This window comes from Streptosporangium fragile (assembly GCF_039534445.1).
Lineage (GTDB): Bacteria > Actinomycetota > Actinomycetes > Streptosporangiales > Streptosporangiaceae > Streptosporangium > Streptosporangium fragile.
The window spans coordinates 1-51,668 of the sequence record NZ_BAAAVI010000063.1 but is presented as its reverse complement, the minus strand read 5'-3'; the positions used below and the strand labels follow the sequence as shown (position 1 = coordinate 51,668).

The following is a 51,668-nucleotide window of genomic DNA, read 5'->3' as shown; positions in this document are numbered from 1 at the left end:
GCCCCCGCCGCGGCCTCGGCCGCCCCGGCGTCGCCGACGGCCGGGGGCTCCACGGCGTCGGGGACCAAGGTCTTCTCCTTCCGCGGGATGAACCTGAAGATCCCCACCGGCTGGAAGGTGCACTACGAGGGAGATGTGTACCGCGGCAGGGACTGGATCCTGGTGGCGACCGGCGCGTGCGCCAAGCCCGAGTTCCTCGCGCCGAACTGCAAGGGATTCTGGGTGCTCGGCCCGAAGGCGATCGCCGGGGATCCGCAGACCGGCACGCCCTACACCGGCAAGTATTCCTTCTCCCCCACCCTCGATCAGCCGTACTGCCCCTTCGACAAGAGAGACCTCTGGTTGTCCGAGGGCAAGCCCACCAAGGGCCTGCGCCAGGTCGGGCCCGGCCACACGGCGAAGTACGCCTCTTGGCCCGCCTCCTGCGTGTCGCAGGACGGCAGCGAACGACGGACCGCCAAATTCGCCCAGCGGGAGTGGTTCCTGCCCACGTCGAAGATCCTGGTGGTGGACTACTGGAACACCCCGAGCCTGCCGAACATACTGAAGAACGCCACCTGGAGCTGATCGCGGATCGCGCGCCGGGCGGGGGCGCCAGGCACACCGGGCCGGAACGGCGGGCGAAACGGCTCTGGCGCCGCGTCGTTCTCCGGCACGGCGACGTCGCCTCGTCCGGGCGGGTCGCGATCCTGCCCGACCCGCCCACGGGAAGCGTGCCAGACCGAAGGAGATCCCCGGCCGGGAAGCCGCCCGCGTCCGGGAGGGTGGCGAGCGCAGGCGGGACGACCGGCGCCAAGAGCGACTCACCAGTGTCTTCCAGTGATCGACAAGTAGGGGCCCGTACCTTACCCGGCGTGATGAAACGATCTTCTTTCCTCGCCGCCCTCACCGCCGCCGCCGTGCTCGCCGCCCCCGCCGCGGCCTCGGCCGCCCCGGCGTCGCCGACGGCCGGGGGCTCCACGGGCTCGACGGCGTCGGGGGCCAAGGTCTTCTCCTTCCGCGGGATGAACCTGAAACTCCCCACCAGCTGGCGGGTGTACCGCAGCGGAGACTGGAACCTCGTGACGACCCGCTCGTGCCCCGAGCCCTACTACCCCGCACAGAGATGCGAGGGATTCTGGGTGCTCGGCCCGGAGGCGATCGCCGACGGCTTGCCCAGCGGCAAGAATCCGTTCCTTCCCGGTTTCGCACAGCCGAACTGCCCCTACAACTACGTCAAGGACTTCTGGTTCTTCGAGGGCAAGCCCAAGAGGGGCCTGCGCCAGATCGGGCCCGGCCACAAGGCGAAGTACGCCGCCTGGCCCGCCTACTGCGCTCCGTCACACGAAAAGTGGCGGAGCATCGAATTCACCCAGCGGGAGTGGTTCCTGCCCACGTCGAAGATCCTGGTGGTGGACTACTGGGACATCCCGGGCCTGGCGACCGTGCTCAAGAACGCCACCTGGAGCTGACCACGAACCGCGCGCCGGGCGGGGACGACTTCTCTCAGCCTTCGCTTGGCGTCTTCGGCCGACTGGAACGGCCTCGCGCAGTCGACATGGTGAAGGATCAGCCGGAACTCGAAGCACGGCGTGGACAGGCCGAGTCCGACCGAGCCACGCCGCGCTTCACGCAGCAGCGAAAAGCCCGTCGTTGACGATCGGAACGGCGCCGTAACGGCCGGCCAGGTATCTCCGCTCCCGGTTCTCGTCCCGACACGGTTTGAAGCCGGACAGCGAGAACAGTTCCGTCAGTCGCCAACGCCGGGAGAGGCGGACAGCGGACGACCGATCGCGGCCTCATCCGTCTTGACCGTTGAGCGCGGCGTTTTCGCAGGTCGATCCCGCCCCGGCCACCATGCCCGCGGGACGACCGGGCGTAGGGTCGTCGTATGGCCCCACCGCTGCCGGGCCCGCTGGCCCACCTGGCACCGCTGCTGGACCAGTACGGCTACCTGACCGTCGGCGCACTGATCTTCGTGGAGGACTTCGGCGTCCCCGCTCCGGGGGAGGCGATCCTCATCGCCGCCTCGGTCTACGCGGGGGCCGGGCAGCTGAACGTCGCCGCCGTCATGGTGACCGCGGTGCTGGCCGCCGTCGCCGGGGACAACGTCGGCTACCTGATCGGCCGCACCGGCGGCCGGGCCTTCGTCCACCGGTGGGGCCGCTATGTCCTGCTGACCCCGGAGCGCTTCCACACGGCCGAGAGGTTCTTCGCCCGGCACGGCGGCAAGGTCGTCGTCGTCGCCCGCTTCGTCGAAGGGCTGCGCCAGGCCAACGGCATCATCGCGGGCACCGGCGGCATGCCCTGGCGTCGCTTCCTGATGTTCAACAGCCTCGGCGCCGTCCTGTGGGCGGGCGTGTGGACGATCCTGGGATACACGGCGGGCGCCCACATCGGCGCGGTCTACGACGAGATCGCCCGCTACCACGTCTACGTGCTCATCGCTCTGGGCGCTCTGGCCGTCGCGTTCCTCGTCCGGAGCCTGCTGCGGCACCGTCGCGGCGGCCGGCCGAGCCACCCGGCACCGGAACCGGAACCGGCGTCGAACCGCCCCACGTCGGAACCGAGCCGCCCGGCACCCGAGCAGGGCCGTCTCACGCCCGAGCCGAGCCGTCCGATGCCGGAGCAGGGCCGTCCGACGCCGGATGTGGAGCCGTGACCTCGACCGGGACCGTTCCATACCACAGATTGCGGGCTTAGTTCACTTTTCCGCCTCCCAAAGTTGATCGTTTTTTGATTGGATGCATGTACAGTCAATGCCTGTCGCCGATGACTGCCTGATTTCGTGCACCATGTCAGGAAAGAAGATTCATGATCGGACCCCCCGCTACCAGGCACCCCGCCGGGCGCCGCACGCGAGAATGGACGCAGGGCGGCCACCGCCTCGTACGAGCCATGACGCGAGCCAGTGAGGTGGGGAAGGGTGTCGCCACGATCAGCGCGGGCCAACGAAGCGATGCGCGAGCAGTCGATGGAGAGGATCCTCGCCGCCGCTCTGGAGGTCTTCAGCGAGAAGGGCTACCACAACGCCACGATCTCCGACATCACCAGCAGAGCCGGGGTCTCCCGGGGCCTGATCACCTACTACTTCCCGGGCAAGCAGAATCTCGTGGACAAGCTTCTGGACCGTTATATCAGCAGCGTGACCAGCATCCTCGACGTGACGGGCACGCCGGACGAGCGGCTGGCGGCCGCCATCGACGGCGTTCTGCACACCGTCGCCCAGTCCCTGCCCGTGCAGCAGATGACGCTCAGCCTGGTGATCAACCCCTCCACGCACGGCCTCTTCGCGGAGGCGGAGGCCAGGCAGGAGGCCGGGGTGCGCCGCCTGGAGGACGGGCTGCGCGAGCTGTTCGCGGCCCGCGGCGCGGCCGACCCGGCCCTGGAAGAGGTGATGCTCCGCAGCGTCATGGAGGGCGTCATCTTCAAAGCCGCCGTCTACCGCGACCAGTACCCCCTGGAGCGCGTCCGCCGCCGCCTGTACGAGATGTACGAGCTGCCCGCCCCGAAGACGGCACTGATCCAGGACGACCCGCCGCCGGTCGGCCGCATGCGCGCCGCCCGGCCCGACGAGTAACCCGCCTCCGCTCTCCGCGTGGCGGGACGTCACCCCCTCTTCCCTCACGCATGGAGAACCGAGCGATGGACGTGCGCGTATTCACGGCCCGGCCGGACCGACCACGCGAACCCGCCACGGATCGGACGGGCGGGGCACCCGACGTCCCGCCGGACCGGCCACGCCAACCCGCCACGGGCCGGACGTCCGACGTCCCGCCTGGCCGCGCACACGGACCGGCCGCGGATGGGGTGCCCGACGTCCCGCCGGACCGGCCACGCGAACCGGTCACGGGCCGGACGGGCACGACACCCGACGTCCTGCCTGGCCGCGGCGCCGAACTGGCTGACCTGGCCGAGCTGTTGAGGCCGGCGACCGGAACGGGCGAGCCGGCCTGCGTGGTGGTGAGCGGGGAACCCGGCATCGGCAAGTCCCGGCTGCTCTCCGCGTTCGCGGCCGTCGCGGCGTCCGGCGGCGTCCCGGTGCTCTCGGGCCGGGCCACGGAGATCGGGAACGGCACACCCTGGGCACTGGTCCTGGACGCCCTGGACCACGCCGGGGACCGGCCGGAGCTGGCCGCGTGCGCCGACCGGTTGCGCGCCGGGCTCGTCGCGAGCACTCCACCGGCCCGGGACGGCGGGCCGACCACCGGCGTGGAGCGGCACAGGGTCCACCGGCGGGCCCGCGCCCTGCTGGAGGCGCGGGCGCTGCCGTCCGGTCTGGTGCTCCTGCTCGACGACGTGCACCGGGCCGACGCGGCCTCCGCGGAACTGGTCGCCCATCTGGTGCGCCGCCCGCCCCGGGCGACCGTCACCGTCCTCACCACCCGCACCGGCCGCCTGCCGTCGCTGCTGGAACGATCGCTGGCGAGCTCTCCCGCCTCCGTGACGCGCATGTCCCTGGGGCCGCTGTCACAGCGGGACGCCGAATCGCTGGTGCCCGGGAAGCCGCCGGCCTACCGGCGCCGCCTGTACGAGCTCAGCGGGGGCAACCCCCTCTACCTGGAGATCCTGGGCCGGTTGCCCGAGCGCGCGGTCGACGAACTGCGCGACGGGCCCTGGTCCGGAGACGGCGGGCGGACGGGGCTCGACGTCCTGATCGCCCGCGAACTGGAGACGCTCGGCGCTCCGCTGACCGTGGTTCTCCAGGCCGCCTCCGTCACCGCCGACGCGCTCGATCCCACCCTGGTCGCGTCCGTCGCCGAGATGCCGGAGGACGACGTGCGGGCGGCGCTGGACGGGCTCGTGGCCCGGGACGTGCTGCGCGTCACCGACGGACGGTTCCGGTTCCGCCATCCCCTGGTCCGGGCCGCCGCGTACCAGATGGCCGGGCCGTCCTGGCGCGCCGCCGCCCACCGCCGCGCGGCCGACCACCTGGCCGGGCGGAACGCGCCGCTGTCGCTGCGCGCCCGGCACCTCGAACACGCGGTGCAGCCGGGCGACGTAACCGGGGCCGACCTGCTCGCCGCGGCCGCGCTGAACTCCGCGGACATCGCCCCGGCGACCGTCGCCCGCTGGCTGCGCGCCGCCCTGCGCGCGCTGCCCCACGACACCGGGACGGCCGAACGGCGGGCCGGGCTCCGGCTGGAGCTGGCCAGGGCGCTCGGGCTGTCGGGCCGGTTCAACGAGGCGCGGACGATCCTGCACGAGCTGGCCACCGGTGACGGCCCGCACCGGTACACCGCCCTGAAACGGCTGGGCGCCACCGAACGGGCACTGGGCCGGCTGCCCGAGGCCCGCGCCCTGCTCGGCTCCGAGCTGAGCAGGGCGACCGGCCCCGGCCCCGACGTGCGGAGCGCGCTGCTGGTGGAACTCGCCGCCGTCGACATGCTGCGGGGAGACTGGCACGGCGGGGCGGAACTGGCCGCCGAGGCGCTCCGGCTGGCCGGCCCCGGCGACCGGAGCGGGCGCGCGGTCGTCGCGATCACACTGCTGGCGTTGGCCGAGCTGTACCGGTGCCGGTTCGGCGAGGGCCGCGTCCTGCTGGCCGAGGCCCGCCGGCGCGCCGACGCGCTCACCGACCCGGAGCTCCGCGCCGACCTGGGGTTGATGCCGCCGCTGGCCTGGGCCGAGTTCCTGGTGGACGAGCACGGCGACGCGCTCCGCCACGTGGAGCGCGGGCTGCGGATCGCGCGCCGGTACGGGCACGACGACGTGGTGCCGCAGCTCTACGCGGTCCGGTCCGTCGTGCACGCCCGGCTCGGCCTGACGCTCCAGGCGCTGACCGACGCCGAGGACGGGGAGGAGGCCGCCCGGCGCCTCGACAGCGCGGAGACGCGTGCCTTCGTCCGGGCGGTCAAGTCCCGGCCGCTGCTGTGGCGGGAGGGCCCCGCCGTGGCCCTCGCACCGGCGACGGCCCCGCGTGATCGGCACGGCCTGCGCTCGGTGTGGTGGCGGAACATCGCCGACCACACTGTGGCGGAGGTGCGCCTCCTCGCCGGTGACCCGGCCGGGTGCCGGGAGCTGCTGGCGGCGCGGCTCGGCTCCGGCCCGGAAGGGCTGGGCCCCTACGCCCCCTCGGTGTACGCGCTGCGCTCGCAGGCCGAGGTCGCCTGCGGTGACCTGGACGGCGGCTGGGAGTGGTACGTGCGGGCGGCGGCGGTCGCGGAGCGGGGAGCGCCCCGGGCCCAGCTGGGCTCCGTGGCCATGGCCAGGGCGGTCATCGCGCGGGCTCGCGGTGATCACTCGGTCGCGGCGGCCGCGGCACGGTACGCGGTGGACTGCTTCGCCGCGGAGACGCTCCCGATCGGCGAGGGCCTGGCGCGGATGATCCTCGCCGACCTCACCGCGAGACTCGGCGACACCCACGCCGCGCAACGCCAGCTCGGCGGTGCCAGGGAGCTGTTCTCCCGGTGCGGCGCCCCCTGGCTGGCGCACCAGGCCGGACGCGAACAGCGCCGGGCCGGTGCCCGGAGGACCCGCGGTCCCGGGCGGGCGGCGGAGCTGTCCGGCCGGGAACAGGAGATCGCCGGGCTCGCCGCGGAGGGGCTGACGAACCGGCAGATCGCGGAGCGGCTCTTCCTCAGCCCCCGGACGGTGGAGACCCACCTCGCCCGGGTGTTCCGGAAACTCGGCGTGAACACGAGGACCGCGCTGGCGTACCGGATGTCCGAGGCCCTGGCGTGAACGTGCCCCGGCCGGACCGTGTGGCGACACCCGGCCGCCGCCACACGGTCCACCCGCAAGCCGCCATCGGAGCGATCATCAGCCGGGGCCGGGCGGGCACCGCGCCACCGGGCAGGCGGACCGGGCCGGTCCGGGCCCTGTCACCCGGCTGATCCGGCCCTGTCACCCGGCCGGACCGGCCCTGTCACCGGGCGGGACCGGCCCGCACCGCCGCCTTCCGGCGGACGGTCTCCGCGTGCGGCCCGGAAAGCGATCGCCGGATCCCGCCGGGCGAGATCCGGCGCGTCACGCGCAGCCGAGTGTGATGGCCCAGCAGGTGGTGTGACCCGTCCACTCCCAGCACCCCACGTAGCTGGTGAGGCCGTTGCAGCAGCCGAGGCTCGCCAGCTTCTCGGTGCTCAGCACGAGGTCGCCACCCGCGACCTTCTCCAGCCCCAGGTCGATGGAGCCGGCGGGGTGGGCCACGTCGTCGGCGGAGGCGGCCCGGCCGGCCGGATCCTTCCAGAGACGGACGATCTCATCGTTGGACATGACTGTTCCCTTCCATGGTCGTTGAAGCCGCCGCGCTCTCCCACCGGTCCCGGTGGGAGGCCGGCCGGGACCGGAGACGGTCAGGGGTTGACGGGGTGGAAAATGGTGTCGGGGACCTGGGTGGGCGGCTTGCAGCAGCCGATGGTCCCCGGGGCCATGCAGGTGCCCGCCCAGGCCGAGCTCTGGCAGGCCGGCCAGCAACTGATCGCCTCGGTGACGATGGGGATGGCGCACGGCACGGAGGTGAAGTCGGCTCCTCCGGCCAGGGTCGCCAGGTCGAAGCTCATCTCGCCGGAGGGGTGGGACACGCCGTCCCGGCGGAAGTCGGGGTCCTTCCAGGCCCTGGCCAGTTCGTGGTTGTTCTCGATCGACATGACGGATTTCCTCCTGGGGGGTGTTTCCACTGCGCGCGGCGGGGACGCCGCGCCGTCAAGGGAGAGCCGGGCCGACGGGCAGCGCCGGGGCGACGGGCAGCGCCGGTTCGGGCGCCATCGCCTGGCCGAACAGCTCTCGGTAGGGGCCGGGCCGGTTGACCAGCTCGTTGTGGTCACCGCGCGCCACGATCCGGCCCTGCTCCATGACCACGATCTCGTGGGCGTTCAGCACGGCGCTGAGCCGGTGCGAGATGACGATCCTGGTCACCCGCAGCGCCGACAGCGCCGCGTCGACGCGCCGCTCGGTCTCGGGGTCGAGATGGCTCGTCGCCTCGTCCAGGATGAGCAGCCGGGGCCGGTGGACCAGCGCGCGGGCCAGTGCCACCCGCTGGCGTTGCCCGGCCGAGAGGGAGGCCCCGCCTTCCCCGACCCTGGTCCGGTAGCCCATGGGCAGCCTGAGCACGTCCTGGTGCAGCCCGGCCATGGTGGCGGCCTCGACGACGTCGTCCTCCGTGGCGTCCGGGCTGCCGAGCGTGATGTTGTCGCGGATCGTGCCGTTGAACAGGGACAGCTCCTGGAGCACGGCACCGCATCCCTGGCGCAGTTCGGCGAGGTCGAGCTCCTCGATGGCCACACCGTCGTGCATGACCGTTCCCGTCTCGGCCCGCAGCAGGCCGAGCACCAGCAGCGCCAGCGTGCTCTTGCCCGAGCCCGTGCGCCCGACGATGCCGAGCTTGGCCCCGGCGGGCACGTCGAGGGAGACGTCGCGCAGCACCGGCGGCGTCTCCGGCGCGTACCGGAAGGTGATGTCGCGGGCCCGCACGGAGACGGGCAGCCGGCCGTCGAGCACCCGGTCGCCGCTGGGTTCGGGGGCCGAGTCGAGCACGTCGTAGATGCGCTCGATCTGGCCGCGCAGCATGGAGAGCAGCTGGACGATGCCCACGAAGCCCATCAGAGGCGAGAGCACGGACATGGCCAGCGTGTTCGCCGCGAGCATGGAGCCCAGCGACATCTGGCCGCCGAGCACCAGCCACACCCCGCACCACAGCAGCGCGAGCGGCGCGAGCAAGGAGAGGGCCGCCTGGCCGCCCTCGAACCAGGAGACGGCCCGGCCGCGGCGCAGCATGGCCGCCTGGTAGGCGTCGAACAGGTCGCGCCAGCGGCGCCGCGCCTGTCCCTCCACGCCGTTGGCCTTGACCGGGAGCACCGCCTGGAGCGCCTCGACCAGGTAGTTCTGCTCCTCGGCGCGGGCGGTCAGCTCCCGCTGGGAGAGTACGTTGACCCGGCGGTAGGAGCTGAGCATCAGGCCGACCTGCATGGCCGCGAGCACGGCGACGATCAGCATGTACCACGGGCTGAGGAAGGCCAGGGCCGTGACGTACCCGGACAGCATGATCGTGTCCAGGCACAGGGTCAGCGCGTGCTGGGTGACCGTCTCGCGGCCGGCCGACACGCTGCCGAGCCGCATCAGCAGGTCCCCCCTGCTGCGCTGGAGGAAGAAGTCGAGCGGCAACCGGAGCAGGTGGGTGACGAACCGCCCGACCAGCTGCTCGTCCGCCAGCGCCCGGAGCCTGAGCAGCATCCGGGACCGGAGCAACGTCAGCGCTCCCTGCATGACGGTGAGCCCGATGACCGCGGCGCCGAGCACCCCGAGCAGGTCGTGGCGTCCGTCGGGGATCAGGTGGTCGACGACCGTCTGGGTCGCCAGGGGCAGCGCCAGCCCGAGCGCCTGCAGGGCGCCGGCCAGGAGCAGGATGCCGAGGAGGATGCGGCGCCCGCCCGCCACGCCGACGAACTCGCGCAGGTACCGCAGGAGCACGTTCTGCCGCAGCGGGGTGCGGCGCCGGACGAACCCCTCATCGGGCGAGAGGTCGATCAGCACTCCGCTGTACTCCCCCGCGAACTCCTCGCGGGACAGGACGCGCCTGCCCCTGGCGGGGTCGACGACGTGCACCCGGTCCCGTCCGGCCCGTTCCAGCACGACGTAGTGGTTCTTGCCCCAGTGGACGATGACGGGGTGCGTGAGCGGCGCCGCCAGCGGGTCCCCGACACGCTCCGCGATGGCCCGCATCCCGTTCCGCCGGGCCGCGGCGACGATACCGACCGGTGAGACGCCGTCGCGTCCCGGCCCGAGCAACTCCCGGCATTCGGAGACGGACGTGTCCCGGCCGTGGTGGCTGAGCACCATGGCGAGGCACGCCGCCCCGCACTCGGTACCGGTCATCTGGAGGCGGACGGGAACACGGCGGCGCACGGCTTCTCCTCGCGGCGGGAAGGCGGGAAGGCGGGATGCGGAAACGGCGGGCGGGGTGGGCGAATCACCTGAGGGACCGGGCGGCCGCGGGCTGGGCGGGCGACCGGATCGACCGGTGGGCTGCGCGCTCCGGCGGGCCACGCCGCGTCCGGTACGGGTCGTCTGCGGGCGGATCAGCCGCGGGGCGGTTCGAGGAGCAGCACCGACGGCACCCGCTCCGGGAAGGCGTGGCGCAGCAGGCCGTACCCGATGCCGGCCAGCCCGCTCATCAGCCCGGGAGTGGGGACACCGGCCGGGGTGCCGCAGCGTGGACCGGCGACGAGCTGGTCCAGCACCAGGCCCAGGCGAAGGTCACGCTCCCGGGTCAGGTCCGTACGGCCCGCGGCGATCGCGGTGGTGAGCAGTTCGAGGTTGCCGAGCTCGCCGTGGCAGAGGCTGTGCCCGAGCTGGGTGGGCCGGGTGGCCGTGAACGATCCCAGCGCGAGGTCGAGGTCGGCCGCCAGTTCCCCGGCCCAGGAGGCGTGATCGTCGGCGGTGCCCCGGCGCAGCAGGTCGGCGCGGGCCAGCCCGATTCCGGGCGAGCCGTGGCACCACGCCTGCATGTGGGCGGGTGCCTCGTCGTCACCGGAGGGCGCTCCCGGCAGGTCCCGGTAGTCGGGCCAGTTGCCGATGCGCGCGTCGAACAGGCCGCGTTCGTAGGCGAAGGCGGCGCGGGCGGTCTCGGCGTACCGCGCCCGTGCCCCGGCGTCCCCGGACACCGCCGCCGCGCGCGCCAGCGCCCAGCCGATGCCGGCGGCGCCGTGGGAGAAACCCGTCAGGGGACGGAGGGCCGGTATCCCCACCTTCCAGGCGACGCCCTGCGGCTGCGGCCGGGCGGTCTCGACCAGGCGGTCCGCGCACGCGTCGACCGCCTGCCGGGCGAGGGGCAGCCCCGTCGCCTCGTGGACGGCCAGCAGCACGCCGACGGCGCCCGCGGCACCGCCGACGACGTCGAGCGTCTCGTCCTGCGGGATCGACGCGGTCGCCGAGGCGAGGAGCGGTTCGATCATGTCGAGCAGGCCGGGATCGTCCAGGTCACGCGCCAGATACGTCAGCGCGTACGCCAGGCCGCCGTACCCGTGGAAGGGCCCGCACGCGGTGGGGCCGCCGGGCGGCGCCGTCTCCAGGGCGTCGAGGATCCGTGGCAACGGCGCCAGGGAACGGCGGGCCGTGTCGGCGTAACGCTCCTCACCGGTGATGGACGCGGCTCGGGCGAGGAAGAGAGCGACCCCGGGTATGCCGTTGTAAAGGTCCATCCGCAGCGGGTTGACCACCCACTTCGTCTCCTGCAGCAGTTCCATGCCCAGCCAGTTCACCCGCGAGCCGCCGGTCAGCGCGGTGTCGACCAGCCGGTCGGCGATCTTCCGCACCGCGGCGACCACCCGCTCCGGGTCGGGCGCCGAGGCGGACACCGGCGCCCCGGCGGACGCCGGAGGAGCGGGAGTCGCCTGCGACCCGTCGTGACCGGCGACGACCGCCGCCTGGTCCGGGCGGGTCGCCATCGACGCCTTGATGATCCATTCCTGCCGGGCCAGGTCACGCTCCCCCATCGCGCCGATCTTCCCGATCACGTGGGTCAGGCTCTCGCGGTCCAGCACACCGGGTATCCGGACCCCACGCCCGTTCCACACGTCCCGGGTCGCCGGCCGGGTGGTGAACATGGGGATGTCCCCGCCCCACATCTCCTCCTGCTCCAGGCCCACCAGCCGACGGCGGACCGGGTCGTTCTCGGCGAGCACCCAGAGCAGGTCGAAGACCTGGTCGCGGTCGAGGGCGTCGCGCAACACGTCCGGATGGGTGGACTCCACCAGCAGCGTCCCGTAGATCCGGGTGGCCCTCATCACCACGCGGATCTCGTCGTCGGCGAAGCGCTCCAGCAGGCCGCCGGGCTCCACCAGTCCGGCGCGGTCGGCGGCGATGGCCTCGTACGCGGCCCGGAAACCGGTGATCAGCTCATCGGCGAAGTGGGCGGGGTTCACCATCCGGCCGTCGACGCTGAGGCGGTTCTGGCTGCCGGGGAAGGCGGCCTGCCGACGGACCAGGCGCATCTCGTCGGTCCCGGCGCGGGCCCAGTCGACGACCTTGAACGGCATCGTCTGCCCGGCGTCCGCTCCGACCCCGCCCATGTCGAGGGCCTCGCCGTCGTCGCTCCAGACCACGACGGGCAGCAGCCCGATGCGGGAGACGGATCCCGCCAGCGCGACGCCGGCCGGGTCCTCGTCCACCCAGTCCACGCCGGACGGACGCGGGACCTCCGGGTGGAAGATCGCCTCAAGGTCGATCAGAATCGGCTGGTCGCCGCCGGCGATGAGGTTCTCGTAGTGGAAGTCGACCCCGTCGAGCGCGTACAGCAGCGCCATCAGGGCGCCCTGGCGGCGGTAGAAGCGGCGGATGCCGTGGATGTCGGCCTCCGGGTCGTAGGCGGCGAACTCCACCCAGCCGTACCGGTCGCGGTCGACGACCGCGAGGGTGCGCAGGTCGTAGCCGGGCAGGCGCTCGTCCAGCCAGCGGACCATGTCGTTGGCGTGCGTGTGGATCGACAGCGGCCGGGGCTTGTACACCAGGCGCCTGCCGTCGGCGAACCGCAGCAGCCCCACCGACCGGCCCCCCTGGTGGGCGTCGCCGACGTTGCCGCCCATGTTCACCTCCACCAGGCGACCGGGATCCTCGCCGCCGAAGACCGAGGCGACGAGCTCGGCACGGTCCTCGGCCAGCCGGGCCAGCAGTTCGCGGTGCGTCTCGGCCGCCCGGTCGCACACCTGGGCGATCAGCCGTGCCAGGACCACGTACTCGGCCATCAGCGCGGTCAGCCCGTCTCGGGTGGAGAAGTGCTCGACGAAGGACCGGAAGCGCTCCTGCGGCGTGTCACCGTGGAGCCGGCCGGTGACGCGCAGCACGTTCAGTTCCAGGACCAGCGTGCGGGAGACCAGCTCGGTCAGATGCCCACCCAGCTGGTTCGCCAGCCGGTGGCCGAGCGCGGGCAGGTCGATCAGGTCGTCCAGCCCGTCGGCGCGTACGGCGGCGGCGAACCTGTCCACGGTGAAGCGCACGAACGGCGCGACGACCGCCGCGAAACCGGCCTGCCAGGTCAGCTCCCCGTCCGGTGGCGGGACCTGCTCCGCGGCGGGCATCGTGCGCAGCACCGCCTCGACCGTCGCGGCCCAGTCCGGGCGGGTCACCGTCTCGGCCGCCCGGTCGGCGAGGTCCCTCGGATCCTCCGCGAGCAGCGCGCGCAACCCGTCGGCGTCCAGTCCGCGCTCCGCCAGGAGTGCGGCGAACCGGTCGTTCTCCGCCAACCCGTGGGAGTTCCTCCAGCGCTCCAGCCTGCGCTGCGCCCGCTCCAGGCGTTCGTCCTCCCGTGGGCGCGCGGGCTGTCCGGACAGGCGGAGCCGCTCGGCCAGCGTGAGGCCCGCCGCCCACCAGCCGGACGCCAGTGCCGCCGTCCCGTCATGGGAGAGAACCGCTGAAGCGGGTGACTGCGCGTCGACAGGACCGGCATGGAGCATGACGATTCCTCACTGAGTGATCAGGCAGCGTGGGGGCTCCCCGACCGCGGCACCGGCTCCGGCCCGGGAACGGCAACAGCATGGAACGGCCGACGACGGGCAACATCCGTTGAACTACGTAGTCCCCTGAACTACGTAGTCGTTGAACCGGGCAATCGCCACGGCCACGCCGGCGGTCAGGGGCCGCGGGGGCGCCGGACGGGCCGCGAGGCCACCGAACGGCCGCGAGGTCACCGGACGGCCGCGAGGTCACCGGACGGGCCGTGGCAGATGTTCAAGACGGGTACGCGAGGCCGGGACTAGGCTTGTCACCGTCCATTCCGCGGGGATCGGACGGTGCGCTCCCGCGGACCGGTCCGAGTCGGGATCAGGAGCACATCAGACGATGACGGACAAGACGATCGCGGACTTCTGGTTCGATCCCTCCTGCCCGTACACCTGGGTCACGTCCCGGTGGATGGTGGAGGTGACGAAGGTCCGGCCGGTCGAGGTGCGCTGGCGCGTGATGAGCCTGTCGGTGCTCAACGAGGGCCGGGACGACGATCCGGAGGGCGACCCCGAGGGCTATCTGTGGGTGCCCGCGCGCATCTGCGCCGCCGTCCAGCAGGAGTACGGCTCCGAGAGGCTCGGCAGGCTCTACACCGCGATGTGGACGCACGGGCGCGACCGCGGCGCCGACGAGTGGCTCGCCCCGTTGCACGACGCGCTGGCCGCCGCCGACCTGCCGCCGGAGCTGGCCGAGGCCGGGCAGACGACGGACCACGACGACGTGCTGCGCGCCTCGCACGACGAGGGCATGGCCGCGATCGGCGGGCAGGGCGGCACCCCGGTGGTGGCCGTCACCGGCGCCCACGGCGGGCGGGTGGCCTTCTTCGGCCCCGTCATCTCCCGCGTCCCCCGGGGCGAGCAGGCCGGCCGGTTGTGGGACGGCACGCTGCTGGTGGCCGGCACGCCCGGCTTCCACGCGCTCAAGGGCCGCCCGCACGAGGAGCCGCAGCTCGACGGCTGACCGCTCACCGCTGTCGCCGCCCGACGAAGAGGCCGCGCCGCGACTGACCGCTCACCGCTGTCGCCGCCCGACGAAGAGGCCGCGCCGCGACTGCACCCCCTCGATGTACTCGGCGGAGCAGCCCGCGTCCAGGAGCGCCCGGCCGTACTGTTCCCGGGGCCACAGCCCGAAGACCTGCGTCTCGGTGAAGTGCCTGATGCCCCGCCGGTCCGCGACCACGTAGTGGCTGTCGACCCGGACGGCCTCGCCGTGCCGCTCGGCCCGCGAGACCCGCGACACGGTGCGCCCGTTCCCGCGCAGGACGTCGCCGGCGATGTGCCCCTCCAGGTAGGTCTCGGGGAAGTACCACGGTTCGACGAGCAGGACGCCGCCCGGCGCGAGATGGGCCGCCATGCGCGCGACGGCGGCCCGCATGTCCCGCGCGGACGGGAGGTACGCGACGGCGGCCGACAGGGAGATCACCGCGTCGAAGGTCCGCCCGAGGTCGAAGTCGCACATGTCGCCGGTGTGGATGTCGACGCCGGGCAGTTTGGCCCGGGCGACCGCGATCATCGGCTCGGACCGGTCGAGCCCCTCGACGTGGGGGAACGACGCGCGCAACGCCCTGAGGTGTTCCCCCGTGCCGCAGCCCACGTCGAGCAGCGAACCGGCGCGCGGGCTGCGGTCCCGGACGAGCCGGGTCACCAGCTCCGCCTCGCCGTGGAAGTCCTGGCCCCGCTCCCGGTACACCAGGTCGTACACCTCGGCGAGGTCACGGTCGAACACGGCCCCGGCCCGTCACCGCGTCCCCCCGCCGCCGTTCGCGGCGGCGCGGCCGCTCCGGTTCTCGACGGCCTTGAGGAGTTCGCCGACCACCGTCTCGACGTCCTCGTCGGTGAGTCCCTGGTGGACGGGGAGCAGGAGGGTGGTCTCGGCGGCCTCGTCCGTGTGGGGCAGGTGGCGGTCGGCCCGGTAGAGCGGAGTCCTGTGCAGGGGCGGGTAGCGGAACGTGGTGTAGATGCCGCGTTCCAGCAGGTCCTCGGCCACCTGGTCGCGGATGGCCGCGTCGAGCTGCACCCAGTAGAAGTAGTGGGAGCCGACGTGCCCGGCGGGCAGGGGCGGCGGCAGCCGGATGCCCTCGACGCCGGCCAGCATCCGGTCGTAGGTCCCGGCGATCGCGCGCCGCCGCGCCACGAAGCCGTCGAGCCGGCGGAGCTGCACGCTGCCGATCGCGGCCGTGATGTCGTTGCCGATGGTGCGGCGGCCGATCTCCTGGACCGCCAGCTCCCACCAGCGCCGCCGCATGTCGGCCATCGCGGTGAAGGAGCTGCGGTCCACCATGCCGTGGTAGGCCAGCCGGTGGGCCCGGCGCGCCAGCTCGGGGTCCCGGACGCGGATCACGCCGCCGTCGCCGGTGGTGATGATCTTCCGGGCGTCGAGGCTCCACACCCCGATGTCGCCGAACGTCCCGCACATCGTGCCGTCCACGCTGGAGGCGATGGAGCAGGCGGCGTCCTCGACCAGTGCCACACCGCGGTCCCGGCACAGCGCCGCGATGCCCGCGATCTCGCCGGGATGGCCGCCGTAGTGCAGCACGACCACCGCCTTCGTGCGCGGGGTCAGCGCGCGTTCGACGTCGGCGACCGTCGGGTTGAGCGTGTGGGGGTCGACGTCGCAGAAGACCGGCTGGGCGCCGGTGACCGCGACGGCGTTGGCGTTGGCCACGAAGTTCACCGAGGGCAGCACCACGTCGTCCGCGGGCCCGAGCTCCAGCAGCTCCATCGCCATGAACAGGCCCGAGGTGCACGAGTTGATGAAGAGCACGCCTTCGCGATCCACCTTGAGATGCGCGGCGAACTCCGTCTCGAACGTCTGGGTGCGCGGGCCGTATCCCAACCAGTTGCGGGAGAACACCTCGCGTATCGCTTCGAGTTCCTCTTCGCCGAGGCTCGGCTGGAAAACATTGATCATCTCGCACTCCGGGAACGGCGCTGGATCATTTCGCTCAACGTACTCACGCCCGGCAGAGAACCGGTGGTGGCCGAGGCCTCCCCCGGCGGGGCGGCGGGACGGGCCGTCCAGCGATCGTTGAGCCGGTTACGAGACCCCCTCGGGCCGCGCGTCATCGCGCGGCGGCCGGGAACCGCAGCACCCCGCGCGTCACCGGGGAGCGCGGGCGGCGGATCACGGGGCCGGTCCGGCGGATCCGCGGCAGCTCGGCCGCGATCGTGCTCACCGCGGCGGCGGCCAGCCGCCGCGCCAGGGGACCGGCCGGCCCGGTCAGCGGCCCGTCGGGCAGCGCGGGCCCGTCCGCGCCGGCCCGTCTGTCCAGGCTGAAGCGGTCCGGGTCGTCGTACACGGCCGGGTCGCGGCCGGCCGCCTCGGCCGCGACGACCAGTTCGTCGCCGGTCCGCACCGTCTGCCCGCCCAGTTCGACGTCCTCGTGGGCGAAGAGCCGGTGCAGGCGCACGGGCGGCGCGTACCGCGTCGTCTCCTCGATCGCCGCGGGGGCCCGCGCGGGGTCGTCCCGCAGCAGCGCCCATTCCTCCGGGTGGTCGAGCAGGGCGGACATGGCGTCGCAGATCAGATTCGCCGTCGTCTCGACGCCGGCGACGGCGAGCGACGCACACGCGGCGGCCGCGTCGTCCTCCGTCGCCCCCACCCGGGCGGCCGCACCCGCCAGCTCGCCGGCCAGGCCACCGGCCGCGCCGCCGCGGCCCGAGCGGACCAGCCCGTCGAGCAGCTCCCGCATCCCGGTGATCGCCTCGGCGAGCCGGCGGGCCGTCGCGAGCCGGGGCGGGCACAGGGTGGCGTCGAGGGCGCCGGCCGTGCCCGAGCAGAGCTCGCCGAAACGTTCGCCGTGGGACGCGGGCAGGCCCAGCAGCTCGCGGATCGCGGCCGTGGCCACCGGGCGGGCGACGTCCTCCCGCAGGTCGAAGCCGCCGTCGAGCGCGCGGAGCCGGTCCGCGCAGAGGTCCGCCGTGCGCCCGTGGACCCGGTCGAGGGCCGCGTCGTCGAGTACGGACCCGGTCAGCCGGCGCAGCCGCTCGTATCCGGGCCGGTCCGGGGTGAGGGAGACCTGGCCGAGCGGGAGGAGCTGCTCCAGTCTCGGCAGCTCGTACGGGAGGATCCGCTCCTCCTCGGCCCGCAGGTCGTCCGGTTCGAGCGGAGCCGCGTACTCCGGGCTCATGCGCGGGTCCCGCAGCGCGGCGGCGGCGGGCTCGTGGTGCGCGGTGACCCACGTCGCTGCGTGGCTGCGGTACAGGGGGCCCCGGGAGCGCATCCGCCGCCCGAGGTCGTGCGGGTCGTCGCTCGCCGCGCGGAGCAGCAGCGCGTAGGGGTCGCCCTTCACCCCCATGATCCACTGCATCCCGTGCATCAGGAGCAGCAGGTAGCTCAGTTCGCTGTCCGACATCCCGGTCGCCAGTGCCTTGCCCATCGAGCCGTCCACCATGCGGCCCACGCTACGGGCGGCTCCTCTAGCCTCCCTCGATCAGGACTGAAGCGGGGCGGCGGGAACGTCCCCGCCGATCACGCCGTGCCGTACGCGCGGTGCTCGGCGGTCAGCTTCCGGAGCACCGGCACGACCTCGCTCGGGGACGGCATGTCCCGGATCTCGGCGCGCAACCGGTCCGCGCCCGCGGCGAACGAGGGCTCGTCGAGCACCCGGACCAGCATCTCCCTCAGCCCGGCCGCCGTGAGCCGGTCGGGCTCCGCGTACAGGCCCGCCCCGGCGTCCCGTACCAGGCGGGCCTTGAGCGTCGTGTCCCACAGCCCGCTGGGCAGGACGATCTGCGGCACGCCGTGGGCGAGCACGGTCTGCATCGTGCCGAAGCCGCCCTGGTGGATGCTCGCCGCGCAGGTGGGGAGGAGTTCGTGCAGCGGCGCGAAGTCCACGGTCCTGACGTTGTCCGGCACCTCGGACACGGCGGCGAGCTGGGCGGCGTTCAGGGTGGCCACCACCTCGACGTCGAGGTCGGCCACGGCCTCCAGCAGCTCGGAGACGACGGCCCGCTCGCGGCCGGCCAGCTCCCGGCGGGACAGCCCCAGGGTGAGGCACACGCGGCGCTTCCGCGGCCGCTCCCGCAGCCACGCGGGAATCGTCGTGCCCCCGCTGTACGGCACGTGGCGGATCGGCACGTGGTGCAGCCCGGTCGGCAGCCGCATCGACGGCGGGACGGGGTCGATCGTCCACTGGCCGACGACCACGTCCTCGGTGAACGCGCAGCCGAAACGCGCCAGCTCCGGCTCCAGCCACTCCCGCATGGGGTCCTCGCGCAGCTCCGCCGGCCTGCGCGCCATGACCTCCCGGTGTTTCTCCCGCATCCTCCCGATCAGGTCCAGCCCGAACACCATCCGGGCGTGGGCCGCGCCGCACGCCTTGGCCGCCACCGGGCCGGCGAACACGAGCATGTCCCAGATCACCAGGTCGGGACGCCAGACGCGGGCGAAGTCCACGAGGTCGTCCACCAGGCCGCCGTAGGAGACGGGCGGGAACCCCAGGGTCGTCATCACGAGGGACACGCCGTGCACGAAGTCGTCGTCGAGACCGTCGTGGGAGAACTCCTCCATCCGCATCAGATCCCACGGGTTCAGCCTCTTGTCCGACTCCATGGGCATGGTGTTGATGGCGTCCTCCAGGTTGAGCGCCTCGCCGACCGGCACCACGGCGAGACCGGTCTCGGCGATCTCGTCCACGAGGTCGGGCTGGCTCGCGACGCACACCTCATGACCCGCCGACCGCAGCGCCCACGCCAGCGGGACGTGCGGATAGACGTGGGCTTTGACGGGGAGGGCCATGATCAGGACTCGCACGTGCATCACCTCGGATCCCACCGGAACGCGGCGCCACGACGTGGCGGAAAGGCGAGGCTGCCAGACCCCGCTCGCGAGGCCCTCGACGGATGGCCGAGCGGCCGCAATCCCTGCGCGAGGGCCCCGGACGTCAGGCCGGGGTGTAGAGCGCGCGCTCGATCCGCAGGCACTCGGCGTAGTCGGGAAGCGTGCCCTCCACCTCCATCTTGGCCAGCGTGGGCGCGTCCCGGTCCCGTTCGGACATGATCGGCTCGATGTCCCGGGGGATGGGCAGTTCGAGGGCGGGGTCCAGCACGGAGACGGCGAGCTCGTTCTCCTTCACGTACTCGCCGGACAGCATGTAGGACATCACCGTGTCGTCCTCCAGGGCGACGAAGGCGTGCGCCACACCGACCGGGAAGTACATCGCGCGGAACTCCTCCGTGTCCAGCACGGCGGAGTCGGAGCGCCCGAAGGTCGGCGAGCCGGCCCTGATGTCGATGACGATGTCGAGCGCCCTGCCCCGCGCGCAGTACACGTACTTGGCGACGCCGGGCGGGGTGAGCGTGAAGTGGGCGCCGCGCACCACGCCGCGCCGGGATCTGCTGTGGTTGGTCTGCGCCACCGGGAAGAGCCCGTGCCCCAGCGCCTCGCGGAGCGCCGTCTCCTGGAACGGGGACACGAAGATCCCCCGGTCGTCGGTGAAGATCTGCGGCCGGAACTCGAATGCGCCTTCGACGGCGAGCTTCCGCAACTGCATATCGTGTCCTTCGGATCGTGAGACTGCCTGCGGGAATCCGGGTCGCCGCCTCAGACGACGTGAACCTCGGGCACATAGAGGATCCACCGGCCGCCCGCCTCGCGGAAGGCGCGTTCCTTCTCCATGATCTCTTCGGCGTGGTTCCAGGCGAACAGCACGGCGTAGTCGGGGTAGGGATCGGCCAGCGCCTCGGGCGACCGCACCGGTATGTGGGATCCGGGCATCAGCCTGCCGTTCTTGGCCGGGGTCGCGTCGCACACGAACGAGACCAGGTCGGGGCCGATCCCGCAGAAGTTCGTCACCGTCGCGCTCTTGGCCGTCGCGCCGTAGCCCACGACCCGCTTCCCCTCGGCCCGCAGGCCGCGCAGCAGGTTCATGAGGTCGTCGCGGATGCGGTTCACGCTCGCCGCGAAGTCGGCGAAGTCCGAGGGAGCGGCCAGGCCCCGGTTCCGTTCGTCGGCGACCATCTCCGCCACCACCGGGGTGGGCTCGCGCCGGCCGGCCCGCGCGATCGTGTAGCGCAGCTCACCGCCGTGGACCGGCAGCCGCTCGACGTCGACCAGCTCGAACCCGAACCGGGCCGCCGCGTTCTGCACGGAGCGGACGGTGAAGAAGAAGAAGTGCTCGTCGTAGATCTGGTCGAAGGTGTTGCGCTGGAGGATGTCGCCCAGGTACGGATCCTCGAACACGAGCACCCCGTCCGGCGCCAGCAGCGCGTCCACGCCACGGAAGATCGAGCCGATGTAGGGGATGTGGCACATCGTGTTGGCCGCGTAGATGACGTCGGCCGTGCCGTCCCGGGCGACGATGTCGGCGGCCACGGACTCCTCGAAGAAGTCGACGCGCACCCGGACCCCCTGTGCCCGGGCCAGCTCGGCCACCCCGCCGGAGGGTTCCACGCCCAGGTGCCGGACGCCCGCCTTGCTGACCGTCTTGAGCATGACGCCGTCGTTGCACCCCACCTCGACGATGAACGGGTCCGGGCCGGTCAGGTGGGTGTCCAGGAGCCGCTGGGCGGTGTCCTCGAAGTGCCTGCGCATCCGGACCGATCCGGACGAGTGGTACGGGTACGCCTCGTGGAACATGCGGTCCCGGGCCACCTCGTCGATGAGCTGCGTCATCGTGCAGGACTCGCAGATGCCCACGGCGAGCCGGAAGAAGAACTCGTGCTCGACGCCCTGCGGGTCGAGGAACGCATCAGAGAGGGGCTGACGCCCGAAGTCGAAGAATTCGTGGACGGTACCGCCGCAGACACGACACATGAAATCTTCCTCGGACTCGTGGGAACTCCGCACCGGTCGCCGGTACGGCTCCGCGGGGTTCTGACGTGGGCTGACCGATCCGATGGTGGGCGCCGGCTCTTGAGCCGCTTTGGACCCTCGCTGGAGACGGGGGCGAGGGCCGCCCTTCAGCGGTTCTCGAAGCAGCCGCGAAACCCCGCTGGAGCACGAGGGCTCCGGCGGGGTTTGACGGCTCGGCCGGAGCACGGGGGCTCCGGCAGGGCATGGCGGTCCGGCCGGCGCGCGGCCACCCCCGCGGGAATCTCAGCGGTTGAGGCGGCGGTAGCGGCGGACCGACAGCGGGAGGAAGATCACGATGATCAGCAGGGGCCAGGCGATCGCGAGCTCCAGCGCGTGCTGGGCCGGCCACGACTGGCCGGCCAGCCCCGGGTTGCCGAACAGTTCGCGGCACGCCAGCACGACCGCCGACAGCGGGTTCCACTCGGCGACGACCTGCAACCAGCCGGGCATCAGCTGGGGCGAAACGAAGGTGTTGGCCAGCAGCGTCAGCGGGAACAGCGGCATCCACGCCGCCCCCGCCCCCTCCGGCGTGAGCCTGAGCCCCATGCAGATCCCCACCCAGATCAGCGCGAACCGCAGGAGCAGCAGCAGCCCGACCGCCGCCAGGGCCGGGCCGATCCCGTTGCGCACGCGCCAGCCGACCAGGAAGCCGCACAGCACCAGGATCACCAGGTCGAGCGTGGAGGTGAGCATGTCGGCGACGGCGCGTCCCATCAGCACGCCGAAGGAGGACGTCGGCATCGACCTGAAGCGGTCGGTGACCCCGCGGGCGGCGTTGAGCGAGACGGCGTACACGGTCGAGATCACGCCGAACACCATCGTCTGCCCGAACATGCCGGGCATGAGGAACTCGCGGTAGTCGCCGCCGCCGGCCACCGTCATCGCGCTGCCGAAGACGTAGCCGAACAGCATCACCATGACCAGCGGGAACAGCAGGGTGTTGAGGATCACGACCGGGTTGCGCACCCAGTGGATCAGCTCGCGCCCGGCCACGATCCGGGCGTCGGAGAACGCCCAGCGCAGCCGCTCGACGGGGGTGCGGGGCATCACCGGGGCGATGGACGTGCTCACGGGCGCACCATCCTCTTCTCGGGCCTCTTCTCGGGGGACGGGTGACTGCGCGGGAACCCGGGGCACCGCCGCTCCGGGCCGGGGGCCGCTCATGCCGCTTCCCGGCCGTCGTCGCCGGTGGCGCGGCCGGTCAGGCTGAGGAACACCTCGTCGAGCGTGGGGCGGCGCAGCGCGAGGTCCTCCACGGCCAGTCCCGCCTCGCGCAGTTCGCGCGCCGTCGCGGTCAGGGCCTCCAGCGGGTCCTTGACGGGGGCGGTGACGCGGGCGGCGTCGGGGTCGATCTCGGGATGCACGCCGGAGACACGGGCGATGATCTCCGTGACCGCGGGCAGGTCGGCGGCCTCACGCACCACCACGTCGATCTGGTCGTTGCCGATCATGGACTTCAGCCGGCTGGGCGTGTCGTCGGCGATCACCGCCCCGGCGTCGAGCACCGCGATCTGGTGGGCGAGCCGGTCGGCCTCGTCGAGGTACTGCGTGGTCAGCAGCACCGTGGTGCCCTGCGCGACCAGGTCGCGCACCGCCTTCCAGACCTCGGTGCGGCTGCGCGGATCCAGGCCGGTCGTGGGCTCGTCGAGGAACAGCACCCGCGGCGCCAGGATGAAGCTCGCCGCGAGGTCCAGCCGGCGGCGCATGCCCCCGGAGTAGTGCTTGGCCCGCTTGTCGGCCGCGCCGGTGAGCCCGAACCGCTCCAGCAGCTCGTCGGCGCGCTGCCGGGCCTCGCGCGGCCCGAGGCGGTACAGCCGCGCCCACATCCGCAGATTCTCCCGGCCGGTGAGGATCTCGTCGACCGCGGGCTGCTGGCCGGCCAGCCCGATCCGGTAGCGGACCTGCGCGGACTCGCGCACCACGTCGAACCCGGCGACGCGGGCGGCGCCGCCGTCCGGCAGCAGCAGGGTGCTCAGGATGCGCACGGCCGTCGTCTTGCCCGCGCCGTTGGGGCCGAGCAGCCCGCACACCGTGCCCTCGGGCACGGCCAGGTTGAACCCGGCCAGCGCGTGTGTGTCGCCGTACCGCTTGCGCAGTCCCTCGGCCTCGATCGCGAAAGTCGTCACGGAGTCCCCTCTTTCCATCGCCTCAGGACTTGAGAATATCAATGTTGGACATCAGTGTGTCAATAATAGCGACGATGTCTCACTCTGGGGCCTGTATGTACACTTCACCCATGAGAAACGAGTCTGGGGTGCGTGGCCGCACCCGCCGCGCGATCCTGGCGGCGGCCGCCTTCGTGCTCGCCCGCAACCGCTCCGCCACCTTGGCCGACATCGCCGAGGCCGCCGGGGTCGGGCGCAGCACGCTGCACCGCTACTTCTCCGACCGGGAGGAGCTGATCAACGCGGTCGTGGAGGACTCTCTGACGGTGATCAGCCAGTCGATCGACGAGGCGGCCCTCGACCAGGGGCCGCCGGCGGAGGCGATGCGCCGCCTGGTCGCCGCCATGCTGGACGTCGCCGACCGGCTGATGTTCCTGTGGGGGGACCCACGCGTGCTGGAGGCGTTCGAGAAACCCGCGTCGGACGAGGAGGGCGCCAAGCCGACCGCGCCGGTGCCGGACCTCATCGAGCGCGGCCAGGCCGAGGGGGTGTTCGATCCGGAGGTCAGCGCCGACTGGATCCAGAACGTGCTGTGGGCGGTCGTCTACACGGGCGTCGAGCAGGTCGACAAGGGCCTGATCCCGCGCCACGGCGTCTACGCCACGGTCGTCCGCACCTTCGAGAACGGCATCCGCCTCCGCGACTCCTGATCGCGGCGTCCCCTCCCCCGCTCTCCGGCACCACCGTGCGCCGGAGAGCGGCCGTCCCGGTCCGGCCGCCGGGCTCGGCTCAGCCGGTCCGGCGGCGGTGTTCGGCGGTCAGCCTCTCCAACCGCGGCACCGTGTCACTGGGGGCGGGCGTGCCCATCAGCTCGGCCTGGAGCCGGGCCGCGTTCCGCGCGAACGACGGCTCCTCCAGCACGCGCAGCAGCATGCCGCGCAGCTCGGCGGCGGTCGCGTGCTCGACGTCCGGCACCGCCAGCCCGATCCCGGCGTCGTGCACCTGAGCCGCCCTCATCGGGATGTCCCACAGCTCCCCCGGGAGCACGAGCTGCGGGATCCCGTGCGCGAACGCCGTGTGCAGCGTCCACACGTCCGACTGGTGGATGATGGCCGAGCAGCTCGGCAGCAGCTCGTTCAGGGGCACGGAGTCGACCAGCCGCACGTTGCCCGGCAGCTCCCGGGTCGCGCTCCGCAGCAGGGGGGTCGACGGCGCCACCACCTCGACGTCGAGGCCGTCGAGCGCCTCCAGCAGGGCGTCGACCGGCACCCGGTCCCCGCCCGTCACCTCCGGGTGCGGAAGGCTCAGGCTGAGGCACACGCGCCGGCGCTCCGGCGGCTCGCGCAACCACTTCGGGACGACGGACGGCCCGTTGTACGGGACGTGCCGCATCGGGACGTAGCGGATGCCGGTCGGGAGCTGTTGCGACGGCGGGACCGGGTCGATGGTCCACTGCCCCGTGACCACGTCCTCGCCGAACGCGCAGCCGTACCGCTCCAGCGCCGGGGCCAGCCACTCCTCCAGCGGGTCCTCGCGCCACTCCGGGGGTCGCCGCCCCATCGCCTCCAGGTACCGCCCGCGCATCAGGGCGACCATGTCGAGACCGTACAGCAGACGGGCGTGGGCGGCGCCGCAGGCCCTGGCCGCCACCGCGCCGGCGAAGACCAGCGGGTCCCAGAGCACCAGGTCCGGCCGCCAGTCGCGGGCGAAGTCGACGAGCTCCGCGATGGTGCTCGGCGGGCTGAAGGTCCGGAAGACGGTCGTGGTCATCACGGTGAGCACGCCGTGCATGAAGTCGTAGGTGAGCTTCTCCGGGCGGGTCTCCTCGATCCGCATCAGGTCCTCGGGGTCGGGAACGTCGGCGGCGATCCCCGCCCCCTCCCGCAGGCGCTCGCTGGCCGCGATGTTCTCGTCGGCCTCCAGGACCTCCCCGATCGGGACGGCGGTGAGGCCGGTACGCGTGATGTCGTCCACGAGGTTGGGCCGGTCGGCGAGGCAGACCTCGTGCCCGGCGGCCCGGAGCGCCCACGCCAGCGGGACGCGGTGGTGCCCCGGTGCCTTGGTCGGGGTTGTCACGAACAGGACGCGCACGTTGCCCTCCTCGAAGGCTCCACGCTCAGGCCCGCGGAGTGCGGTGCTCGGCGGTCAGTTTCTCCAGCGACGGCACGATGGCCCCGGGTGCCGGGGTGCCCAGCATCCGCGTGCGCAACGTGGCCGCGGACCGGGCGAAGGAGGGGTCGTCGAGGACCCGCACCAGCATGTCGCGCAGTTCGTGGGCCTGGAACCGCTCGATGTCGGGGACGTACAGCCCGGCGCCGGACGCCTGCAGCCGCTCCGCCTTGAGCATCGTGTCCCAGAGGTCGCCGGGGAGGAGCACCTGGGGGATCCCGTGCGAGAGCGCGGTCTGCATCGTGCCCGTGCCCCCCTGGTGGACGATCGCCGAGCAGCTCGGCAGCAGCTCGTTCAGCGGCACGAAGTCCACCACGCGCACGTTGTCCGGCACCCGGGAGACCCCCGCGAGCTGGTCGGCGTTCAACGTGGCCACCACCTCGGCGTCCAGGTCCGCCACCGCCTCCAGCAGATCGCTCATCGAGACCCGGTTCCCGCCCAGGACCTCGCGGTGCGACAACCCCAGCGTCAGGCAGACGCGTCGGCGCCCGGGCGGCTCGCGCAGCCACTCCGGGACCGTGGCCCGGCCGTTGTACGACACGTGGCGCACCGGGAGATAGTGGTGGTCCACCGCCAGGCGCATCCACGACGGGCCCGGGTCGACGGTCCACTGCCCCATGACCACGTCCTCGCCGAACGCGCAGCCGTACCGCTCCAGCACCGGGGCCAGCCACTCCTCCAGCGGGTCCTCGCGCAGTTCCGCGGGCCGGCGCCGCACCGCGTCCAGGTAGCGCTCGCGCATCCACCCGACCACGTCCAGGCCGTACATCAGCCGGGCGTGGGCCGCCCCGCACGCGCGGGCCGCGATCGCGCCGGCGAAACCCAGCGGATCCCAGATCACCAGGTCCGGCCGCCAGGCGCGGGCGAAGTCGACCAGGTCGTCGGTCGTGCGGCGCGGGGAGTGGTTCTTGAAGACGACCGTGGTGAGCACGGTGAACATCCCGTGCATGAAGTCGTAGGTCAGCCGCTCGGGGCGGCGTTCGTCGATCCTCATCAGCGGTTCCGGGTTCGGGGCGTCGCCCGCCGCCTCCCGCTCCGCCTGGTGCTCCCGGATCTCGGCCATCAGCGCCTCGGCGTCGAAGGACTCGCCGACCGGCACCGCGGTGAGGCCGGCGTGGGTGATGTCGTCCACCACGTCGGGGCTGGCGGCCACGCGCACCTCGTGGCCCGCGGCCCGCAGCGCCCACGCCAGCGGGACCCGCGGGTAGGCATGGGCCTTGAACGGAAGCGTCGTGATCAGGACGCGCACCGCATCCCCCTTCGCCGTCGGTGGCCCCGGACGGTCGCGGCCGACCGCGTCGGGCCTGGTCACAGGCTGGCAGGGGCCGCTCGCAGCCCGCTCGACGCGGACGGGCGGGCGAACCACCGGGTCTCAACCTGATTGCGAGGACCCCGGTCCGGCAGGAGGATAGGGTCCGGCGGAGGTCCGGCGACTCCGCACGGCGACAACGGCCCGCGTGTCACCTCGACGACGCGGCCGCAGATCCACCGACGTCTTTCTTTTCGCGACCGGATGGGGACAGAAGACATGACAATTCTGGTGACAGGAGCCACGGGGACCGTGGGGCGGCACGTGGTCGGCGGTCTGCTGCGGGCGGGAGCGTCCGTGCGGGCGCTGACCCGGTCGCCCGAGACGGCCGGACTGCCCGACGAGGTCGAGGTGGTCCGCGGCGACCTCACCGCGCCCGAGTCGGTGGAGCCCGCGCTGGCGGGCGTGGACCGCGTGTACCTCTTCCCGGTGCCCGAGACCGCCGAGGCGGTCGTGCGACTGGCCGGCAAGGCGGGCGTGCGGCGCGTCGTCGTGCTGTCGTCCGTGTCCGCCGACTACGCCGAGGGCGACCTGAGCGGTGACCAGCACCGCGCCGTGGAGCAGGCGGTGGAGGCGTCCGGGCTCGAGTGGACGCACGTGCGGCCGGGCGAGTTCATGGCCAACCTGCTGTTCCTGTGGGCGCCGTCCATCCAGGCCGAAAGCGTGGTCCGCGCGCCCTACGGCGACGCCGAGAGCGCGATGGTCCACGAGGCCGACATCGCCGACGTGGCGGTGAAGGCGCTGCTCGAAGAGGGCCACGCGGGGGCGAAGTACGCCCTGACCGGTCCCGAGGCGCTCACGAAGGTCGAGCAGGTGCGCATCATCGGCGAGGTGCTCGGGCGGGAGGTCCGCTTCGAGGAGCTGACCCGGGAGCAGACCCGCGAGTTGTGGATCAGCCAGGGCATGCCGCCCGAGGCGGTCGACTGGCTGCTGATGCCGCCCCCGCCGAAGGCCGTGGTGGGCCCGACCGCCGAGCAGGTCACCGGCCGCCCCGCCCGCACGTTCGCCCAGTGGGTCGCCGACCACCGGGCCGACTTCACCTGATCCGGCCCGCCCCGGCCGCGAACCGCCGGGGCGGAACCCGGGACGCGGGCCGCCACCCGGAGGAGTCCGGCGTGGCGGCCCGCGGGGGACGCGCGGACGCCGCGGCGCGGAGAGGCGCGTCCCCCGCTCCGGCGGGTGGGATCACGGGACGGGCCGCGCGCTCCCCGAGCGCCACCGCGCGGGGGCGGCGCACCCGGGGGATCGAGGGGCGGGGTGGGCGGTGGACGCCGGGTCGACCGAACCTCGACCGCGGTGTCGGACAGTCGCTGCACGCCCGCGTCGGCGACGGGCTCGCCGACCCACCACGAGGAGATCCCATGCCAATCCCGTTCGATCTCCAGGGCAGGAAAGCCCTCGTCACCGGAGCGTCCCGGGGCATCGGCCGCGCGATCGCCCTCGGGCTCGCGCAGGCCGGCGCGGACCTCGTGCTGCTCGCGCGAGGCGCCGAGGCGCTGGAGAAGCTCGCCGCGGAGATCGCCGACCACGGCGGCCGTGCCCTCCCGCTCCCCACCGACGTCACCAACCCCGCGCAGGTGCAGCGTGCCGTGAGCGCCGCGCTCGCCGAGTTCGGCGGCCTGGACGTCGTCGTCAACAACGCCGGAGGAACCGGCCGTTTCGGGCCGTTCCTGGCGCTCCCGCACTCCGCCTGGGAGCAGGCCATGCGGTTGAACTTCGACTCCGCGCTCCACGTCTGCCGGGCGGTCGGCCCCCACCTCGTCGAGCGGCGGAGCGGCTCGGTCATCAACATCGCCTCCTTCGCCGGGCAGGGAGGCCTGCCGCTGCTGTCCCCGTACGCGGCGGCGAAGGCCGCGCTGATCTCCCTCACGCGCTCGCTGGCGGCGGAATGGGCCGCCCGCGACGTCCGCGTCAACGCGCTCGTGCCGGGATGGGTCGCGACCGACCTGACCGCGCCGCTCTCCGCCGACCCCCAGACGAGCGCGAGCCTGCTGGAGGCCGTGCCGGTCGGCCGCTGGGGTCAGCCGGAGGACCTGGTCGGCGCGGTCGTCTACCTGGCGAGCGACGCCTCCCGGCTGGTCACGGGGTCGTGCCTCACGCTGGACGGCGGGATGAGCGTCCTCTCCGGGGGCCCGGCCACGCTGCGGTTCTTCAACGCGACCGGCGGGTGACCGGCGGCTCCGCACCCGGGGCCGTACCGGACCGGCCCGGCACGCTCTCGGGCCGTGCCGGCCGGCGGATGACCGGCGACCGCCTCACGCCCTCAGGCTGTGCCGGGCCAGCGCCTCGCGCAGCGCCGTACGCCAGTCGCGGAGCGGGGCCGCGCCGATCTCACGCCACCGCCCGTGCGCGAGCACGGCGTAGGGGGGCCTGCGGGCGGGAGCCGCGAAGGCCTCGCTGGTCGTCGGGCGGACCCGGCCGGGATCCGCCCCGATCAGCCGGAAGATCTCCCTGGCCAGCTCGTACCGGGTGACCGCTCCGGAGTTGGTGGCGTGGAAGACGCCGGTCGCCTCGGGGCGCCGGCCGAGCAGGACGATCCGCTCGGCGACGTCCGCCGCCCAGGTGGGCTGGCCGAGCTGGTCGTCCACGACGTCGACCGTGTCGCGTCGCGCCTCCAGCTCGATCATGGTGCGGACGAAGCTGCGCCCCCGGGCGCCGTGGAGCCAGGCGGTCCGGACGACGGCGCTCGACCGGGGCAGGACGGCCAGCACGGCCCGTTCACCCGCGAGCTTCGTACGGCCGTAGGCCGTGCGGGGGGCGGGCGGGTGGTCCTCGGCGTAGGGGGTGCGGGCCTCGCCGGAGAAGACCTGGTCCGTGGAGACGTGGATGAGCCGTGCCCGCCGTTCGGCGCAGGCGGCGGCCAGGTGGCGCGGCCCGGCGCCGTTGACGCGGAGCGCCTCCGGCTCGTGCGCCTCGGCGGCGTCGACCGCCGTGTAGCCCGCGCAGTTGACCACCACGTCCGGGCGGTGTTCCGCGAGCGCGTCGCGCACCGACCGCGGCACGGTGATGTCGAGCCGGGCGCGGTCCAGCCCGACGACGGAGTCATCCGGACGGCCGGCGGCCAGGCGCTCCAGCACGTGGTGGCCGAGCAGCCCGCCCGCCCCCGTGATCAGCCACCTCATGCGCGCACCCGGCCGGTCCGGACCGGCGAGCCGCTCGCCGGCGCGCTCCTTCTCGGGCCGCTCCCCTCGGTCCCGGTTCTCCCGGTCGGGGCGGGCGGCGGGCAGGGCGGCATCCCGGACGTCGCCGTGGCCGAGCCGCGGCCGGCGATCCCGGACATGCCGGTGACGAGTGTGTTCAACGGATTCCTCCGCCGGTGGCGTCGCCCGCGAAACCTGCGGTCCCAGGAGAATGACGCGGCCGGTTAGCAGATCCTTCGAGCCCGGCTCGGCCCCGGCCGGGCCGCGTGCTCCACCGGCTCTCGATGGGCCGCTGACCGGCGGGCACCATGCTCAAGGGGCACCGCCCGACGTCCCACGGAGGAACACGATGGCACTGTTCGCCGTCCTCGCGACGCAGCACCCGGTCGGGATCAGCGCGGACGAGTTCCGCCGCCGGCTGCCCGAAGGGTTCGCCTACACCAGGGCGCTGGTGGACAAGGGCGTCATCAAGCACAGCTGGGTCCGGGTGGGCGCATCGGGAGGGCTCCTCATCTACGACGTCGACTCGCACGAGGAGCTGCTCTCGCTGCTGTACGCGAACCCGGTCAGCCCCCATCTGGAGTTCGAGGTCATCCCGCTCGCCCGGCCCGCGGACTTCGACCCGGTGGCCTTCGAGCGGCCCGGGGACGGCGCCTGACCGGTCCCGGGTGGCCGGGAGAGTGGTCCAGCCGTCGTTGAGCCGCCCGCGAGAGAACCTGCTCATCGTTGGCAACCGGGAAATCCCACATATTTTCCTATCGGGGCAAGAGAGGCACGATGCCGGAAGATGTCAGAGACGACACAGTCACTTTCGTGAACAGATTCACGGTGCACGCGTCGCCCGAGGAATTCGAGCGGGTCTTCGCGGAGACCTCGGAATTCATGGCGCAGCAGGACGGCTTTCTCCGGCATACGCTGCTCCGGCACACGGACGACGAGCGCAGCTACGTCAACATCGCGCAGTGGCGCGACGCCGGCGCCTTCCGCAGGGCGGTGGCGGCCCCGGATTTCCAGCCGCACGCCGCCGCTCTCCGCGCGCTGAGCACGAGCGAGCCCAACCTCTACACGCCCCGCCGCACCGTCTCGGCGAAGACCGGGGCCCGGTGAGCGGGAAGGCCGGTTCACCGGCCCCTGACCAGCGAGATCATTCATGAACCGTCGCGTCGTGATAACCGGAATCGGGGTCGTCGCCCCCGACGCCATCGGCACCAAGCGCTTCTGGGAGCTGCTGACGGCGGGCCGTACGGCCACCAGGCGCATCACCTTCTTCGACCCGTCCCCGTACCGGTCGCAGGTCGCCGCCGAATGCGACTTCGACCCGCTGCGCGAGGGCCTGTCCCCGCAGCAGGCCCGCCGCATGGACCGGGCCGCCCAGTTCGCCGTCGTCTCCGCGCGGGAGAGCCTGGCGAGCAGCGGGCTGAGCCCGGCGGACCTCGACCCGGCCCGTACCGGCGTGGTCGTCGGCAGCGCCGTGGGCTGCACGATGAGCCTGGAGCAGGAGTACGTCGTCGTCAGCGACGGCGGGCGGCGGCACCTCGTGGACGAGGAGTACGCCGTCCGGCACCTCTTCGGCCATTACGTGCCCAGCTCCATCGCCGCGGAGGTGGCCTGGGAGGCCGGGGCGGAGGGCCCGGTCGCGACCGTGTCCACCGGCTGCACCTCGGGGCTGGACTCCGTCGGGCACGCCGTCGAGCTGATCCGGGAGGGGGCGGCGGACGTCATGGTGGCGGGGGCCACCGACGCGCCCATCTCGCCGATCACCATGGCGTGCTTCGACGCGATCAAGGCGACCACGCCGCGCAAGGACGACCCCGCGAGCGCGTCCCGGCCGTTCGACCTGACGAGGAACGGGTTCGTGCTCGGCGAGGGGGCGGCCGTGTTCGTGCTGGAGGAGCTGGAGCACGCGCGCCGCCGCGGGGCCCACGTCCACGCGGAGATCAGCGGCTTCGCCTCGCGGTCCAACGCCTACCACATGACCGGCCTGCGCCCGGACGGGCGGGAGATGGCCGAGGCCATCCGTGCCGCGCTGGCCCAGGCCCGCAGGGCCCCCGAGGACGTGGGCTACGTCAACGCGCACGGCTCCGGGACGAAGCAGAACGACCGGCACGAGACGGCGGCCTTCAAACGCAGCCTCGGCGAGCACGCCTACCGGGTCCCGGTCAGCGGGATCAAGTCGATGATCGGCCACTCCCTCGGCGCGATCGGCTCCCTGGAGATCGCGGCCTGCGCGCTCACCATCGAGCACGGCGTCATCCCGCCCACCGCGAACCTGCACGAGCCCGACCCGGAGTGCGACCTGGACTACGTGCCGCTGCGGGCCCGCGAGAGCCGGGTGGACACCGTGCTGACCGTCGGCAGCGGGTTCGGCGGCTTCCAGAGCGCGATGGTGCTGTGCAGCGCGGAAGGAGCAGGGCGGTGACGGCGGCCACGGTGGTGACCGGCATGGGCGTCCTGGCCCCCACCGGCCTCGGCGCGGCCGCGCACTGGACCGCCACGCTGCGCGGCCACAGCGCGATCGGGCGGATCACCCGGTTCGACAGCGAGCCGTACACGAGCCGGCTGGCCGCCGAGATCGATGGTTTCGCCCCCGAGGAGCATCTGCCGAGCCGCCTGCTCCCGCAGACCGACCACATGACCCGGCTCGCGCTCGTGGCGGCGGACTGGGCGCTGGAGGACGCCGCGCTCACCCCGTCGGCGCTGCCCGAGTACGGCGTCGGCGTCGTGACCGCGAGCTCGGCCGGCGGGTTCGAGTTCGGCCACCGCGAGCTGGAGAAGCTGTGGAGCAAGGGGCCCGAGCACGTCAGCGCCTACCAGTCCTTCGCCTGGTTCTACGCGGTGAACACGGGCCAGATCTCGATCCGGCACGGCCTGCGGGGGCCCAGCGGCGTGCTGGTGACCGAGCAGGCCGGGGGGCTCGACGCGATCGCCCAGGCGCGGCGGCACCTGCGCGGCGGGATCCCGGTGATGATCGGCGGCGGGGTGGACGGCTCCCCCTGCCCGTGGGGCTGGGTCGCGCAGCAGACCAGCGGCCGGCTCAGCGCCTCGCGGGACCCGGCACGGGCCTACCTGCCCTTCGACGCCGACGCGTCCGGGTACGTCCCGGGTGACGGCGGCGCGCTGTTCGTCCTGGAGCCCGAGGACGCGGCCAGGGAACGTGGCGCGACCTCCTGGTACGGCGAGATCGCGGGGTACGCCGCGACCTTCGACCCGCCCCCGGGGTCGGGCCGCCCGCCGACCCTGCGCCGGGCGATCGAGCGGGCGCTCGACGACGCCGGGATGACCGCCGCCGACGTCGACGTGGTCTTCGCCGACGCCGCGGGCGTCCCCGAACTGGACCGGATCGAGGCGGACGCGCTGCGGGCGGTCTTCGGCCCGCACGGGGTGCCGGTGACCGCGCCCAAGACGATGACCGGCCGGCTCAGCGCCGGCGGTGCGGCGCTCGACCTGGCCACGGCCCTGCTGGCGCTGGAGCACGGGGTGGTCCCGCCGACGGTCAACGTGTCCCGCCCCGTACCCGGATACGAGATCGACCTGGTGCTGCGGCCCCGGCGGCTCCCGCTGTCGGCCGCCCTGGTGCTGGCCCGCGGATACGGCGGGTTCAACGCCGCGATGGTCGTGCGCGGCCCGCGGCGATCGGAGCACGAGGCTTCCTGAGAGCGCCCACGAGGAGGGAACATGGAGAAGCTGACCGTGACCAGGCTCATGGAGATCATGCGCGAGTGCGCGGGCGAGGGCGAAGGGCTGGCCGTGACGGACGACGTCCTGGACGTGGAATTCGGCGATCTCGGCTACGACTCGCTCGCGATGCTGGAGACCGCGGGCCGGATCGAGCGCGACCACGGCATACGGCTGGCCGACGACCAGGTGACGGAGGCGAAGACCCCGCGCGCCTTCCTCGCGCTGGTCCACGACGCCGCCACCGGGGTCGCCTGACCGGCCGCCCGGCCCGGCTCAGGACAGGGTCGTCAGCACCTCGCGGAGGGCGCTGATGACCTTGTCCTGTATGTCGGGGGACAACGACGCGTACATCGGCAGCGAGAAGATCTCTCCGGCGAGCTTCTCGGTGACCGGGAGAGACCCCGGGGCGTATCCGAGGTGGGCGAAGCCGGTCATCGTGTGCACCGGCCACGGGTAGCTGATGTTCAGCTCGATGTCGTATCCCTTGAGCGCCGCGATGATGTCGTCCCGCCGGGGGTGGCGCACGACGTAGACGTAGTGGACGTGGTCGTTGCCGGGGGCGAGCCGGGGCAGCACGAGCCCGGTGTCCGCCAGCCCCTCGGCGTACCGGCGGGCCACCTCGCGCCGGGCCGCGATGTAGCCGTCCAGGCGGCGCAGCTTGCGGCGCAGGATCTCCGCGTGCAGCTCGTCGAGCCGGCTGTTGTGGCCCGGCGTCTCGACGACGTAGTACCGCTCCTCCATGCCGTAGTAGCGCAGCCGCCGGAGGTTGCGGTCCACCGCGTCGTCGGAGGTGATCGTCGCGCCGCCGTCCCCGTACGCGCCGAGGACCTTCGTCGGATAGAACGAGAAGGCGGCGGCCTGCCCCATCGTCCCGGCCAGGCGGCCGTGGTGCCGGGCGCCGTGGGCCTGGGCGCAGTCCTCCAGGATCACCAGGTCGTGCTCGGCGGCCAGGGCCTCCAGCGGCGCCATGTCGACGCACTGGCCGTAGAGGTGCACGGGGAGCAGGCACCGGGTGCGCGGGGTGATCACCGCCGCCACCTGGTCCGTGTCCATGAGGTACGTGTCCGGGTGCACGTCCACGAAGACGGGCTTCGCGCCCACGCCGTCGATCGCCACCACGGTCGGCGCCGCGGTGTTCGACACCGTGATCACCTCGTCCCCGGGGCCGACCCCCAGTGCCTGGAGGCCCAGCTTGATGGCGTTGGTCCCGTTGTCGACGCCGACGCAGTGCCGTACGCCGTGGTAGGCGGCGAACTCCTCCTCGAACCCCCGGACACTCGCGCCGAGCACGAGCCGCCCGGAGCCGAAAACCGTCTCGACCGCGTCGAGAATGTCCTCGCGCTCTTTCTCGTATTCCGCTAAATAGTCCCACACACGAGTGGTCATGCCTTTTTCTACCTCCTTCGGGTTCGCCATTCAGCACAATGCACGCCGCTCGCAGGAAGCTCGAGGCCACCTCAATTCAGCAGCCTTGACCTTGTCCCCCAAATAAAGCGGGCGATAGCATGAGGCATTCCGACCGATGGGGTGAAAACGCATGCGAGGAATTATCCTGGCCGGCGGCACCGGCACCCGGCTGCATCCGGCGACGCTCGCGGTCTCCAAACAACTGTTACCCGTGGGCGACAAGCCGATGATCTACTATCCGCTCTCGGTGCTCATGCTCGCCGGCATCAGGGACATCCTCGTCATCACGGTGCCGGGCGACATGCCGCAGTTCCGCAAGCTGCTCGGCGACGGGGCGCACCTCGGGCTGAACATCACGTACGCGCGGCAGGACCAGCCCCGCGGAATCGCCGAGGCGTTCCTCATCGGGGCCGACCACGTCGGCCCCGACAACGTCGCGCTGGTGCTCGGCGACAACATCTTCCACGGCAACTCCTTCTCGGACCTGCTGGAGCGGGAGAGCAGGAACCTGCGCGGCTGCACGCTGTTCGGGTATCCGGTCACCGACCCGGAGCGCTACGGCGTCGGCGAGACCGACGCCGAGGGGTACCTCGTCTCCATCGAGGAGAAGCCCGCCCACCCCCGGTCCAACCGCGCGATCACCGGGCTGTACTTCTACGACAACGACGTGCTCGGCCTGGCGAAGGAACTGCGGCCGTCCGAGCGCGGGGAGCTGGAGATCACCGACCTGAACCTGGCCTACATGAAACGCGGCCAGGCGAAGCTGATCGACCTCGGCCGCGGGTTCGCGTGGCTGGACACGGGCACCCCGGAGTCCCTGCTCCAGGCCAGCATGTACGTGCGGACGCTGGAGGAGCGCCAGGGAGTGCGGATCGCCTGCGTCGAGGAGGTCGCGCTGCGGATGGGCTTCATCGGGGCCGAGGAGTGTCACCGCCTCGGGGCGAAGATCGGCAACTCCAGTTACGGCCAGTACGTCATGGCCATCGCCGACGAACTGGCGGCGTGAGCGGCCCCACCCGCTCTCCCCGCCCCACCCGCTCTCCGCGCCTCTCCCGCTCTCCCCGCCCCACCCGCTCTCCGCGCCTCTCCCGCTCTCCCCGCCCCGGCTGCCTCCGCACCGCACCCGGGGCTCCGCCGTGTCCGCGCCCCGCCCGCGCACGAAGCCCCGCCCGCGCACGAGGCCCCGCCCGCGCAGGAGGCCCCGCCCGTGTCACTCCCGGCGGCCGATGAAGACTCCCCGCTCGGTCCAGCCGACCTCGGTGTACTCCGCCGGGCATCCGGCGTCGGCGAACGCCGCCAGATACTCCTCCAGGGTGAACAGCGTCAGCAGGTCGATCTCGGTGAACGCCCTGATGCCGGAGGAGTCCCCCACGAGGAAGCGCACCTCCATGCGCGTGGTGCGGCCCTGCCGGGTCGAGTGCGAGATCCGGGCGACCGTCCTGCTCTCCGAACGGGCCAGGTCGCCGGCGACGTAGTCCTCGATGAACCGCTCGGGGAACCACCACGGCTCGACCACGAGCACCCCGCCCGGTTCGAGGTGCCTGGCCATCGACCGTACGGCGGCGCGCATGTCCGGCACGGTGGGCAGGTATCCGATGGCGGTGAACATGCACACCACCGCGTCGAAGGTGCGGCCGAGGTCGAAGTCCCGCATGTCCCCGGCGTGCAGCGGCACGCCGGGCAGCCGCTGCACGGCGACGTCCAGCATCGGCCGCGCGAGCTCCAGCCCCTCCGTGTGGGCGAACAGCTTGCCGAAGGCCTCCAGGTGCGCGCCGGTCCCGCAGGCGACGTCGAGCAGGGAGTCGGCACCCGGGAACCGCGACCTGATCAGCCGGCTGATCTCCTCGGCCTCCTCGGTCCAGCTCTTGCCCCGGCTCTCGTAGATCATCTCGTAGACTTCCGCAAGCTCACGGCCGAACATCACACCTCCTTCGCGACCGGGGACGGGTCAGGCGTCGAGCACGGCGACCGCGCGCGTCCAGCCCGCGCCCGCTCCGGCGATCTTCACGGGGAAACACGCCACGCGGAAGCCGTACGGCGCCGGCAGGGCGTCGAGGTTGGCGAGGCGCTCGATCTGGCAGTACTCCCGATCGCGCCCCGCGAAGTGCGCGGGCCACAGCACGGAGCGGTCCCCGGTCGCCCGGTACCTGGCGATGATGTCCCCGAACGGGGCGTCCAGGCTGAACGCGTCCGTGCCGATCACGCGCACCCCCATGTCCAGCAGGAGGTGCACGGCGGAGCCGTCGAGCCCGGCGAAGTCCGTGAAGTACCGCGGGGTGCCCGCGTGCCGCTGCGCGCCCGTGTGCAGCAGCACGATGTCCAGGGGGCGGGGCGTGTAGCCGATGCGGTCGAGCTCCTTCTCCACCCGGTCCGCGCCGACGGCCCCGGTGGCGGCGTCGGTGAGGTCGAGCACCACGCCGGGGTTGAAGAACCACTCCAGCGGCATCCGGTCGATGTGCCTCGGCACGCCGTCGCCGTAGGAGGCGCGCGAACCGTAGTGCGAGGGCGCGTCGACGTGGGTGCCCGTGTGGGTGGTGAGGGTCATCCGGTCGAGCGAGAGGAACTCCCCGTCCGGCAGCTCGGCCGGGTCGAAGTCGATCCCGAAGTGCTCGCGCATCTCCTCGCTCATGTGGACGGCGCCCTCGCGCGGGGTGAGGACCTCGTGGACCAGGGGGTCCGGCTCGTAGGACGAGGAGTCCACCGGTGAAGACAGGTCGATGAGCCGCACATACGCCTCCGGGAGCGAGCGCCACTGGACGTACCGATCGTCGCCGCGACCGCCCGCGAACGCTTGGAGCCTCACTCGAACCCGCACCCGGCGCCCGCGCTCCAGCGGGACTCCGGACGGGTCGCGCACCATCGGGGCGTCGCCGTGCCCCCGCCCGTCGACGGACGAGGAGGAACCATGCCCGTACAGACCGACAGCCCGCCGCTCGCCGCGCTCTACGCCGAGGTGCAGCAGTTCTACGCCCGGCACATGCACCTGCTCGACGCCGGAGCCGCGGAGGAGTGGGCGGAGACCTTCACCGAGGACGGCGTCTTCGCCCCGCCCTCGGCGCCGGAGCCGATCCGGGGCCGCGCGAACCTCACGGCCGGTGTACGGGAGTCGGCCGAGAACCTGGCCGCCGCCGGCGAGGTGCACCGCCACCTGTTGAGCATGGTGGCGGTGGAGCCGCAGGCCGACGGTTCGCTGCGGGTGCGCAGCTACGCGCAGATCATCGCCACTCCCCGGGAGGGCACGCCCCGGCTGCACCTGATGTGCGTGTGCGAGGACGTGCTCGTCCGCGAGAGCGGTGAGCTCCGCGTCCGCGAGCGCCGCGTCACCCGCGACGACCGCCCGGACCTCCGGCCCGGCACCGCGTGACCGGCCGTGAATCCCCGCCGCCCGCCGTCGGCCCCGGAGCGGCCGGCGGGTCCGCTCAGCAGGAGTCGATCCGGGTTCGAGCAGCGGTTCCTACGGTGCCGGACATGACTGCGACAAACGACGGCCCGGTGTCCCGCGCCGTGATCGTGACCGGGGGCGGCACCGGCATCGGCAGGGCCACGGCGAGGGCGTTCGCCGAGCGCGGCGCCGGGGTCCTCGTGGTCGGGCGGACCGAGTCCACCCTGGTCGAGACCGCCAAGGACCACGACCTGATCCGTGTGCTGACCGCCGACATCACCGAGCCCGACGCCCCCCGGCTCATCGTGGACACGGCGCTGCGCGAGTTCGGCAGGATCGACGTGCTCGTGAACAACGCCGCCGCGCTCGGCTACCGGCCGCTCGCCCATGTCGACCGGGAGCTCGTCGACACCCAGCTCGGCACGAACCTCGTCGCCCCGATCCTCATCACCCGGTGCGCGCTCGACGCGCTGGAGGCGAGCGGCGGCACCGTGGTGAACGTCAGCACGGCCGGTTCGCTCGGGATGCGCTCCTGGCCGGACAACGGCGTGTACGGCGCCGCCAAGGTCGCGCTCGACTTCCTGACCCGGACCTGGGCCGTGGAGCTCGCCCCCCGCGGCATCCGGGTGGTGGGCGTCGCCCCCGGTGTGATCGACACGCGCTCCGGCCCCCGCATGGGCCTGTCCGAGGAGGGCTACGAGGACTTCCTCCGGCAGATCGGCACGCGCACCCCGCTCGGCCGCGTCGGCGACCCCGAGGAGATCGCGTGGTGGATCACCGAGCTGACCCGTCCCCAGGCCGGCTACGCGACCGGTGTGGTGCTGCCGGTCGACGGCGGGCTCTCCCTCACCTGACCCGCGGGCGGGGGACCGGGATGAGGACGATCCGGACCCGACGGGCGGACCGGCGGAGCGGGCTCGCGCGCCTCGGCGCGACGCCCCTCGCCACGGCCGGAAGGTCCCCGCGGCCCCCGGCACGCCACGTGGCCGGCCGCGTCCCTCCCGGTCCGGCCGGAGCACGCGGGACCGCTGACCGACGCCGCAAGTAGAACCCTGGAGGAACCATGCGTGTACTGTTCGTCGCCTCTCCGGGCCTGGGACACCTCTTCCCGACGGTGCCCCTCGCGCAGGCGATCCGCGCCGCCGGGCACGAGGTCCGCTACGCCACCGGCGGCCTGAGCGTCGCGGCGTCCGAGGCGGGGTTCAGCGTGATCGACGTCACGCCGGGCCTCGACTACGCGCCGATCTTCATCGCGGAGGGCGGCGGTGACGGCCCCCAGCCGATCCATGCCGACGACCCCGAGGACGAGATGCTCGCCCGCCTCTTCGGCCGCGTGTCGGGGGTCATGGTGGACGGCGTCGTCGACGCCGCCCGGTCGTGGTCGCCGGACCTGATCTTCTCCCCGCCGCTCCAGGGCGCGGGTCCGCTCGCGGCCGCCGCGCTCGGCCTGCCGTACGTGGACATGCCCGTCGGCCTGTACGACGCCCGGCGGGACCTGCCCGACATGGTGCGCGAGGCCATGCGCGAGCACTACGAGCGCCACGGCGTCACCGGCGAGCCGCCCGCGACCGCCCGGATCAGCACCTGCCTGCCGGGCTTCGCGGAACTGCTGCCCGAGGAGAGGTCGCCCGGCGACGCCTGGCCGATGCGCTACGTGTCCTACAACGGCGGGGCCGTGCTGCCGGACTGGCTCCGCCACCGGCCCGAGCGCCCGCGGATCGCGGTCACCCTCGGCACCATCGAGGCCCAGTGGGGCGGCATCGCCGTCCTCGCGCCGCTGATGGCCGCGGCCGGCGCGGTGGACGCCGAGTTCGTGCTCACCCTGGGCGGCGGCGACGTGTCGCTGCTCGGCCCCCTGCCGCCCAATGTCCGGGTGGTGGAGTGGGCGCCGCTCGACGCCCTGCTGGAGACCTGCGAGGCCGTCATCCACCACGGCGGGAGCGGGACGACGATGACCGCGATCCAGGCGGGGATCCCGCAGTGCGTCCTCCCGCAGGGTTCGTACCAGCACAGCGACGTCGACGTGATCGCCCAGCGCGGGGTCGGCATCCTGGCCGACGCCGCGTCGCTGGGGGCCGAGGAGTGCTACACGCTGCTGAAGGACGAGGCCCTGCGGGACGCGGCGCGGCGGGCCCGCGACGAACTGCGGTCGATGCCGGCGCCGTCCGAGCTGGTGCCCCGGCTCGTCGCGCTGGCCGGCCGGGCGCGGTGACCGTGCGAAGGCCGCAGAACAGCGAGAGGAAGGACGACCCGACATGGCGGCTCACCCCGAGCTGAGCACACCCGAGTCCCTGACCGACGACACCGTCCGGCTCTACCGCGAACAGGGATTCGTCCACGTCCCGCGCGTGCTGTCCGAGGACGAGATCGCGGCGTTCCTGGCGGCGTCCGAGGAGCTGCTCCGCAAGGAGACGCCCACGCTCTGGGGTGAGACCGAGGCGGAGTCCCAGGTGCACTACATCGAGGAGGCGTGGCTCAAGAGCGAGACGCTGCGCGGGCTGGCGCTGCACCCGAGCGTCACCGGGATGGCCAGGCGGCTCGCCGGCGGGCCGCTGCGCCTGTACAGCAGCGACGTGCTGGTGAAGAAGCCCCGCGAGGCGCTCCCCACGATGGTCCACGACGACGAGGCGGGGCTGCCGCTGTCGAACCTGTCGCGGACGCTGACCGCGTGGATCGCGCTGGTCGACGTGCCGGTGGAGCGGGGGTGCCTGTGCTACGTGCCGGGCTCCCACCTGCGCCGGGACGCCGACCGCCAGATCCGCATGGAGAGCTTCGCGGACTACCGGCCGATGGAGGAGGTCTGGCCGCAGTTCCCGTGGCAGCCGAGGGTGTCGGTGCCCATCCGCGCCGGAGACGTCGTCTTCCACCACTTCCGCACGGTGCACATGGCCGGGTCCAACACGACGGACGTGCCGCGCATGGCCCACGGCGTCATCTACGCGGACGAGGAGGCCACCTACCGGCCCGGCGTCCAGGACCAGTACCTCACCCACCTCCGGCCGGGGCAGCGGCTGGAGGGCGAGAAGTTCCCGCCCATCGGGTGAGGGGCGCCGCGGTGGCCGGGGCCGGCCGGGAGGAGCAGTCCCGATGAAAGTCATGTTCGCCTCGCTCGAAGGCAGCCACTTCCAGCTCATGGTGCCGATGGCCTGGGCGCTGCGCACCGCGGGGCACGAGGTCCGGGTGGTCTGCAAGCGGGGCCTGGTCGACGCCGTCACCCAGGCCGGCCTGACGGCGGTACCGGTCGAGTGCCCGCCCTGGCAGGAGGGGCTCGGCCGGTTCCACACGGAGGCCATCGCCCGCTGCAACGAGCTGGAGACCACCGAGCTGGAGCGGGACCAGCCCTCGTGGGAGACGCTGCTCGCCTACGAGAGCCTCGTGGTCCCGGCGTTGTGGTCGCGGCTCAACCGGGACGAGATGATCGACGGTCTCGTGGAGTACGCCCGGTTCTGGCGGCCGGACCTGGTGCTGTGGGAGAGCTTCTGCATGGCCGGGCCCGTGGCGGCGCTGGCCTCCGGCGCGGCGCACGCGCGGATGGTCTCCGGCCCCGACATGGCCCTGCAGATGGGGGTCCGCCGCGAGTTCGTCCGGCGCTCGCGCGAGCTGCCGCCGGAGAACCGCGAGGACCCCACGGCGGAGTGGCTCGACTGGACCCTGGAACGGATCGGCTGCGGTCACCGCTTCGACGAGACGATGCTGACCGGCCAGTGGATCATCGACAGCCGGCCGGCGAGCATGCGCGAGGACCTGGGGCTCACCACCGTGCCCGTGCGCTACGTGCCGTACAACGGGCGGTGCGTCGTGCCCGCCTGGCTGCGGGAGCCGCCCGCCCGGCCCCGCGTGTGCCTCACGCTCGGCACCAGCATCGACAGCGACTACGCGCTCTTCGACCTGGACACCATGCTCAACGCCCTGATGCGCACGCTGGCGGGCATGGACGTGGAGGTCGTCGCGGCCATCGCCCCGGCGCAGCGGACACGGCTGCGGGAGATACCGGGCAACGTGCGGATCGTGGACTTCGTCCCGATCAACGACCTGCTGCCCACCTGCGCGGCGGTCGTCCACCACGGCGGCTACCAGACGAAGGCCACGGCGGAGCTGCACGGCGTCCCGCAGGTGATCGTCACCGGGTGGGAGTGGGTCAGCGAGGGCATGGGCCGGGACTACGAGAAGCAGGGCACGCTCCTGTCCGTCTCCATCCGGGAGTTCAGCGCCGAACTGCTCCGCGAGCGGCTGGAGCGGGTGCTGGGCGACCCCTCGTTCGCCGAGAACGCGCGGCGGGTGAGGGACGAGGTCCTCGCGATGAGGACGCCGAACGACGTCGTACCGACGATCGAGGAACTGACCGCCGAGCACCTGGCCGGCGTGCCGGGGGCCGACCGGCGGTCCTGACGGAGGGAATCCCATGGTGAGCGAGGACCGGCCTGGCGCCGGCGGGCGCGACGGCGCGCGGACCACCGCGGAGGTCGAGGAGATCGTCGGAGAGCTGGGGCGCTACCTGGGCGACTCCCCCGCGATCAGCCTGCCGCCGCGGGCCTACACGTCCCCCGAGTTCTACGAGCTGGAGCGCTCGCGGGTGTTCGGCCGGTGCTGGGTGCTGGTGGGGCACTCCGACGAGCTGACGGCGCCGGGCGACTACGTGGCGCTGACGGTGGCGGGCGAGCCCGTCGTCGTGACCCGGGGCCACGACGGCGCGCTGCACGGGATGTCGCCGATCTGCAGGCACCGGAACATGCCGCTGGTGGAGCCGGGCGCGGGCCGTACGGACGCCTTCACCTGCCGGTACCACCTGTGGCGGTACGGACTGGACGGGCGGCTGCTCGGCGCCACGTACATGCGGGGCAACAAGGAGTTCGATCCGGCGGCCTGCCGGCTGCCGGGCTTCGCGGTGGAGCAGTGGCACGGGTTCGTGTTCGTGAACCTGGATCCGGGCGCCGAGCCGCTGGCCCCGCACCTGGGCCGCTTCGACCGCGAGACGGCGAACTACCGGCTGGACGACATGGTGCAGGTCGCCTCCTGGCAGGAGGAGTGGCGCGTCAACTGGAAGATCGCCGTCGAGAACGCGCACGAGAACTACCACGTCATGGGGCTGCACCCGAACACGGTCGCGCTGATCACCCCGCGCGGGGGCGACATGGACGTGCGGGTCGACTCGCCGTGGGCGACCCGCCTGCGCAGCCCCTTCACGGAGCCCATGGAGCCCGGGGTGCTGCCGCTCCGGGACGAGCAGCGCGCGTTCATGGACAACTGCTGTGTCTTCCCGTCGGGCAGCGTCGCGACCTTCGCCGACTCGATCGTCTGGATCAGCTTCATCCCGCTGTCGATCGACCGGACCCAGGTGCGCGGGGGCGTCCTCCTGCCGCCGGCCATGCTGGACGGCGCCGACCGGGACGCGCTCCGCAAGGAGCACGAGGCGAGCTCGGCCGTGGTCAACGCCGAGGACCGCGACGGGCTGGAGGCGGTCCAGCGGGCGATCGGCTCCCGCTTCGCCGGCCGGGGCCACCTCAGCCCCAAGGAGCCCGGTGTCCTGGCCTTCTACCGCGGCCTGGCCCGGGCCCTGCTGCCCGGGTGACCCCGCCGCGGGCCGTCCCACCGGCGTTCGAGCGGCGCGACCGCGGTCGCCGTTCCGTCGAGCCCCGGCGGAGCGGCGGCGGGGCCGGGCTCCCAGCGCCCGTCGACGCGTCCTCCAACCCCCCGCGGGAGGCTGCTGCCCGCACGCTTTTCGAGCATCGTCCCCTAGAGGGAGGGACGGGTTGAATCTTCTCGTCACCGGCGCGGCCGGATTCGTCGGCTCCGCCTACGCACGCATGCTGCTGGACTCGCGGGCGCCGGACGCGCCGCACGTCACCGTGCTGGACAAGCTCACCTACGCGGGCAACCTGAGCAATCTCGGCGACCGCGTCACCGGCCACCCCCGGTTGCGGTTCGTCCGGGGTGACATCTGCGACGCCGAACTGGTCGGCAAGCTGATGACCGAGGCGGACCAGGTGGTGCACTTCGCCGCCGAGTCCCACGTGGACCGGTCGATCACCGGGGCCGGCGACTTCGTGCGCACGAACGTGGTGGGCACCCAGACGTTGCTGGACGCCGCCCTGAGGCACGGCGTGACGCGGTTCGTCCACGTCTCCACCGACGAGGTCTACGGCTCCGTCGAGCACGGCTCCTGGGCCGAGGACCGCCCGCTGGCCCCCAGCTCGCCGTACTCCGCCTCGAAGGCGGCCTCCGACCTGCTGGCCCTGTCCTACCACCGCACCCACGGCCTGGACGTGAGGATCACCCGGGCCTCCAACACGTACGGCCCGTACCAGTTCCCGGAGAAGGTGATCCCGCTGTTCGTCACCAACCTGCTCGACCGCGAGCAGGTCCCGCTCTACGGCGACGGGAGGAACGTCCGCGAGTGGCTGCACGTGGAGGACCACTGCCGGGGGGTGGAGCTGGCGCGCACCAGGGGCCGTCCCGGCGAGGTGTACAACATCGGCGGCGGCACCGAGCTGACCAACCTCGAACTCACCGAGCGCCTGCTGGCCGCCTGCGGGGCCGACTGGGGCAGGGTCCGGCGCGTGCCGGACCGCAAGGGCCACGATCTGAGGTACTCCCTCGACTCCGGCAAGGCCCGCGCCGAGCTCGGCTACCGCCCGCGGCACGATTTCGCCCGCGGTCTCGCCGACACGGTCGCCTGGTACCGCGAGAACCGGGACTGGTGGGAGCCGCTCAAACACCGCCGCGCCGCGGACGGCGGCGGGCCGGCGGCGCCGTCCTGAGACGCGACCGGCAGGTTCCAGCGCTGTTCAAGAGGCATGCCGGGCCCCGGCCGGAATGGGCCGGGACTCGGGCCCCGGCATGCGCCGTACCCGTTACGAGAGAGGGAAAGATGACCTCGACCCCCGCACCCCAGCAGCAGGACGTCGCCGACTTCTACGAGCAGTCCACCCGGTTCCTGGCCGAGCTGACGGGCGGGAGCCTGCACTTCGGCTACTGGACCTCGCCCTCCGACGAGGCCACGATGGAGCGGGCCTCGCAGCAGCTCACCGAGCTGATGATCGAGAAGATAGCGGTGAAACCGGGTGACCGGGTGCTCGACATCGGCTGCGGCACCGGCGGGCCGGCGATCCAGCTCGCCAGGGAGACGGGCGCGGAGGTGGTGGGAGTCACCATCAGCCGGGGCCAGGTCGAGCAGGCCAGTGCCCTGGCGGAGTCCTCCGGCCTGGGCGGCCAGGTGACCTTCCGGCAGGCCGACGCCATGGATCTGCCGTTCCCCGCGGACTCCTTCGACGCCGTGTGGCTCTTCGAGTCCATCTTCCACATGCCCGACCGGCTCGGGCCGCTCCGCCAGGCCGCGGCCGTGCTCCGGCCCGGCGGCCGGCTGGCGCTCACCGACGTGCTGACCTCGCCCGCCCACGACGTGCCGGACAAGCCGTTCGCGTCGCTGTTCGGCGAACCGATCCAGATCGGCGACTACCCGCCGCTGCTGAGGCAGGCCGGTTTCACCCCGGTCGAGGCCACCGACATCACCGAGCAGTCGGTCGGCCGCACGCTCGACCGCATCCAGCAGAAGATCTCCCAGGACCGTGAGCGCTTCGTCGAGCGGTTCGGCACCGAACTGGTCGACCAGGTCGAGGCCACGGTGCCCATGCTGCGCGCGGTGCGGCTCGGCTACGCCATCGTCACCGCCGTCCGCTGACCTGTCCGCCGCCGGCCGCACCCGGATCCCGGATCCGGGTGCGGCCGGCCTGGTCGCGGCCACCGCGGGACCGGCGGGAGGGCCGGGTGCGGACACGCCGGACGGCATCGTTCCGGACACGCGGTGACCCGTAGGAAGACCGGGCGTGGACATACCGGACGGCACCGTTCCGGACACGCGGTGACCCGGGGCCCACCCCTGCCCGCCGGTGCGGAACCGCTCACCGGCGGGGACCGGTCACAACGAGTCGGCCGAGATGATCACGGGCTTGGGGATGGGGCGGATGAACCTGCCCCCGCCGTTGAGGAAGGCCGACTCCTTGCGGATGATCTCATCCGAGTAGTTCCAGGCCAGCAGCAGGTAGTAGTCCGGGGCGTGGGCCTTCGCGTACTCCGGCGAGCGGACCGGGACGTGCGTCCCCGGCAGCACCTTGCCCTGCTTCAGCGTCGTGGTGTCACTGCAGAACTCCAGCTCCTCCGGCCCGAGCCCGCACACGTTCAGGATCGTGTTCCCCTTGGCCGAGGCGCCGTATCCCGCGATGCGCTTCCCCTCGGCGGCGAGCCGCCGCACGAGCGCGGGCAGCTCGTCCCTGACCCGGTCGACGTTGAGCGCGAAGTCCCGGTAGACCGCGTCGCTGTGCAGTTCGGCCCGCCGCTCCAGCCGGAGCAGCTCCTCGACCGAGGGGCGCGGCGCCCACGGCCCGTCGTCCCGCCCGACGAAGACCAGGATCGAGCCGCCGTGCACCGGCAGCCGCTCCACGTCGAAGACCCGCATGCCGTGCCGCGCGAACAGCGAGACCAGGGTGCCCACGCTGAAATAGGACAGGTGCTCGTGGTAGATCGTGTCGAAGGCGTTCTGCTCGAAGAGGTCGAGCGCGTAGGGCACCTCGATGGCGAACACCCCCTCGGGGGAGAGGAGTTCGCGCGCCCCCGTGACGACCCCCGCCACGTGGTCGATGTGGGCGAAGACGTGGCGGGCCAGGATCAGCCGCGCCCGGCCGTACCCCTCCGCGACCGACCGCGCGGTCTCGGCGGAGAAGAAGTCCGGCAGCGTCTCGATGCCCCTGTCGGCGGCCACGCGTGCGAGGTTGCGCGCCGGGTCCACACCGAGCGTGCGCATGCCGGCGTCCCGGAACGCCACGAGTTGCGCCCCCGTGTTGCTGCCGATCTCCACCACGAGGCCGTCCGGGGGCAGCGCGAACCGTTCCCGGCAGGTCTCCGCGACGTACCTCATGTGCCGGGTGATGGTGTCCGAGTCCGAGGTGACGTAGGGGTAGTCGCGGTAGAGGATCTCCGGATCGACGACGTGGGTCACGCTCAGCAGCCGGCAGGAGCGGCACGAGATGACACCGAGCGGGTAGTACGGCTCGTCGTCGTACGAGTCCGCGGGGTCCAGGAACCCGTTGGCCAGGGGGACGAGCCCGAAGGAGACGACCTCCTGCCAGTCGGTTCCCCCGCAGACCCGGCACTCCACGACCTTCCGTACGCTACTGCTGGCATCCACGACTGGCCCCTCTCTCGATGACGATGAAAGCTGCGCCACGCTCGGCAGGAGATCGGCTGAGGGACACCCGCGGCCTCACCCGGTGCGGACCGGCAACCGCAGGACCGCCGCCGTGGCCGGGGACCTCAGGCGGCGCAGCACGTCGCCGGCGCGGCGGAGGTCCGGCAGCTCGGCCGCCACGGCGGCCACGGCGGCGACCGCCTGGGCCCGCGCGAACGAGGCGACGATGGCGGCGGGCGATCCCGCGGGGAACGTCAGGTGCCGCACCGGCCGCCGCGTGATGTCGAAGCCGTCCGGGTCGCCGTGCGCCTCGGGGTCGCGGTTCGCCGCCTCGGCCACCACGACCAGCTCCTGGCCCGCCTCGATCCGCTGACCCGCCAGCTCGACGTCCTCCTGGGTGTACAGCCGGTGCAGCCGGATCGGCGGTGCGTACCGCAGCGTCTCCTCGACCGCGGCGGGAGCCAGGGCGGGGTCGTCACGCAGCAGCTTCCACTGCTCCGGGTGATCGAGCAGCGACGCGATCGCCTCGCAGACGAGGTTGGCGGCCGTGTCGGCACCGACGACCGCGAGCAGCACGCAGACGGCGAGCGCGTCGCCGGGGCGCGGCCCCTCCCCGGCCGGCGCGCGCAGCAGCTCGCCGGCCAGGCCCTCCCCCGGCGTCTTCCGCCCCGACTCGATCGTCTCGCCGAGCAGCTCCCGCATCCCGGCCAGCGAGGCCAGGAGTTCGCGGGCCGCGGTCAGGCGCGGCGGGCAGAGGGTCGCGTCCAGCGTGCCCGCCGCTCCCGCGCAGAGGGCGGTGAAACGCTCCCGCCGCTCCGCGGGCAGGCCGAGCAGGTCGCAGAGCACGGCGGCCGAGGTGTCGCGGGCGAACCCGGTCATCAGGTCGAACTCGTCGGGCAGCCGCCGTACGCGCTCCCGGTGGAAGTCCGCGATCTCCTGGCGGCGCCGTTCCAGCGCGCCGGCGATCACCGGCTCGGCCCGGCGGCCCAGCCGGTCGTACTCGGCCCGGTCCAGGGTCACGAACGCGTCGTCGAGCGGCAGGACCTTCCTCAGGACGGGGATGTCCCAGGGCATCGGCTCCGCGTCGCCGTCCGGTTCCGCCTCCCCCGTGACCCGGTCGTCGGGGTGCCGCGGGCTCAGCCGCGGGTCCGCGAGGACCTCCGCGCCCAGCTCGTAGGAGGCGGTGACCCAGGCCATCGCGTGGCTGAAGGAGAGGGGACCGCGTTCCCGTATCCGCCGGCCCAGTTCGCGCGGGTCGTCGCTGGCCGCCCGCAGCAGCAGGGCGTACGGGTCGTCCTTGGTCCCCAGGATCCATTGGACACCGCGGAGCGTCAGCAGGTTGTCGCCGAGCTTGCTGTCCGTCGCTGTCTGCACCATGCGCCCCACGGTAGGAGGGGGCGCTATAGCCTCCCTCGATTCCCTCTCTCCGGCCCGTCCCGGCGCGGAGGCCGGGGACCAGCGCCGATCGAGCCCGCCGCACGGGTACGGTCATGCGGGGCCGGGCCCGGCGGAGAGACTGTGCAGGCAGGCGATCAGGCTGCGCGCCTGGATGTTGACGTAGTGGCTGTGGCGCAGCAGGTCACCGAGCTGGTGCACGGTCAGCCAGCGGTAGTCCGGGTGCTCGACGTGGGTGTCGAGGTCCGTCTCGATGATGAGGTACCGGTTGCGCGCGTGGTAGAAGCGCCCGCCCTCCTCCGACAGGACGGCGTCGTACCTGATCTGTCCGGGCTCGGCCCGCTCCACCTCGCCGATGAACCGCGGGCGCGCCGAGCGGGGCAGGACCTCGTAGTTCTCGGGGGTGCACTGCACGGTGGGCGCGAGTTCGACCACGTCCACGTAGCCGGCTTCGACGCGGGCGTGCACGAGCACGTGCAGCACCCCGTCGATGCGCTTGACCAGGAACGCGACGACGCCCATGCCGTGCGGCTCGACCATCGGCTGGGACCACCGGCTCACCTCGCGCCCGCTCGCCTCGACGCGGACCCCGATCACGTCGAAGAAACGGCCGCTCTCGTGCGAGATCCGCCCGTCCACCCGGCGCCACCCGGGCAGGGCGTTGAGCGGGACCCTCCGGATCAGCACGTCGGTCCGGCTGCGTACGTCGGTGATCCAGCTCAGCACGTCGCCCATCGACCAGATCCCGGGCGTGTCCGGGTCGCACGACCGGACGAGCGCCGAGCGGAAGCCGTCCGCGCCCGGCCGCAGCACGGAGGCCAGGCCGGGATGGGCGACCGGAAGACAGGAGAGCACGGTCCGGGCGTCCATGTTGACCATGTCGTCGACGGCGAGCAGCCGGTGGAGCTGGCCGATGGTCAGCCAGCAGAAGCCGTCGACGAGCTCGACGTCCTCGGTGACCTCGACCACCATGTTCCGGTTGCGCTTGTGGTGGAACGCCGACCCCTGCTCCGACTGGCGTACGTCGGTGATCACCCGGCGCCGCGCGGTGTCCCGGAAGTACTCCAGGTAGGGGATCGGCTTCCCCCGGTGCACCCTCGTGTAGTTGCTCCGGGTCGCCTGCACGGTGGGCGAGAGCTGGGGGCCGTCGCAGTTGCCCGGCTCCACCTTGGCCTGCATCAGGCAGTGCAGCACCCCGTCGAACTCCTTGACCAGGATGCCGAGGATGCCGACCTCCGGCTGGTTGATGATCGGCTGGCTCCAGTCCGGCACCGGGCCGTCCTGGATGTGCACGTCGAGCCCCTCGATCGTGAAGAACCCGCCGCTGCGGTGGCCGATGTTCCCGGTCACCGGGTCGCTGCTCCAGCCCTCCACCTCCTCGAGCGGGACCCGCTCGGTCCGCGTGTACGTGCGGAGCCCGAGCTCGGCGAACCAGCGGCGGAAGCTCGCGAGGTCCATGACCCGCCCGTCCCGGCACATCGCCGACTCGGCGATCCGCAGAGCCGTATCACCCCCCTTCCCGGTCAGCACGGCCGAGGAACGCGCCAAAAGATCCGCCATGAGAACTCTCCTGGTTAGCCGCCGCGGGAACGGGGACGTCAGCGCACGGCCGTCTCCCACATGTCCCGCACAGATTCGTCGAGGCCGATTCGGGGGGCCCAGCCCAGCAGTTCTCCGGCGAGGCGGATGTCGGCCATGGTCCAGCCGTCCCCGCGTGACTCCCCCGGTTCCCCGCGCTCTTCGAGGACGCCCGGCGGGAACCCCGCCGCGGCGACGAGAAGCGACACCATCTCGCGTATCGCGACCGCCACGCCCCGCCCGACGTTGACGACCCGACCGGAGACGGGCGCCTTCGCGGCCCTGACCACCGCGTCCGCCAGGTCCCGTACGTCGAGGAAGTCGCGCAGGTCGTCGCCGATGCGGAGCTCCAGCCTCCGGGACGGCGGCAGCGCGCGCAGCCTGGCCAGGACGGAGCCGAGGAAGCTCGCCGGGGTGATGTGGGGACCGCACACGTTGACGGCCCGCAGCACGACCCCGTCCACCCGGCCCAGGCGCGCGGCGCGCAGGACCGCCTCGGAACCGGCCAGCTTGGTGCGGGCGTACGCCGTGAGCGGCCGCGGCGGGATCCCCTCGTGGATGGGCTCGCCGCGCGGCACCGGGCCGTACTCGTGTATGGAGCCGACCTGGACGACCCGCGGCGGGGAGCCCACGAGGGTCAGGCCCGCCAGGAGGTTCTCCACGAGGGTCACGTGGTGGTGCCGGTTCGCCTCGTCGGTGGCGAGCCAGCCCCCGGTCGCGTTGACCACGACCCCGGCCCGCCACCGCTCCAGGGTCCGCGCGATCTCCCCGGGCGGGGCCGCGGCGACGTCCAGCGGCAGGAACGGGTGCGCGGACACGCGGGGCGTGCGGTTCCGGGCGACCGCGACGACGTCGTATCCCGCGGCGGAGAACGCCTCGCACACCGCGCCGCCGACGAAGCCGGTGGCGCCCAGGACCACGGCCACTTGCGACTCGCCCACAACCGCTCCTCCGTGTCTTCTCGTGGTGCCGGCCGCCGGGACCCGATCTCCCGGGGCGGGGCGCCCGCGGACCGGCCGGAGCCGGGGCCGGGTGCCCTCGGGTCAGCCGCGGTCCCGGTGCTCGGCGGTCAGCCGTTCCAGCAGCGGCACGATCTCCGCCGGGGCGGGCGTGG

General features: G+C 73.0%; 45 protein-coding genes. 23 read left to right on the top strand and 22 right to left on the bottom strand.

Annotated features, from left to right (window positions below; genetic code table 11):
- The 5 genes from ABD841_RS31540 to ABD841_RS31520 all read left to right on the top strand — a co-directional run.
- Window positions 1–567 (top strand): hypothetical protein (locus ABD841_RS31540; protein WP_344979401.1); only part of this gene is annotated, 567 nt, incomplete at its 5' end.
- Window positions 568–857: 290 nt separating this feature from the next.
- Entirely contained in the window at window positions 858–1,451 is a 594-nt protein-coding gene (locus ABD841_RS31535; RefSeq protein ID WP_344979399.1) for a hypothetical protein, read from the top strand.
- A 419-nt stretch (window positions 1,452–1,870) separates the two neighbouring features.
- On the top strand, window positions 1,871–2,641 hold the full coding sequence (locus ABD841_RS31530) for a VTT domain-containing protein (protein ID WP_344979397.1): 771 nt from the start codon (window positions 1,871–1,873) through the stop codon (window positions 2,639–2,641).
- A gap of 264 nt (window positions 2,642–2,905) precedes the next feature.
- Window positions 2,906–3,559, top strand: coding sequence for a TetR/AcrR family transcriptional regulator (locus ABD841_RS31525; protein ID WP_344979396.1), 654 nt, complete (start codon window positions 2,906–2,908; stop codon window positions 3,557–3,559).
- 230 nt (window positions 3,560–3,789) lie between these two features.
- The gene (locus tag ABD841_RS31520) at window positions 3,790–6,663 is read left to right on the top strand and encodes an ATP-binding protein (RefSeq protein ID WP_344979394.1); all 2,874 of its coding nucleotides are present in this window, start codon (window positions 3,790–3,792) and stop codon (window positions 6,661–6,663) included.
- Between the two features lie 285 nt (window positions 6,664–6,948).
- Here ABD841_RS31520 and ABD841_RS31515 read toward each other — a convergent pair whose 3' ends face one another.
- The 4 genes from ABD841_RS31515 to ABD841_RS31500 form a co-directional block, all read right to left on the bottom strand.
- Complete coding sequence (locus ABD841_RS31515; protein ID WP_344979392.1) at window positions 6,949–7,194, bottom strand: hypothetical protein; 246 nt, start codon at window positions 7,192–7,194, stop codon at window positions 6,949–6,951.
- A gap of 80 nt (window positions 7,195–7,274) precedes the next feature.
- Window positions 7,275–7,568, bottom strand: a complete 294-nt coding sequence (locus ABD841_RS31510; RefSeq protein ID WP_344979390.1) for a hypothetical protein — start codon at window positions 7,566–7,568, stop codon at window positions 7,275–7,277.
- A gap of 55 nt (window positions 7,569–7,623) precedes the next feature.
- The gene (locus ABD841_RS31505; protein WP_344979388.1) at window positions 7,624–9,822 is read right to left on the bottom strand and encodes a peptidase domain-containing ABC transporter; all 2,199 of its coding nucleotides are present in this window, start codon (window positions 9,820–9,822) and stop codon (window positions 7,624–7,626) included.
- A gap of 173 nt (window positions 9,823–9,995) precedes the next feature.
- A complete protein-coding gene (locus tag ABD841_RS31500) occupies window positions 9,996–13,367 on the bottom strand; it encodes a type 2 lanthipeptide synthetase LanM family protein (protein ID WP_344979386.1) in 3,372 nt (1,123 codons plus the stop codon).
- Between the two features lie 385 nt (window positions 13,368–13,752).
- Between ABD841_RS31500 and ABD841_RS31495 the strand changes: the two genes are divergently transcribed.
- Complete coding sequence (locus ABD841_RS31495; RefSeq protein ID WP_344979384.1) at window positions 13,753–14,376, top strand: mycothiol-dependent nitroreductase Rv2466c family protein; 624 nt, start codon at window positions 13,753–13,755, stop codon at window positions 14,374–14,376.
- Window positions 14,377–14,427: 51 nt separating this feature from the next.
- Here the strand turns inward: ABD841_RS31495 and ABD841_RS31490 are convergent, their stop codons facing one another.
- The 8 genes from ABD841_RS31490 to ABD841_RS31455 all read right to left on the bottom strand — a co-directional run bounded on the left by ABD841_RS31490 (window position 14,428) and on the right by ABD841_RS31455 (window position 23,336).
- The gene (locus ABD841_RS31490) at window positions 14,428–15,141 is read right to left on the bottom strand and encodes a class I SAM-dependent methyltransferase (protein WP_344979382.1); all 714 of its coding nucleotides are present in this window, start codon (window positions 15,139–15,141) and stop codon (window positions 14,428–14,430) included.
- Between the two features lie 12 nt (window positions 15,142–15,153).
- Window positions 15,154–16,326, bottom strand: a complete 1,173-nt coding sequence (locus tag ABD841_RS31485; protein WP_344979380.1) for a DegT/DnrJ/EryC1/StrS family aminotransferase — start codon at window positions 16,324–16,326, stop codon at window positions 15,154–15,156.
- Between the two features lie 151 nt (window positions 16,327–16,477).
- Window positions 16,478–17,809, bottom strand: coding sequence for a cytochrome P450 family protein (locus tag ABD841_RS31480; protein WP_344979403.1), 1,332 nt, complete (start codon window positions 17,807–17,809; stop codon window positions 16,478–16,480).
- Between the two features lie 77 nt (window positions 17,810–17,886).
- Complete coding sequence (locus ABD841_RS31475) at window positions 17,887–19,170, bottom strand: activator-dependent family glycosyltransferase (protein ID WP_344979378.1); 1,284 nt, start codon at window positions 19,168–19,170, stop codon at window positions 17,887–17,889.
- Between the two features lie 130 nt (window positions 19,171–19,300).
- Window positions 19,301–19,909: a dTDP-4-dehydrorhamnose 3,5-epimerase family protein gene (locus ABD841_RS31470; protein ID WP_344979376.1), complete on the bottom strand. Its 609-nt coding sequence runs from the start codon at window positions 19,907–19,909 to the stop codon at window positions 19,301–19,303.
- A gap of 50 nt (window positions 19,910–19,959) precedes the next feature.
- Window positions 19,960–21,171, bottom strand: a complete 1,212-nt coding sequence (locus ABD841_RS31465; protein WP_344979374.1) for a methyltransferase domain-containing protein — start codon at window positions 21,169–21,171, stop codon at window positions 19,960–19,962.
- Window positions 21,172–21,453: 282 nt separating this feature from the next.
- Entirely contained in the window at window positions 21,454–22,257 is an 804-nt protein-coding gene (locus tag ABD841_RS31460) for an ABC transporter permease (RefSeq protein ID WP_425582072.1), read from the bottom strand.
- A 113-nt stretch (window positions 22,258–22,370) separates the two neighbouring features.
- Window positions 22,371–23,336: an ATP-binding cassette domain-containing protein gene (locus tag ABD841_RS31455; RefSeq protein ID WP_344979370.1), complete on the bottom strand. Its 966-nt coding sequence runs from the start codon at window positions 23,334–23,336 to the stop codon at window positions 22,371–22,373.
- Between the two features lie 110 nt (window positions 23,337–23,446).
- Here ABD841_RS31455 and ABD841_RS31450 point away from each other — a divergent pair, with 110 nt between their 5' ends.
- Window positions 23,447–24,025 carry a TetR/AcrR family transcriptional regulator gene (locus ABD841_RS31450; protein WP_344979368.1) on the top strand — a complete coding sequence of 193 codons (579 nt, stop codon included), beginning with the start codon at window positions 23,447–23,449 and terminating at the stop codon, window positions 24,023–24,025.
- A 79-nt stretch (window positions 24,026–24,104) separates the two neighbouring features.
- Here ABD841_RS31450 and ABD841_RS31445 read toward each other — a convergent pair whose 3' ends face one another.
- Window positions 24,105–25,406 (bottom strand): activator-dependent family glycosyltransferase, encoded by a 1,302-nt coding sequence (locus ABD841_RS31445; protein WP_344979366.1) that lies wholly within the window; start codon window positions 25,404–25,406, stop codon window positions 24,105–24,107.
- Window positions 25,407–25,431: 25 nt separating this feature from the next.
- Window positions 25,432–26,733 (bottom strand): activator-dependent family glycosyltransferase, encoded by a 1,302-nt coding sequence (locus tag ABD841_RS31440; protein ID WP_344979364.1) that lies wholly within the window; start codon window positions 26,731–26,733, stop codon window positions 25,432–25,434.
- 279 nt (window positions 26,734–27,012) lie between these two features.
- On the opposite strand from ABD841_RS31440, the gene ABD841_RS31435 reads away from it, so the two are divergent.
- Window positions 27,013–27,837: an NAD(P)H-binding protein gene (locus tag ABD841_RS31435; RefSeq protein WP_344979362.1), complete on the top strand. Its 825-nt coding sequence runs from the start codon at window positions 27,013–27,015 to the stop codon at window positions 27,835–27,837.
- 317 nt (window positions 27,838–28,154) lie between these two features.
- Window positions 28,155–28,964, top strand: coding sequence for an SDR family NAD(P)-dependent oxidoreductase (locus tag ABD841_RS31430; protein WP_344979360.1), 810 nt, complete (start codon window positions 28,155–28,157; stop codon window positions 28,962–28,964).
- Between the two features lie 84 nt (window positions 28,965–29,048).
- Here the strand turns inward: ABD841_RS31430 and rfbD are convergent, their stop codons facing one another.
- On the bottom strand, window positions 29,049–29,915 hold the full coding sequence (rfbD, locus tag ABD841_RS31425) for a dTDP-4-dehydrorhamnose reductase (RefSeq protein WP_344979358.1): 867 nt from the start codon (window positions 29,913–29,915) through the stop codon (window positions 29,049–29,051).
- A 367-nt stretch (window positions 29,916–30,282) separates the two neighbouring features.
- Here rfbD and ABD841_RS31420 point away from each other — a divergent pair, with 367 nt between their 5' ends.
- From ABD841_RS31420 to ABD841_RS31400, 5 genes are all read left to right on the top strand, one after another.
- Entirely contained in the window at window positions 30,283–30,591 is a 309-nt protein-coding gene (locus tag ABD841_RS31420; protein WP_344979356.1) for a muconolactone Delta-isomerase family protein, read from the top strand.
- A 155-nt stretch (window positions 30,592–30,746) separates the two neighbouring features.
- Window positions 30,747–31,040 (top strand): antibiotic biosynthesis monooxygenase family protein, encoded by a 294-nt coding sequence (locus ABD841_RS31415; protein WP_344979354.1) that lies wholly within the window; start codon window positions 30,747–30,749, stop codon window positions 31,038–31,040.
- 43 nt (window positions 31,041–31,083) lie between these two features.
- Window positions 31,084–32,352, top strand: a complete 1,269-nt coding sequence (locus ABD841_RS31410; RefSeq protein WP_344979352.1) for a beta-ketoacyl-[acyl-carrier-protein] synthase family protein — start codon at window positions 31,084–31,086, stop codon at window positions 32,350–32,352.
- Complete coding sequence (locus tag ABD841_RS31405; RefSeq protein ID WP_344979350.1) at window positions 32,349–33,587, top strand: ketosynthase chain-length factor; 1,239 nt, start codon at window positions 32,349–32,351, stop codon at window positions 33,585–33,587. Before ABD841_RS31410 ends, ABD841_RS31405 begins: the two co-directional genes overlap by 4 nt.
- A gap of 21 nt (window positions 33,588–33,608) precedes the next feature.
- The gene (locus tag ABD841_RS31400) at window positions 33,609–33,866 is read left to right on the top strand and encodes an acyl carrier protein (RefSeq protein WP_344979348.1); all 258 of its coding nucleotides are present in this window, start codon (window positions 33,609–33,611) and stop codon (window positions 33,864–33,866) included.
- An 18-nt stretch (window positions 33,867–33,884) separates the two neighbouring features.
- Here the strand turns inward: ABD841_RS31400 and ABD841_RS31395 are convergent, their stop codons facing one another.
- Window positions 33,885–34,997: a DegT/DnrJ/EryC1/StrS family aminotransferase gene (locus tag ABD841_RS31395; RefSeq protein WP_344979346.1), complete on the bottom strand. Its 1,113-nt coding sequence runs from the start codon at window positions 34,995–34,997 to the stop codon at window positions 33,885–33,887.
- A 151-nt stretch (window positions 34,998–35,148) separates the two neighbouring features.
- Here ABD841_RS31395 and rfbA point away from each other — a divergent pair, with 151 nt between their 5' ends.
- Window positions 35,149–36,024, top strand: coding sequence for a glucose-1-phosphate thymidylyltransferase RfbA (rfbA, locus tag ABD841_RS31390; RefSeq protein WP_344979344.1), 876 nt, complete (start codon window positions 35,149–35,151; stop codon window positions 36,022–36,024).
- A gap of 204 nt (window positions 36,025–36,228) precedes the next feature.
- On the opposite strand, the gene ABD841_RS31385 is transcribed toward rfbA, so the two are convergent.
- Window positions 36,229–36,939 (bottom strand): class I SAM-dependent methyltransferase, encoded by a 711-nt coding sequence (locus tag ABD841_RS31385; RefSeq protein WP_344979342.1) that lies wholly within the window; start codon window positions 36,937–36,939, stop codon window positions 36,229–36,231.
- A 27-nt stretch (window positions 36,940–36,966) separates the two neighbouring features.
- Window positions 36,967–37,821 carry a cyclase family protein gene (locus ABD841_RS31380; RefSeq protein WP_344979340.1) on the bottom strand — a complete coding sequence of 285 codons (855 nt, stop codon included), beginning with the start codon at window positions 37,819–37,821 and terminating at the stop codon, window positions 36,967–36,969.
- A gap of 102 nt (window positions 37,822–37,923) precedes the next feature.
- Here ABD841_RS31380 and ABD841_RS31375 point away from each other — a divergent pair, with 102 nt between their 5' ends.
- The 8 genes from ABD841_RS31375 (at window position 37,924) to ABD841_RS31340 (ending at window position 46,078) form a co-directional block, all read left to right on the top strand.
- Complete coding sequence (locus tag ABD841_RS31375; RefSeq protein ID WP_344979338.1) at window positions 37,924–38,382, top strand: nuclear transport factor 2 family protein; 459 nt, start codon at window positions 37,924–37,926, stop codon at window positions 38,380–38,382.
- A gap of 104 nt (window positions 38,383–38,486) precedes the next feature.
- The gene (locus ABD841_RS31370; protein ID WP_344979337.1) at window positions 38,487–39,254 is read left to right on the top strand and encodes an SDR family NAD(P)-dependent oxidoreductase; all 768 of its coding nucleotides are present in this window, start codon (window positions 38,487–38,489) and stop codon (window positions 39,252–39,254) included.
- A gap of 209 nt (window positions 39,255–39,463) precedes the next feature.
- Window positions 39,464–40,612 carry a nucleotide disphospho-sugar-binding domain-containing protein gene (locus tag ABD841_RS31365; protein ID WP_344979335.1) on the top strand — a complete coding sequence of 383 codons (1,149 nt, stop codon included), beginning with the start codon at window positions 39,464–39,466 and terminating at the stop codon, window positions 40,610–40,612.
- Between the two features lie 43 nt (window positions 40,613–40,655).
- Window positions 40,656–41,444, top strand: a complete 789-nt coding sequence (locus ABD841_RS31360; RefSeq protein ID WP_344979333.1) for a phytanoyl-CoA dioxygenase family protein — start codon at window positions 40,656–40,658, stop codon at window positions 41,442–41,444.
- 43 nt (window positions 41,445–41,487) lie between these two features.
- Window positions 41,488–42,789, top strand: a complete 1,302-nt coding sequence (locus tag ABD841_RS31355) for an activator-dependent family glycosyltransferase (protein WP_344979330.1) — start codon at window positions 41,488–41,490, stop codon at window positions 42,787–42,789.
- A gap of 13 nt (window positions 42,790–42,802) precedes the next feature.
- A complete protein-coding gene (locus ABD841_RS31350) occupies window positions 42,803–43,969 on the top strand; it encodes an aromatic ring-hydroxylating oxygenase subunit alpha (RefSeq protein WP_344979328.1) in 1,167 nt (388 codons plus the stop codon).
- Window positions 43,970–44,150: 181 nt separating this feature from the next.
- Complete coding sequence (gene rfbB, locus ABD841_RS31345) at window positions 44,151–45,158, top strand: dTDP-glucose 4,6-dehydratase (RefSeq protein ID WP_344979326.1); 1,008 nt, start codon at window positions 44,151–44,153, stop codon at window positions 45,156–45,158.
- A 110-nt stretch (window positions 45,159–45,268) separates the two neighbouring features.
- Window positions 45,269–46,078, top strand: a complete 810-nt coding sequence (locus tag ABD841_RS31340) for an SAM-dependent methyltransferase (RefSeq protein WP_344979324.1) — start codon at window positions 45,269–45,271, stop codon at window positions 46,076–46,078.
- A 237-nt stretch (window positions 46,079–46,315) separates the two neighbouring features.
- Here the strand turns inward: ABD841_RS31340 and ABD841_RS31335 are convergent, their stop codons facing one another.
- The 4 genes from ABD841_RS31335 to ABD841_RS31320 form a co-directional block, all read right to left on the bottom strand.
- Window positions 46,316–47,581: a class I SAM-dependent methyltransferase gene (locus tag ABD841_RS31335; protein ID WP_344979322.1), complete on the bottom strand. Its 1,266-nt coding sequence runs from the start codon at window positions 47,579–47,581 to the stop codon at window positions 46,316–46,318.
- Window positions 47,582–47,656: 75 nt separating this feature from the next.
- Window positions 47,657–48,958, bottom strand: a complete 1,302-nt coding sequence (locus tag ABD841_RS31330) for a cytochrome P450 family protein (protein WP_344979320.1) — start codon at window positions 48,956–48,958, stop codon at window positions 47,657–47,659.
- 111 nt (window positions 48,959–49,069) lie between these two features.
- On the bottom strand, window positions 49,070–50,536 hold the full coding sequence (locus ABD841_RS31325; RefSeq protein ID WP_344979318.1) for an NDP-hexose 2,3-dehydratase family protein: 1,467 nt from the start codon (window positions 50,534–50,536) through the stop codon (window positions 49,070–49,072).
- Window positions 50,537–50,574: 38 nt separating this feature from the next.
- Window positions 50,575–51,495 (bottom strand): NAD-dependent epimerase/dehydratase family protein, encoded by a 921-nt coding sequence (locus ABD841_RS31320; RefSeq protein ID WP_344979316.1) that lies wholly within the window; start codon window positions 51,493–51,495, stop codon window positions 50,575–50,577.
- Between the last annotated feature and the right edge of the window lie 173 nt (window positions 51,496–51,668).

Excerpts from the sequence above, each read along its gene's own strand:
- ABD841_RS31535 (WP_344979399.1), top strand. The coding sequence starts at position 858 with ATGAAACGATCTTCTTTCCTCGCCGCCCTCACCGCCGCCGCCGTGCTC.
- ABD841_RS31530 (WP_344979397.1), top strand. The coding sequence starts at position 1,871 with ATGGCCCCACCGCTGCCGGGCCCGCTGGCCCACCTGGCACCGCTGCTG.
- ABD841_RS31515 (WP_344979392.1), bottom strand. The coding sequence starts at position 7,194 with ATGTCCAACGATGAGATCGTCCGTCTCTGGAAGGATCCGGCCGGCCGG.
- ABD841_RS31510 (WP_344979390.1), bottom strand. The coding sequence starts at position 7,568 with ATGTCGATCGAGAACAACCACGAACTGGCCAGGGCCTGGAAGGACCCC.
- ABD841_RS31500 (WP_344979386.1), bottom strand. The coding sequence starts at position 13,367 with ATGCTCCATGCCGGTCCTGTCGACGCGCAGTCACCCGCTTCAGCGGTT.
- ABD841_RS31495 (WP_344979384.1), top strand. The coding sequence starts at position 13,753 with ATGACGGACAAGACGATCGCGGACTTCTGGTTCGATCCCTCCTGCCCG.
- ABD841_RS31485 (WP_344979380.1), bottom strand. The coding sequence starts at position 16,326 with ATGATCAATGTTTTCCAGCCGAGCCTCGGCGAAGAGGAACTCGAAGCG.
- ABD841_RS31480 (WP_344979403.1), bottom strand. The coding sequence starts at position 17,809 with ATGGTGGACGGCTCGATGGGCAAGGCACTGGCGACCGGGATGTCGGAC.
- ABD841_RS31470 (WP_344979376.1), bottom strand. The coding sequence starts at position 19,909 with ATGCAGTTGCGGAAGCTCGCCGTCGAAGGCGCATTCGAGTTCCGGCCG.
- ABD841_RS31465 (WP_344979374.1), bottom strand. The coding sequence starts at position 21,171 with ATGTGTCGTGTCTGCGGCGGTACCGTCCACGAATTCTTCGACTTCGGG.
- ABD841_RS31460 (WP_425582072.1), bottom strand. The coding sequence starts at position 22,257 with ATGCCCCGCACCCCCGTCGAGCGGCTGCGCTGGGCGTTCTCCGACGCC.
- ABD841_RS31450 (WP_344979368.1), top strand. The coding sequence starts at position 23,447 with ATGAGAAACGAGTCTGGGGTGCGTGGCCGCACCCGCCGCGCGATCCTG.
- ABD841_RS31435 (WP_344979362.1), top strand. The coding sequence starts at position 27,013 with ATGACAATTCTGGTGACAGGAGCCACGGGGACCGTGGGGCGGCACGTG.
- ABD841_RS31430 (WP_344979360.1), top strand. The coding sequence starts at position 28,155 with ATGCCAATCCCGTTCGATCTCCAGGGCAGGAAAGCCCTCGTCACCGGA.
- rfbD (WP_344979358.1), bottom strand. The coding sequence starts at position 29,915 with ATGAGGTGGCTGATCACGGGGGCGGGCGGGCTGCTCGGCCACCACGTG.
- ABD841_RS31420 (WP_344979356.1), top strand. The coding sequence starts at position 30,283 with ATGGCACTGTTCGCCGTCCTCGCGACGCAGCACCCGGTCGGGATCAGC.
- ABD841_RS31410 (WP_344979352.1), top strand. The coding sequence starts at position 31,084 with ATGAACCGTCGCGTCGTGATAACCGGAATCGGGGTCGTCGCCCCCGAC.
- ABD841_RS31400 (WP_344979348.1), top strand. The coding sequence starts at position 33,609 with ATGGAGAAGCTGACCGTGACCAGGCTCATGGAGATCATGCGCGAGTGC.
- ABD841_RS31395 (WP_344979346.1), bottom strand. The coding sequence starts at position 34,997 with ATGACCACTCGTGTGTGGGACTATTTAGCGGAATACGAGAAAGAGCGC.
- rfbA (WP_344979344.1), top strand. The coding sequence starts at position 35,149 with ATGCGAGGAATTATCCTGGCCGGCGGCACCGGCACCCGGCTGCATCCG.
- ABD841_RS31385 (WP_344979342.1), bottom strand. The coding sequence starts at position 36,939 with ATGTTCGGCCGTGAGCTTGCGGAAGTCTACGAGATGATCTACGAGAGC.
- ABD841_RS31375 (WP_344979338.1), top strand. The coding sequence starts at position 37,924 with ATGCCCGTACAGACCGACAGCCCGCCGCTCGCCGCGCTCTACGCCGAG.
- ABD841_RS31370 (WP_344979337.1), top strand. The coding sequence starts at position 38,487 with ATGACTGCGACAAACGACGGCCCGGTGTCCCGCGCCGTGATCGTGACC.
- ABD841_RS31365 (WP_344979335.1), top strand. The coding sequence starts at position 39,464 with ATGCGTGTACTGTTCGTCGCCTCTCCGGGCCTGGGACACCTCTTCCCG.
- ABD841_RS31360 (WP_344979333.1), top strand. The coding sequence starts at position 40,656 with ATGGCGGCTCACCCCGAGCTGAGCACACCCGAGTCCCTGACCGACGAC.
- ABD841_RS31355 (WP_344979330.1), top strand. The coding sequence starts at position 41,488 with ATGAAAGTCATGTTCGCCTCGCTCGAAGGCAGCCACTTCCAGCTCATG.
- ABD841_RS31350 (WP_344979328.1), top strand. The coding sequence starts at position 42,803 with ATGGTGAGCGAGGACCGGCCTGGCGCCGGCGGGCGCGACGGCGCGCGG.
- ABD841_RS31340 (WP_344979324.1), top strand. The coding sequence starts at position 45,269 with ATGACCTCGACCCCCGCACCCCAGCAGCAGGACGTCGCCGACTTCTAC.
- ABD841_RS31330 (WP_344979320.1), bottom strand. The coding sequence starts at position 48,958 with ATGGTGCAGACAGCGACGGACAGCAAGCTCGGCGACAACCTGCTGACG.
- ABD841_RS31325 (WP_344979318.1), bottom strand. The coding sequence starts at position 50,536 with ATGGCGGATCTTTTGGCGCGTTCCTCGGCCGTGCTGACCGGGAAGGGG.